At 66.9% G+C, this 57,671-nt stretch carries 44 protein-coding genes and 1 pseudogene (2 of these 45 only partly in view); 25 read left to right on the forward strand and 20 right to left on the reverse strand.

The window, feature by feature from the left end; translation table 11 throughout:
* The 3 genes in view from L3Q67_RS25555 to L3Q67_RS25565 are tightly spaced (each overlapping or abutting the next) and all read left to right on the forward strand, a layout consistent with a single transcriptional unit that may run on beyond the window.
* Positions 1-608, forward strand: the 3' portion of a protein-coding gene (locus tag L3Q67_RS25555; RefSeq protein ID WP_499184004.1) for a phosphatidylinositol mannoside acyltransferase. It extends 310 nt beyond the left edge of the window; only the last 608 of its 918 coding nucleotides appear in the window; the start codon falls outside the window, past its left edge; it ends in the stop codon at positions 606-608.
* A complete protein-coding gene (locus L3Q67_RS25560; RefSeq protein ID WP_499184005.1) occupies positions 605-1,747 on the forward strand; it encodes a glycosyltransferase family 4 protein in 1,143 nt (380 codons plus the stop codon). Before L3Q67_RS25555 ends, L3Q67_RS25560 begins: the two co-directional genes overlap by 4 nt.
* Positions 1,744-2,247: an NUDIX hydrolase gene (locus tag L3Q67_RS25565; protein WP_499184006.1), complete on the forward strand. Its 504-nt coding sequence runs from the start codon at positions 1,744-1,746 to the stop codon at positions 2,245-2,247. The genes L3Q67_RS25560 and L3Q67_RS25565 overlap by 4 nt, the downstream gene beginning before the upstream one ends.
* A 42-nt stretch (positions 2,248-2,289) precedes the next feature.
* Here the strand turns inward: L3Q67_RS25565 and L3Q67_RS25570 are convergent, their stop codons facing one another.
* Positions 2,290-4,401, reverse strand: a complete 2,112-nt coding sequence (locus tag L3Q67_RS25570; protein ID WP_499184007.1) for an elongation factor G — start codon at positions 4,399-4,401, stop codon at positions 2,290-2,292.
* Between the two features lie 319 nt (positions 4,402-4,720).
* Between L3Q67_RS25570 and pdxS the strand changes: the two genes are divergently transcribed.
* Entirely contained in the window at positions 4,721-5,593 is an 873-nt protein-coding gene (gene pdxS / locus L3Q67_RS25575; protein WP_499191638.1) for a pyridoxal 5'-phosphate synthase subunit PdxS, read from the forward strand.
* A gap of 74 nt (positions 5,594-5,667) precedes the next feature.
* Here pdxS and L3Q67_RS25580 read toward each other — a convergent pair whose 3' ends face one another.
* Positions 5,668-7,203 (reverse strand): recombinase family protein, encoded by a 1,536-nt coding sequence (locus tag L3Q67_RS25580; protein WP_499184008.1) that lies wholly within the window; start codon positions 7,201-7,203, stop codon positions 5,668-5,670.
* 921 nt (positions 7,204-8,124) lie between these two features.
* Between L3Q67_RS25580 and L3Q67_RS25585 the strand changes: the two genes are divergently transcribed.
* The 3 genes from L3Q67_RS25585 to L3Q67_RS25595 are packed head-to-tail and all read left to right on the forward strand — an operon-like array spanning position 8,125 to position 10,855.
* Entirely contained in the window at positions 8,125-8,634 is a 510-nt protein-coding gene (locus tag L3Q67_RS25585) for a PadR family transcriptional regulator (RefSeq protein WP_499184009.1), read from the forward strand.
* Positions 8,625-9,902, forward strand: a complete 1,278-nt coding sequence (locus L3Q67_RS25590) for a tetratricopeptide repeat-containing protein (RefSeq protein ID WP_499184010.1) — start codon at positions 8,625-8,627, stop codon at positions 9,900-9,902. The genes L3Q67_RS25585 and L3Q67_RS25590 overlap by 10 nt, the downstream gene beginning before the upstream one ends.
* Positions 9,899-10,855, forward strand: a complete 957-nt coding sequence (locus tag L3Q67_RS25595; protein ID WP_499184011.1) for a sugar phosphate isomerase/epimerase family protein — start codon at positions 9,899-9,901, stop codon at positions 10,853-10,855. The genes L3Q67_RS25590 and L3Q67_RS25595 overlap by 4 nt, the downstream gene beginning before the upstream one ends.
* 86 nt (positions 10,856-10,941) lie before the next feature.
* Here L3Q67_RS25595 and L3Q67_RS25600 read toward each other — a convergent pair whose 3' ends face one another.
* Positions 10,942-13,725: an ABC transporter substrate-binding protein gene (locus tag L3Q67_RS25600; RefSeq protein WP_499184012.1), complete on the reverse strand. Its 2,784-nt coding sequence runs from the start codon at positions 13,723-13,725 to the stop codon at positions 10,942-10,944.
* 869 nt (positions 13,726-14,594) lie between these two features.
* Between L3Q67_RS25600 and L3Q67_RS25605 the strand changes: the two genes are divergently transcribed.
* The 4 genes from L3Q67_RS25605 to L3Q67_RS25620 all read left to right on the forward strand — a co-directional run bounded on the left by L3Q67_RS25605 (position 14,595) and on the right by L3Q67_RS25620 (position 25,028).
* Positions 14,595-15,650 (forward strand): hypothetical protein, encoded by a 1,056-nt coding sequence (locus L3Q67_RS25605; RefSeq protein WP_499184013.1) that lies wholly within the window; start codon positions 14,595-14,597, stop codon positions 15,648-15,650.
* A complete protein-coding gene (locus L3Q67_RS25610; RefSeq protein ID WP_499184014.1) occupies positions 15,643-20,250 on the forward strand; it encodes an NACHT domain-containing protein in 4,608 nt (1,535 codons plus the stop codon). Before L3Q67_RS25605 ends, L3Q67_RS25610 begins: the two co-directional genes overlap by 8 nt.
* Before the next feature lie 495 nt (positions 20,251-20,745).
* Positions 20,746-21,705: a dsRNA-binding motif domain-containing protein gene (locus L3Q67_RS25615; RefSeq protein WP_499184015.1), complete on the forward strand. Its 960-nt coding sequence runs from the start codon at positions 20,746-20,748 to the stop codon at positions 21,703-21,705.
* Positions 21,612-25,028, forward strand: coding sequence for a DEAD/DEAH box helicase (locus L3Q67_RS25620; protein WP_499184016.1), 3,417 nt, complete (start codon positions 21,612-21,614; stop codon positions 25,026-25,028). Before L3Q67_RS25615 ends, L3Q67_RS25620 begins: the two co-directional genes overlap by 94 nt.
* Positions 25,029-25,327: 299 nt before the next feature.
* On the opposite strand, the gene L3Q67_RS25625 is transcribed toward L3Q67_RS25620, so the two are convergent.
* From L3Q67_RS25625 to L3Q67_RS25665, 9 genes are all read right to left on the reverse strand, one after another.
* Complete coding sequence (locus tag L3Q67_RS25625; protein ID WP_499184017.1) at positions 25,328-26,326, reverse strand: GAF domain-containing protein; 999 nt, start codon at positions 26,324-26,326, stop codon at positions 25,328-25,330.
* Between the two features lie 976 nt (positions 26,327-27,302).
* A complete protein-coding gene (locus L3Q67_RS25630; protein WP_499184018.1) occupies positions 27,303-27,674 on the reverse strand; it encodes an STAS domain-containing protein in 372 nt (123 codons plus the stop codon).
* Positions 27,675-28,023: 349 nt separating this feature from the next.
* Entirely contained in the window at positions 28,024-28,206 is a 183-nt protein-coding gene (locus tag L3Q67_RS25635) for an antibiotic biosynthesis monooxygenase family protein (protein WP_499184019.1), read from the reverse strand.
* Between the two features lie 1,180 nt (positions 28,207-29,386).
* Complete coding sequence (locus L3Q67_RS25640; RefSeq protein WP_499184020.1) at positions 29,387-31,147, reverse strand: WD40 repeat domain-containing protein; 1,761 nt, start codon at positions 31,145-31,147, stop codon at positions 29,387-29,389.
* A gap of 33 nt (positions 31,148-31,180) precedes the next feature.
* Complete coding sequence (locus L3Q67_RS25645; RefSeq protein ID WP_499184021.1) at positions 31,181-31,678, reverse strand: hypothetical protein; 498 nt, start codon at positions 31,676-31,678, stop codon at positions 31,181-31,183.
* Positions 31,638-33,431 carry a serine protease gene (locus L3Q67_RS25650; protein ID WP_499184022.1) on the reverse strand — a complete coding sequence of 598 codons (1,794 nt, stop codon included), beginning with the start codon at positions 33,429-33,431 and terminating at the stop codon, positions 31,638-31,640. The genes L3Q67_RS25645 and L3Q67_RS25650 overlap by 41 nt, the downstream gene beginning before the upstream one ends.
* Positions 33,428-33,748 carry a CU044_2847 family protein gene (locus tag L3Q67_RS25655; RefSeq protein WP_499184023.1) on the reverse strand — a complete coding sequence of 107 codons (321 nt, stop codon included), beginning with the start codon at positions 33,746-33,748 and terminating at the stop codon, positions 33,428-33,430. Before L3Q67_RS25655 ends, L3Q67_RS25650 begins: the two co-directional genes overlap by 4 nt.
* A gap of 468 nt (positions 33,749-34,216) precedes the next feature.
* The gene (locus tag L3Q67_RS25660) at positions 34,217-34,339 is read right to left on the reverse strand and encodes a hypothetical protein (RefSeq protein WP_499184024.1); all 123 of its coding nucleotides are present in this window, start codon (positions 34,337-34,339) and stop codon (positions 34,217-34,219) included.
* Positions 34,340-35,488: 1,149 nt separating this feature from the next.
* A complete protein-coding gene (locus tag L3Q67_RS25665; RefSeq protein ID WP_499184025.1) occupies positions 35,489-36,088 on the reverse strand; it encodes a hypothetical protein in 600 nt (199 codons plus the stop codon).
* Positions 36,089-36,314: 226 nt separating this feature from the next.
* Between L3Q67_RS25665 and L3Q67_RS25670 the strand changes: the two genes are divergently transcribed.
* Together L3Q67_RS25670 and L3Q67_RS25675 are read left to right on the forward strand one after the other, a co-directional pair.
* A complete protein-coding gene (locus tag L3Q67_RS25670) occupies positions 36,315-36,719 on the forward strand; it encodes a MarR family winged helix-turn-helix transcriptional regulator (protein ID WP_499184026.1) in 405 nt (134 codons plus the stop codon).
* 650 nt (positions 36,720-37,369) lie between these two features.
* On the forward strand, positions 37,370-37,834 hold the full coding sequence (locus tag L3Q67_RS25675; RefSeq protein ID WP_499184027.1) for a hypothetical protein: 465 nt from the start codon (positions 37,370-37,372) through the stop codon (positions 37,832-37,834).
* 74 nt (positions 37,835-37,908) lie between these two features.
* Here L3Q67_RS25675 and L3Q67_RS25680 read toward each other — a convergent pair whose 3' ends face one another.
* Entirely contained in the window at positions 37,909-38,307 is a 399-nt protein-coding gene (locus L3Q67_RS25680) for a PNPOx family protein (protein ID WP_499184028.1), read from the reverse strand.
* Positions 38,308-38,583: 276 nt separating this feature from the next.
* On the opposite strand from L3Q67_RS25680, the gene L3Q67_RS25685 reads away from it, so the two are divergent.
* Together L3Q67_RS25685 and L3Q67_RS25690 are read left to right on the forward strand one after the other, a co-directional pair.
* Positions 38,584-39,072 (forward strand): hypothetical protein, encoded by a 489-nt coding sequence (locus tag L3Q67_RS25685; protein ID WP_499184029.1) that lies wholly within the window; start codon positions 38,584-38,586, stop codon positions 39,070-39,072.
* Positions 39,069-40,277 carry a PPE domain-containing protein gene (locus tag L3Q67_RS25690; RefSeq protein ID WP_499184030.1) on the forward strand — a complete coding sequence of 403 codons (1,209 nt, stop codon included), beginning with the start codon at positions 39,069-39,071 and terminating at the stop codon, positions 40,275-40,277. Before L3Q67_RS25685 ends, L3Q67_RS25690 begins: the two co-directional genes overlap by 4 nt.
* 16 nt (positions 40,278-40,293) lie before the next feature.
* Here the strand turns inward: L3Q67_RS25690 and L3Q67_RS25695 are convergent, their stop codons facing one another.
* Positions 40,294-40,911 (reverse strand): class I SAM-dependent DNA methyltransferase, encoded by a 618-nt coding sequence (locus L3Q67_RS25695; protein WP_499184031.1) that lies wholly within the window; start codon positions 40,909-40,911, stop codon positions 40,294-40,296.
* A gap of 347 nt (positions 40,912-41,258) precedes the next feature.
* Here L3Q67_RS25695 and L3Q67_RS25700 point away from each other — a divergent pair, with 347 nt between their 5' ends.
* Positions 41,259-41,732, forward strand: a complete 474-nt coding sequence (locus L3Q67_RS25700; RefSeq protein WP_499184032.1) for a hypothetical protein — start codon at positions 41,259-41,261, stop codon at positions 41,730-41,732.
* Positions 41,733-42,123: 391 nt separating this feature from the next.
* On the opposite strand, the gene L3Q67_RS25705 is transcribed toward L3Q67_RS25700, so the two are convergent.
* Positions 42,124-42,531, reverse strand: a complete 408-nt coding sequence (locus L3Q67_RS25705) for a hypothetical protein (RefSeq protein ID WP_499184033.1) — start codon at positions 42,529-42,531, stop codon at positions 42,124-42,126.
* A gap of 608 nt (positions 42,532-43,139) precedes the next feature.
* On the opposite strand from L3Q67_RS25705, the gene L3Q67_RS25710 reads away from it, so the two are divergent.
* The 3 genes from L3Q67_RS25710 (at position 43,140) to L3Q67_RS25720 (ending at position 45,804) form a co-directional block, all read left to right on the forward strand.
* Positions 43,140-43,622: a hypothetical protein gene (locus L3Q67_RS25710; protein ID WP_499184034.1), complete on the forward strand. Its 483-nt coding sequence runs from the start codon at positions 43,140-43,142 to the stop codon at positions 43,620-43,622.
* 27 nt (positions 43,623-43,649) lie between these two features.
* Positions 43,650-44,996, forward strand: coding sequence for an NsdA family TPR-like regulatory protein (locus L3Q67_RS25715; protein WP_499184035.1), 1,347 nt, complete (start codon positions 43,650-43,652; stop codon positions 44,994-44,996).
* 232 nt (positions 44,997-45,228) lie between these two features.
* The gene (locus L3Q67_RS25720) at positions 45,229-45,804 is read left to right on the forward strand and encodes an HAD family hydrolase (protein ID WP_499191639.1); all 576 of its coding nucleotides are present in this window, start codon (positions 45,229-45,231) and stop codon (positions 45,802-45,804) included.
* A gap of 217 nt (positions 45,805-46,021) precedes the next feature.
* Here the strand turns inward: L3Q67_RS25720 and L3Q67_RS25725 are convergent, their stop codons facing one another.
* The 3 genes and pseudogenes from L3Q67_RS25725 to L3Q67_RS25735 form a co-directional block, all read right to left on the reverse strand.
* Positions 46,022-46,873, reverse strand: a complete 852-nt coding sequence (locus L3Q67_RS25725; protein WP_499184036.1) for a hypothetical protein — start codon at positions 46,871-46,873, stop codon at positions 46,022-46,024.
* Between the two features lie 340 nt (positions 46,874-47,213).
* Positions 47,214-48,488, reverse strand: a pseudogene (locus tag L3Q67_RS25730) (APC family permease); the annotation flags it as partial.
* An 8-nt stretch (positions 48,489-48,496) separates the two neighbouring features.
* Positions 48,497-49,135: a potassium channel family protein gene (locus L3Q67_RS25735; RefSeq protein ID WP_499184037.1), complete on the reverse strand. Its 639-nt coding sequence runs from the start codon at positions 49,133-49,135 to the stop codon at positions 48,497-48,499.
* A gap of 186 nt (positions 49,136-49,321) precedes the next feature.
* Between L3Q67_RS25735 and L3Q67_RS25740 the strand changes: the two genes are divergently transcribed.
* The 3 genes from L3Q67_RS25740 (at position 49,322) to L3Q67_RS25750 (ending at position 52,011) form a co-directional block, all read left to right on the forward strand.
* Positions 49,322-49,948, forward strand: coding sequence for a Rossmann-fold NAD(P)-binding domain-containing protein (locus tag L3Q67_RS25740; protein ID WP_499184038.1), 627 nt, complete (start codon positions 49,322-49,324; stop codon positions 49,946-49,948).
* Positions 49,949-50,039: 91 nt separating this feature from the next.
* Entirely contained in the window at positions 50,040-51,344 is a 1,305-nt protein-coding gene (locus L3Q67_RS25745) for a TrkH family potassium uptake protein (RefSeq protein WP_499191640.1), read from the forward strand.
* Positions 51,337-52,011 (forward strand): potassium channel family protein, encoded by a 675-nt coding sequence (locus tag L3Q67_RS25750; RefSeq protein WP_499184039.1) that lies wholly within the window; start codon positions 51,337-51,339, stop codon positions 52,009-52,011. Before L3Q67_RS25745 ends, L3Q67_RS25750 begins: the two co-directional genes overlap by 8 nt.
* Here the strand turns inward: L3Q67_RS25750 and L3Q67_RS25755 are convergent.
* The gene (locus tag L3Q67_RS25755; protein WP_499191641.1) at positions 51,941-52,366 is read right to left on the reverse strand and encodes a DUF6247 family protein; all 426 of its coding nucleotides are present in this window, start codon (positions 52,364-52,366) and stop codon (positions 51,941-51,943) included. The genes L3Q67_RS25750 and L3Q67_RS25755 overlap by 71 nt on opposite strands.
* Before the next feature lie 416 nt (positions 52,367-52,782).
* Here L3Q67_RS25755 and L3Q67_RS25760 point away from each other — a divergent pair, with 416 nt between their 5' ends.
* The 3 genes from L3Q67_RS25760 (at position 52,783) to L3Q67_RS25770 (ending at position 56,363) form a co-directional block, all read left to right on the forward strand.
* A complete protein-coding gene (locus L3Q67_RS25760; RefSeq protein ID WP_499184040.1) occupies positions 52,783-53,760 on the forward strand; it encodes a hypothetical protein in 978 nt (325 codons plus the stop codon).
* Between the two features lie 1,182 nt (positions 53,761-54,942).
* The gene (locus tag L3Q67_RS25765; RefSeq protein ID WP_499184041.1) at positions 54,943-55,539 is read left to right on the forward strand and encodes a helix-turn-helix domain-containing protein; all 597 of its coding nucleotides are present in this window, start codon (positions 54,943-54,945) and stop codon (positions 55,537-55,539) included.
* 260 nt (positions 55,540-55,799) lie between these two features.
* Positions 55,800-56,363, forward strand: coding sequence for a hypothetical protein (locus L3Q67_RS25770; RefSeq protein ID WP_499184042.1), 564 nt, complete (start codon positions 55,800-55,802; stop codon positions 56,361-56,363).
* A gap of 546 nt (positions 56,364-56,909) precedes the next feature.
* Here the strand turns inward: L3Q67_RS25770 and L3Q67_RS25775 are convergent.
* Positions 56,910-57,671 carry the 3' end of a hypothetical protein gene (locus L3Q67_RS25775; RefSeq protein WP_499184043.1) on the reverse strand. The gene runs 2,505 nt beyond the window's last position, so the window shows 762 of its 3,267 coding nt (coding positions 2,506-3,267); the start codon falls outside the window, past its right edge; it ends in the stop codon at positions 56,910-56,912.

Genomic DNA, 57,671 nt, shown 5'->3' on the forward strand with positions numbered 1-57,671 from the left:
GCGTGGAGAACCTGGACGCCGCGCTCGCCGAGGGCAACGGCGTGGTGTTCGCCCTGCCGCACACCGGGAACTGGGACGCCGCCGGGGTCTGGCTCACCGGCTACCTCGGCGGGTTCACCACGGTGGTCGAACGGCTCAGACCGGAGTCGCTGTTCCGCCGGTTCGTCGCCTTCCGCGAGTCGCTCGGCTTCGAGGTCGTGCCGCTGACCGGCGACAGCGCCGCGTTCCGCGTGCTGCTGAAGCGGTTGCGCGAAAACAAGGCCATCTGCCTGATCGGCGACCGCGACCTGACCCGGTCCGGGATCGACGTGACCTTCTTCGGCGAGCACACCCGGATGCCGCCCGGCCCGGCGCGGCTCGCCGCGACCACCGGCGCCGCGCTGATCCCCGTCGGCTGCTGGTTCACCGACGGCGGCTGGCAGATCCGGATGCACCCGCGGATCCGGGTGAACGCGCGGGCCGAGGTGCCCGCCGCCACCCAGGCGCTGGCCGACATCTTCGCCGGTGACATCGCCGCGCACCCGGCCGACTGGCACATGCTGCAGCCGTTCTGGACCGCCGACTACCCCGGCGGCCTGCCGGAAGAGGCGGAGGCGGGCCAGGCATGAGGGTCGGCGTCGTCTGCCCGTACTCGTTCGACGTGCCAGGCGGGGTCCAGGGGCACGTGGTCGACCTCGCCGAGGCGCTGCTCGAACGCGGCCACGAGGTCTCCGTGCTCGCCCCCGCCGACGAGGACGCCGACCTGCCCGCCTTCGTGCACCCGGCTGGCCGGGCGCTCGGCATCCCGTACAACGGCTCGGTGGCGCGCCTGCAGTTCGGCCCGGTGTCCTACGCGCGCGTCCGGCGGTGGTTGCGGGACAACGACTTCGACGTGCTTCACCTGCACGAGCCCGCGGTGCCGAGCCTGTCGCTGCTGGCGCTGAAGATCGCCGACGGCCCGATCGTGGCCACCTTCCACACGGCCACGCCGCGCTCGCGCACGCTTTCGGCGTTCCAGCCGGTGTTGCGGCCGTTGCTGGAGAAGATCACCGCGCGCATCGCCGTCTCGGCGCTGGCGCGCCGGGTGCAGGTCGAGCATTCCGGCGGTGACGCGGTGGAGATCCCGAACGGGGTGGACGCCGCGTTCTTCGCCGACGCGAGCCCGCTCGACGGTTATCCGCGCAGCGGCGGCACGGTCGGCTTCGTCGGGCGGTTCAGCGAGCCGCGCAAGGGCATGGGCGTGTTGCTCGAAGCGCTGCGGGCGCTGCTGCCGGATTTCCCCGAACTGCGCGTGCTGGTGATCGGCCGCGGTGACGAAAAGGCGCTGGTGCGCGAAGCCGGTCCGGAGCTGGCGCCACACCTGGAACTGCTCGGCCAGGTCGACGACCGGACCAAGGCGCGGGCCCTGCGCAGCGTGGACGTCTACTGCGCGCCCAACACCGGCGGCGAAAGCTTCGGCATGATCCTCACCGAGGCGATGGCGGCGGGCACCTGCGTGCTCGCCAGCGATCTCGACTCGTTCCGCCGCGTGCTCGACGACGGCCGCGCGGGCCTGCTCGCCACCACCGGTGATCCGGCGGCGTGGACGGTGGCGCTGCGCGAACTGCTCGGTGATCCTGCCCGGCGCGCCTCGCTGGCCGCGGCGGCGGGGGAGCGGGTGACCATCTACGACTGGTCCGTGGTCACCACCCAGGTGCTGCGGGTCTACGAGGCGGCGATCGCGGCCGACCCGCGGCGCGTCCGCCCGGACGTGGAGCCCGTCTTGTGACCACCCTGATCGTGCTGCTCGCCGCGGCGGCGGTGGCGATCGTGCTGTTCGGGTTGTTCCTGGTCGCCACGGCCAACCGCCTGGACCGGCTGCACGTGCGCACCGACGCCTGCTGGGCCGCCCTCGACGCGGCACTGGCGCGGCGGGCGGTGGTGGCGCGCGCGGTCGCCGCGGCGGGGGACCAGTCGGACACGCGGGCCGCGCGCCTGCGCGAGGCCGCCGCGCGCGCCGAAGGGGCCCCGCGCTCCGAGCGCGAGGCCGAGGAGAACGAACTCACCCGTCTTCTGTCCGAAGTGGACCGCTCGGTACTACCGACCGGCCTGGCCGAGGAACTCGACGACGCCGGTTACCGGGTGGTCATCGCGCGCCGGGTGCACAACGACGCCGTGCGAGACACCCTCGCCCTCCGGCGACGGCGCAAGGTCCGCTACTTCAAACTCGCCGGAACCGCGCCGCAACCGGAGTACTTCGAAATCGCCGAACCGGACCTGCCCGCCTGACGATTGCTGTGAGTGGGGCAGTACTGGAGCGGCGTGGTCGCGTCAGCCGGACTTCACCGCTCCTTCCGGCATCGGGTCGAAGCGCGAGTGCCGCCGGGTGAAGGTGGCTGTGCCCGAGGTCAGTGCCCGCAGGTCGATGGCGTAGCGCAGCAGTTCGGTCGCGGGGACCTCGGCGCGGATGACCGTGCGCCCGCCTTCGGCCGTCTCGGTGCCCAGCACCCGGCCGCGCCGGGACGACAGGTCGCCGAGCACGGTGCCGAGGTGTTCGTCCGGCAGGTGCACCGCGACCTCGTCGACCGGTTCGAGCAGTGCGACGCGGGCCTTCGAGGCGGCGTCCTTGAGCGCCAGCGCCCCGGCGGTCTGGAAGGCGGCGTCGGAGGAGTCCACGCTGTGCGCCTTGCCGTCGACCAGGGTGACCTTGATGTCCACCACCGGGTGTCCCTCGGCGAGCCCGCGCGTGAGTTGCGCGCGCACGCCCTTCTCCACGCTCGGGATGAACTGGTGCGGCACCGCGCCGCCGACCACCCGGTCGACGAACTGGAACCCGCCGCCCCGCGGCAGCGGTTCGACCTCGATGTCGCACACGGCGTACTGCCCGTGCCCGCCGGACTGCTTGACGTGCCTGCCGTGCCCGGCCGCGTGGCCGGCGAAGGTCTCGCGCAGGCTGACCCGCACCGGCTCGGTCTCGATCTCGGCGCCACCGGACCGCAGGCGCGAGAGGACCACGTCGGCGTGCGCCTCGCCCATGCACCACAGCACCAGCTGCGCGGTCTCGGCGTTGCGGTCCAGCCGGAGCGTCGGATCACCGGCGACCAGGCGGGACAGGTTGCGCGCCAAGGTGTCCTCGTCGCTGCGTTTCTTCGCCACCACGGCGACCGGGAGCAGCGGTTCGGGCATCGGCCACGGTTTCATCAGCAGCGGCTGGTCCGGGGAGGACACCGTGTCGCCGGTTTCCGCCGAGCTCACCTTGGTCAGCGCGCACAGGTCGCCCGCCACGCAGTACGGCACCTCACGCAGGTTCGCGCCCAGCGGCGAGTACAGGTGCGCGACCCGCTCGTCGGCGTCGTGGTCCTCGTGCCCGCGTTCGGCGAGCCCGTGCCCGGAGACGTGCACCGGCCGTTCGGGGCGCAGCGTCCCGGAGAAGACGCGGACCAGCGACACCCGGCCGACGTAGGAGTCCACCGCGGTGCGCACGACCTCGGCGGCGAGGGGGCCCGCCGGGTCGGCGCTGAGCCGGGGGTGGGGGATGCCGTCAGGAGAGGTGACCTCGGGCAGCGGGTGTTCCAGCGGCGACGGGAACGCCCGCGCCATGCCGTCGAGCAGTTCGCCCAGGCCCAGCCCGCTCTGCGCGCACACCGGGACGACGGGGTGGAAGGTGCCCTTGGCGACCGCGGCCTCGAGGTCGGCGATCAGCGTGGCCTCGGGAATCTCCTCGCCGCCGAGGTACCGGTCCATCAGGCCCTCGTCCTCGCTCTCGGCGATGATGCCCTCGATCAGCTCGTTGCGGGCGTCGGTGAGGCGGTCGAGGTCGGCCGGGTCCGGTTCGCCGATCTTGGCCGGAAACCCGCCGGAGTAGTCGAAGTACCGCTGGGTGATCAGGCCGATCAGGCCCTCGCGGGCGGGCAGGTACAGCGGCAGCACCCCGTTGCCGAAGGCGGCCTGGCAGGCGGCGATCTCGGCGTCGGCGTCGGCGCGCTGGTGGTCGAGCCGGGCGATCACCACCGCGCGCGGCATGCCGACCGCGGCGCACTCCTCCCACACCGCGGTGGTCGCGGCGTCCACGCCCTCGGCCGCGCAGACCACGAAGAGCGCGGCGTCCGCGGCCCGGAGCCCGGCGCGCAGTTCACCGACGAAGTCCGCGTAACCCGGGGTGTCGATCAGGTTGATCTTGATGCCGTCGTGCAGCAGCGGGGCCACCGCCAGCCCGACCGAGCGCTGCTGCCGCACGGCGGCGGGGTCGTGGTCGCACACCGTGGTCCCGTCCACCACCGAACCGGCCCGCGAGACCGTGCCCGAAGCGGCCAGCAGCGCCTCGGTCAAAGTGGTCTTACCCGAACCGGAAGGCCCGACGAGCACCACGTTGCGCACGTTGGCCGGGTCGTCCACAGCGACCGCGGCCCCGGTTTCTCCGTTCTTCGAGTGCTTTTCGGCCATGACGGCCTCCCTGCGTCGACGTCGGCTCGGGTGTGTGGCCTCGATCACACACCCGGACGGACAGTGACCACAAGGCACCGGCGCAACAAGCACCCGGGTGGCGCGGCTTCGGTCGAGTGGCCTGCTCGACCACCAGGCCATTCGCCCGAAGTGGCCTGCCGAGATAGCCACTCACTGGCCTGTGGGAAGAGGCCACGTCGGTCGTATCTTCGACTTCGGATCCCCGGAAGAAGTTCTCGTGAAAGGCCCTGCCGTGTCTGACGTCCAGTCCACCAGTTCCCCCTCGCCCGAAACCGGCACCGCCCGCGTCAAGCGCGGCATGGCCGAGATGCTCAAGGGCGGCGTGATCATGGATGTGGTCACCGCCGAGCAGGCCAAGATCGCCGAGGACGCCGGCGCGGTCGCGGTGATGGCGCTCGAGCGCGTCCCGGCCGACATCCGCGCGCAGGGCGGGGTGGCCAGGATGAGCGACCCCGACCTGATCGACGGCATCATCGAGGCGGTCTCCATCCCGGTGATGGCCAAGGCCAGGATCGGCCACTTCGTCGAGGCGCGGGTGCTGCAGGCGCTCGGGGTGGACTACGTCGACGAGTCCGAGGTGCTCACCCCGGCCGACTACGCCAACCACATCGACAAGTGGGCGTTCACCGTGCCGTTCGTCTGCGGGGCGACGAACCTGGGCGAGGCGCTGCGCCGGATCAACGAGGGCGCGGCGATGATCCGCTCCAAGGGCGAGGCTGGCACCGGGGACGTGTCCAACGCGACCACGCACATGCGCAAGATCCGCGCGGAACTGCGGCGGCTGTCGTCGCTGCCCGAGGACGAGCTCTTCGTGGCCGCCAAGGAGCTGCAGGCGCCCTACGAGCTGGTCAAGGAGGTCGCCCAGAAGGGCAAGCTGCCGGTGGTGCTGTTCACCGCCGGCGGCATCGCCACCCCGGCCGACGCCGCGATGATGATGCAGCTGGGCGCCGAAGGCGTGTTCGTCGGCTCCGGCATCTTCAAGTCGGGCAACCCGGCGCGCCGGGCCGAGGCGATCGTCAAGGCGACCACCTTCCACGACGACCCCGACATGCTGGCGAAGGTCTCGCGCGGGCTCGGCGAAGCGATGGTCGGCATCAACGTGCCGTGGTCTGAAAATGCGGACACAACGGTCCGCACGGAGTTCACCCGGCTGGCCGAGCGCGGCTGGTAAAGCCCACCTCGGTCGATCGAGAGGCCCTGTGGACGGACTGTCCACGGGGCCTCCTGTGAAGAGCCAAAGAAGGCTCAGGTCACTTTTCGATAGGGGTTGTTCGCCCAGAGGCCGATCACGTGGAGACGACCGGTGAGACCATCCCGCCGCACGTCCGCGCGATGGACGTAGATCCGCTTCACCACAGATCGCAGCGCTTCGTTCACCATGCCCGTGTCAGCGCCGGACCACATCGTGGTCAGGTCCTTGAACCACTCCATCGTGGGAATCGACGGTGCCGTGTTCTCGCTGCGCAATGCCCCCGCCTTCGCCGTGAGTGTCGTGATCTCGGCCATGATCTCGTCGCGCTTCTCCCGGAACTCAGCCTGCAGGTCGCCGACCTCGCCGGCGGCGTCGAGGAGCACGTCGAGCAGTCGCTGCCGCCGGGCCTTGAGCCGGGCGATCTCGACATCGATGGCAGTGGCATTGGCTAAGGCCTTCTCCCGCTGGCTCTGCTGCTCGAGAGCTCTGGCGAAGTCCTCTTCTCCTCGTGCGTTGCGCCCGAGCCAGGCGAGCATGCTCTCTTCGGCGATCGACTGACGGATCGCGACCGGTGAGGGACACAGGATGGTGGTCTGGTTGTTGTGCTTGTCCCGGTCGCACTCGTACCCTCGGAAGCGCTTCCCGCGTTTCGTCGACCAGTAGATGCGCATCTTGCGCCCGCAGGAAGCGCAGTACAGCAGCCCCGAGAGCTTGGTGGCCGGCGCAGCCTCGCGCGGAGCAGCCCGTCTGGCACGGCGCTGTACGTACGCCTCCCAAGTGCTCCGCTCGATAACGGTTTGATGCGCGCCCGGGTGGTAGGACACGAGATTCGGATCGTCGGTGTTGGGGTCCGCCCCGCGACGGTCGATGATCAGGCCCGCTCCGAAGCCCGAATCGAGGATCTTCCGCAAAGTCCTGCTGGTGAAGCGGCCTCCGGTGACGGTGGTGATGCCGTTCTCGTTGAGCTCGAAGACGAGTTTCGTGATCGTCTTGCCTGAGACGAACTCCTCGTAGCACTTCTGAAGCCACGGCCCCGTCTTCGGGTCCACGGTGTAGACGAGGCTCGGGTCATCGTCGCGACCTATGTCGTCGTTCTTGACATAGCCGAAGCGGGGGCCGCCGCTGTGCGGCAGGCCTCGATCCCGCCGGTAATCGTGGATTTCCGTCCACGTCTCGCCTATCTGATCCGACTGCAACTGCGCGATGGCGAGCATCTGGGTCAGGGAGAACCGGCCCATCGGCGTCTCGATGTCGTCGAGGTTCTCCGTCGCCGAGGCGATGAAGCCGCCGGCCTCGTGCAGTTCGTAGACGTTGAGCATCGAGTCGATCAGGTTGCGCCCCCACCGGCTCACCTTCCACACCAGGATCCCGTCGGCCTCGCCGCGCCGGACGCGGTCGATGCTGCGGGAGATCTGACGCTTGGTGGCCTCCCGGCCGGACTTGTCCAGGTCCGTGATTGGCTCACCGACGATGATTAAGCCCTCGCGCGCGGCCCACTTCCGGCACACGTCTTCCTGGACCTCATCGGAGATGAGGGTGTCCGCCCGGTTTCCGATCTTCGAGACTCGGATGTAGAGCAGAACCCGCATGCCCGGCTTCCACTGCTTGCGTCCGCGGCCGGTGTGTCTGGGCCGCCTCATGTCGTCAACCTGCACGGGCTGGCCGAGTGGGTTGGTAACAGCCGGACGGTCGCTCCGTTTTCTCGTCAGAGATCGGCGCCAACGGTGAGCGATGGAGCGCTTCGCCTGTATTGCTACCGCGTTGACCGCCCGTTTCAGCAGTACGCAGGTCGCTCTCGGACGTGTCCACGACGCGATTTCGCAGCTGTGCAGGGCACGTCGCCGTCAACATCTCCGTCGTTGGCCGCCGGGCTGGCGTGTCCTGCACGTCCTCTGCTCCAATCCGGAGACGCGAAGCGCAGTTGCACCGGCCATCGCGGAGACCGATGAGCGGCGCAACCAGGCGCTCGCGGACCAGGGCCAGCAAGTGACGGTCTGGCGGGGGCGAGCGCTCGACGCCACGATGACCTGGCTTCGGTGTCCCACTTCGCTTAAGCCGGTGGCCCAACCCGAACCGATGGCTGGGTCGCGGTCAGACATCGCTGAACGTTTCAGGTGACAATGGTTCCAACTTGCGCGCCGAGATGTACTGCCGCTTCGTGTTCTTGGGACTCTGGCCGGGGCCCTGTCTGCGTCGCGGGCCACGGAGGATGGGGCGGCGGCTACGGCCGCGTCGCCGGTGACTGCCGGTCGTCGTGCTGCCGGTGTATCGCGAAACCTTCGCCTCCTGCCTGGACTGGCTCGCCGAGGGCAACCACCTCGACACTGAAGGCTTGAGTTTCGTGCTCATCACCCATTCGCCAGGACGATCCGCGGCATCACCGCAGTCGAGACCCGCAGGCAACCTTCGAGCACGTTGGGTGAGAGTACATCACCTTTGGTAACCATGGGGCGACGGTGTGCTGCTGCCGGGCTTGCGTGCAGGGATGCGACGAAAGACGCCGGGAGTCCATGATCACCGCGATCCCGCCACGAGGCACCCGGTTCCTCGAAGTGGACAAGGGCATCAGCTACGCAGCACCAGCAATGGCGCACGAAGACGTGTCCGCGGCCGAGGAAGGGTGGCGCCGCACACCCCCCCTATGTAAGACTCTTACTATGACCTCGTTGCGGATCACCACGGCGGTGGCGAGCGTGTTGCGGTCCTTCCTCGAAGACCCCTCGCGTCCCCGCTACGGCTACGACCTGATGCAGGACATCGGCTTTCCCAGCGGGAAGCTGTATCCGATCCTGGCTCGCCTGCACAACGCCGGAATCCTGATCAAGGAGAAGGAGCAGATTGACCCGGTCGCCGCCGGTCGGCCGGCACGGATGATGTACCGGCTCAGCCCCGAGGGCGAGCCGGTGGCGCGCCGGGAGCTCGCCACCCTGACGGCCCGGCTCAGCCTGCCCGAGTCCCTCGCTCCGCGCCCGGAATGGGTTTCGCGGCGCCACCAGGGGAGGGAACTGGGATGGATCTGACCATGATCCTGGTCGGCGGCGCGATCACTGTGGCGGGCACACTGCTGGCCCTGATCGGCGCGGACCTGCTCAGCGAGGAGATCCGCACCCGGATCCAGCAGTTGCCGTTGTGGCTGCTGCGCCGGGCCGCCCGCTCGCTCCCTCCGGAACTCAACAGCGTCTACGAGGACGAATGGCGGCCTGAGTTGATGAGTACCTTGCAGAACGACCGCTGGGGTCCGATCACCCGACTGGCCCGCGGCACAGCTTTCGCCTGGTCGCTTTACGCGCGGCGCTCAGCTGCGGGTATAGCGACCGCTGAGCGCTCCGGACCGCTCAGCGCTCTGGCCGGCCTTCCCGATCTGCGGACCTTGTCCCGGTCGCGGCGGCGTCGGATCGGCCAGCATGCCGACGAACTCCGCGACACGCTGCGCGACGCGGCGCGCACACCTGATTCCGACCGGGCCGAGCAGCTGCTCAGGGTGACCGTCACCGCGTCCCAAGCGCTCCTCGATGACCGCGACGAGCACACCGCGCACACGCTGACCAGGACTGCGCTGCCGCTGAGCGGCCAGCTTGCCCCCGGCCATCCCGCCGTGCTCGACTTGCGCCGCGTCCACGCCTTCACCCATCTACAACGCGGCGACCACACCCAGGCCGAGTCACTGCTGCTGGACCTGCACGCGGACGAAGTCCGGGCGTTCGGTCACCGCGATCCTCGCACTGTGCCGACCCTGCGCGTGCTGCACTGGACCCGGGCCATGGCCGGACGCGCCACCGAGGCCGAAACCGGGTTGCGCGAACTGGACCACCAGCTGAGCCGCGACACCGAGACCGACCCGCGACTACGCCTGCACGTGCGCTGCATGCACTCGTGGACGCTCGGGCAAACAGGACAGCTCGACGCGGCCATCGGCGCCTACCACCAAGTCGCGCGCGACCGCGCTGAACTCCTCGGTGACCGGCACCCCGACACCCTGGACACCCGGCACTCCCTGGGCAAGCTGTACGTCCTCGCCGGCCGTGGTGCCGCGGCCACCGCCGTTCTGCAGCCACTGCGGCGTGATCGAACAGCGGTCCAAGGCCGCCGCCATCCTGACACCCTGGAAACCTGTAAATACCTCGCGCTGGCCACATGGCAAGCCCACCCGCGGCGACTGCGCAGGACCAGACGGGCACTGCGCCGGATCCTGGCCATCCAGTGGAACCGCCGCCCGGGACCCGAGCATCCGCACACCCTTGACACCCAACACTGGCTGGCCACCCTGACCACCACGGAGACACCATGAAACTCGGGCTGCTCACCGCCTGCCTGCCCTTCATGTCGCTGGAGCACATCGCCCGCGCCGCGGCCACCGCCGGATTCAGCAGCCTCGAGATCGCGGCCTGGCCCACGGCGAGCCAGCACCCGCACCAAGCCGCCCACCTCGACGTGGCCGCGTTCACCACCGCCGACGCGCAACGGGTCCAGCACCTGATGCAGCACCACGGGCTGTCCATCGCCGCCCTGACCTACTGCGAGAACAACCTGCACGAAAACCGCGCCGAACGAGAGCGCATCCACCAGCACCTGCGCCACTGCATCGACGCCGCCGCGATGCTGCAGGTGCCGGCTGTGACCACTTTCATCGGCCGTGATCACTCCACCTCGATCACCAGCAGCCTCACGCAAGCCGAAACCCAGCTACGGCCCCTGACCGACTACGCGGCCGCCCGCGGTGTGCGCCTGCTGGCGGAGAACTGCCCGATGGAAGGCTGGCACCCCGACGGCCAGCCCGGCAATCTGGCTTACTCCCCGGAACTGTGGGACTGGATGCGCGAACTCGGCTTCCACCTGGCCTTCGACCCCTCTCACCTGCCCTGGCTGGGCATCGACCCCTACGACGCCCTCGACCACGCCCTCGACCGCGGCATGGTCGAACACGTCCACGCCAAAGACATCCAGATCGACCACCGCGCCCGCACCCACCACGGCGTTTTCGGCAAAACCGTCCACCGCGCATCACCCACCGACGTCGGCTGGTGGCAGTACCGCGTCCCCGGCCGCGGCATCCTGGACTTCAACCGCCTCATCGGCCAGCTCTACACTGCCGGCTACGACGGAGTCGTCGCCGTGGAACACGAAGACCCCATCTGGAGCGGCACCCCGGACAAAATCTGGCAAGGACTCACCATCGCCACCACCACCCTCGCCCCCCTCATCGTTGCCGACCTCCCCAACCAGGGACTGGCCCGCACCTGACTCAAGGCGACGTCGCCGGTATTCCTGCTGCCGGCGATGCGCCTCCACAGCGTCCATCGAGACATGGCCAATACTTGGCGCAATCCTCATCCCGCGCAGAGGTCGCTCGCCGGTGTGGGAGAAGCGCCGCTCATGGTCTCGGGTGGACGGCCGCAGTAGCCGGCGATCCGGACACCGCCGCCGGGGCGTGCCGGGTCCACGCTCATCACGGCAAGGAATTTGTTTTCCGGTATCCCGCGCACGGTCGCGTTTCGGAAGTCGATGACCCCGCTTTCGCCGGCGAACTCGATGTCGTACAGCCTGGAGACCAGGTGCACGGCCTTGGGTTGCTTGCCTGGGGATGACGCGGTGATGAAGGCGGACAGGGTGTCGTAGGCCAGTGCGGCATGGCCGTCGAGTGTCGGGTTGAGGCCGGCTGCGCAGGCTTCGGGGAACGCCTTGGTGAGGTTGCTGGCCAGTCCGCCGGTGCCCGTGCAACCGAGGGTGCCGACCCCGAAGGAGATGTAGGCGAAGGGTACGTCGGTGACCTGGAGCAGTTCGTTGTCCGCGACATAGCGGGAGACGTCGTCGCTGGCGATGATACGCGGCGGCGTGAGCTGTGGGCAGCGTCCGATGGCGCGCAGCATCGTGCCGAAGTCCACCGGGCGACCGGCGAAGAAGATGGCTTCGTCCGGTGCGGTGCGGCACAGCCGTTCCCCGACCTCCTGCATGTTCTCGTTCTTGGTCCCGGACGGCGAGAAGGTTTCCTTCTCGACGGTGAACCCGGCCTCGGCCAGTTTCGTCGACGCGACCGTGCCGAGGTTCGTGCTGTAGATGTCACGGGTGTCGGCTGACTGCACCACGCGCACTGCCGACGGCACTGGTCCGTGGTCGGCGTCGCGCAGGAACCGGGCGATCACCTCGACCTCGCGGCTGTTCTGCGGCGCTACCTGGAAGTAGATCCCGGATTGCCCGGGCAGCTGGTCCGCGGACAGGGTGGCGGCGATCATCGGCAATCCGGCTTCCCCCACCGCGCTGATCGCGGCGGCGGTGGCTTCCCGGCTCTGCGCCAGGCCGATGACCCCCACGATGCTCGGATCGTCGTCGGCGAGGTCCCGGATGAAAACCGCCACCCGTTCCCCGGCCTGCATTTCGTTGCCCCCGTTGGCGAGCAGAATGCGCACCAGCGGTTCCTGCCCCGAGTCCAGCGCCTCGCGCTGCCGGGCGGCGACGCCCATCAGCCGTTCCTTCTCCGAAGCCAGCGTGTACCGCTCCGCGCTGAAGGCCGAGAAGTAGACCAGCGTCAGATAGGGCCGCTCGGGCACCTGCTCGTGGATTCTGGCCACTTCGGCGTTCTGCTCGACGATCTTTTCCTGCACCCGGGTGAACTGGTGGACGTTGCCCTCATTGTTCTGCCCGGCCAGCGCGCTTCCGGTCAACGCGATCGGCTCGCTGCTCACGCCGACGCACTGGCCGTCGAGCGTGCCGTCGTCGAACACCTCGAGCGTCGAGTGGTTGTCGTTGAACAGGCTCGTGCCGCAATGCGCTTGCACGTCTGAGTAGGCCCACCAGGCCGCTCCACCGAGGAGCAGCACCGCGACCGCGGCCAGCACGCTCTTGCGTGACCACAGTGGCGACTTCGGCACCTCCAGGTGGTGGTTGGGGTCGGGGGCCTCCTCCGCTTCCGACGCCGTTTCCGGCACGGCGATCGACATGTACCAAGCAGCCGGTTCACGTTTCCGGGTGCTGCTGCGGAAGTTGTCCTGCCAAGCCTGGTAGGCCGTGCCCGGGTCCTGGTGCGCCTTCTCGCCGGGTTCGGCGAACTCGTTCGGGCGCAGGGCACGAGGTGGTACCCGGTGGCTGCCGCTGACGAAGACCACGGGATCGAACGCGCCGGTCTCGTTGCGGACGTCGTTGATCGCTTTGAAGAGCAGGTAGCCGCCGTTCTGGCGGCTGATGTTGTCCAGCAGTACCACGACGTAGGTGGTGCGACGGGCGTTGCGTGGTCGCCACGGTGGTCGCCGATAGGTGGCCCGCAGATCCTCGAGAAAGGCGTTCACCAGGAGTCGCAACAGTTGTCCGGGATCCTCACGCTGGTTCCCCGGCCGCTCGGCGACCGCCAGCGTGGACGCGATCCGCTCGGCGAAACCCAGGACCGTTCCCGGATCGTGCGGCGCCAGGTACGGCTGGCGCAGCAACCAGCGGTACTCGGTGCCGATGACCGGAACACCGGCGTTGAGCCGTATGCGGAACCACAGTGCGGGACCGAAGCGGAGCACCACCTGCGCCCACCACGGCAGGGGCGGCGCAGTGTCCGCGGCGGCCTCGGGCAGGGCATCGAGCTTCCGCCTGCCGAGGTCACGCTGACGCAGCTTGTCGAACAGCAGATCGCGCAGCACCCGGTCCGGACGCTCGGGGTCACCGCTGAAAGTGCTCTTCATCAGCCAGTACACCAGGTGGAAGCGCGGGCACCGGAACCGCCCGTGCACCGCGTTCCCCGTCGAGGAAAGCTGGTGCACAACGCTGAGCAGGACGGCCGCCACGCCGGCGACGTCAGCCTCGGTGACCGCCCGGACTTCTCCGGCCTGCGCCGTCTGCGTCGGGTCGGCCCTGGGAAAGGCGTAGTACGCGTACGGGATCCGCTTGGGTTGCGCTCCGGCCAGGTACTCGGTCAGACGGTCCAGGATTGCTTCCTGCTCGACCCCGCGCACCAGGCACATCATCGGGATACCCGGGCGGCGGGCCCGGCGCCTCGACGCGTCTTTCTCCGGCGCCTCGCGAAAGCGAGGTCGGCTGGTGAGCGATTTCAGAACGGCGAGCAGCTGCCGCAGTCCGCCGATCGCCACCGGAGCGGTCGCCTGCTGCGACTCTCTGCGCCCCGCGACCACCATTCGGCTCCCCCCATCGATGTGGCGCCCCCTCGGTGCGGCATCCGTGACCAAGCCACAGATTGTAGCCGTAGGATCACCGTTGGCGAAGCTTCGTAACCAGTCGTCGGCTCGGTGGAGTGTTGGGTGACGCATCGAGCGCGCTGGTCGCTTGGTCGGCCAACAGGATCGCGAGTTCGGCCAGCAGATTGGCGACCTCGTGCTGCGCAGTAGCGGGTAGTTCTCCGGCCAGCTCATCCACCCTCCGGCCTTTTGCCGGAGGAGTCGAGGGCGCGCGCCGGAGTGTTACGGGATCACCGATGTAGCGCGGTTGGCGCTGGGTGAGTGCACGTAGAGCCATCCGAGCTGTGCCACAGTTCTCCGTGTGCTGATGCGGGTGGCAGCGGAGGACTTCGACGCACCTCGCGGTGGCCCGCCAGCGGGGCTTGGACAACGGTATTCACAGCGGAAGCTTGGGGTTCACCCCGCCGACGGGTGGCGGCCTGCACCGCACCAGGTACATCTGCTCGGTGTCGGCGGTGACCGCCAGATCGTGCACCCTGACGACGGTGAGGTTCGGGCGCGTCGGGCCGGGGTGCTCCGATTGCTACATGACGTCGCCGAGCAGCGGCGGTACTCGCACCATGTAGGCCAGTCCGATCCGGCAGAGGATCTCCAAGCCAGGATGTCCGCGCAGTCAGTCCGCGCGCTGGCGGGGGTCTTTGGAGTAACAACGCGTCGCCCCTCTACGACGAATGGTGCAAGGCTGCTGACCGCCGTCCGGCGGACAGGCACTCAGGGCTGGTCACGCGCTGGAGATGAGAAAAAGCGCGTGGCGGTGCATAACCGTAGCTAGCTAGCTAGCTGGATGGTGGAGCGATTGACTCCATAGCGTGAAGAGGGCGAACTTGGAGTTCCGGCTTGGCGGAGTGACGCGGCAGCCCGATGTTGAGGCTGTGACGGACGCGGCAGCGCAAGCGATTCCAGAAAGCATCCGGGAACACTGGGTGGAGGTAGCCGGGCAGCGATGGCCTCCGAAGCAGCTCCTCGAGATTGTCACAGGGGTACCGCGTTCGGCATACACGTCGCACGCTGCCCTGCGACTGCTACGGCGTGCGGGTTTCACGACCAGCGCCATCACCGCCGGCCGTGCTGCCGCGGCATCGTCGCCTGTGACGTCGACGACACCCGTACCTACGGATACCGCAGCTGCCCTCAACGCTTTCCGGGCCCTGGTCGCCTTCGTCTCGCAAGAGGACTTTACTCAGCGAATCGGCCGTATCGAGGCTGAGCTGGCAGGCAGCGACCGCGCCAGAGTTGCGGCAGTTGCCACCGAGTTCGGCATGACTGAGGCGTGGGTCCTTGCCGCGTTGCTCGTGCGGCAGCACGCCGGCCGACTGAACGACATCATTCACGCTGCCGCGATCCTGCAGGCTATGCCCCTAATCCTGGAAGAGGGGGAACACGTGGCCAGCCGACCGTCGCTGGCAGCCGGAAACGATCCGACTCGGCTGTTCGACCTGGAGACAAACCTGCGAGTCGCTGAGTTCAAGCTGTCAGCATGGAAGGGAGCCGATGCCATGCGCAAACGGAGTGTCTTTGTCGACCTGGCGCTCGACGAGACGAGCCGCCGTAAACAGCTTTTCGTGTTAGGCCCGGAGCCGGTTCGCTTCCTGCAGCAGAGCACGTCCTCAGCGGACTGGGCCCTCAACCGGGCTTCTCCCACGCTGCGTGACAGATTCCGAGCGAGCTTCGGCGATCTCGACGTTTCCGTGTGCGAGTTCACCCGTGGTCACGGCAGCAACATCGACTTGCTGGACATCGGGACTCTTCTGCCCTGGTTGTCTAGCCCTGGAGGTTATGAGACGGCGGGAGTTCGAGGCGCAGCCGGCCACAGCGACAATGGTCCGCGGCTGCAGCAGCAGAAAGGGGTGGCCCCATATGGGTAAGGAACTTGTGTTCGCCGAGTCGGTACCGCGGTGGCTGCGCCTACGGGGCGACGAAGACGGTGATGACCCACCATTCGACCTCGACGACGATGGCTTCCTCCCGGACCCCGCTTCCGGCAGATCCGCCGCGACCACGTCGGGCATGATCCGGCCTGAACAGGCGTTGAGCACCGGCGCCCTAGTGCTGCTCGGCGAGCCAGGCGCTGGAAAGACCACAACTTTCACCGCATTAACAGGCTCAGGCCCAGAGGCGCAGGAGCCCGCACCGGGTACGCCAGGCACGGTCTGGATTACCGGCTCGGAACTAAGCGCCACCGGCGCGTTCACCGATGCACTAGGCGATCACCTTGGTGCACTTCCACAGGTCGGAAGCTTGGATCCGCCTGAAGGCCCGTTGACGATCGTGCTGGACCAGCTTGACGAGGCCGCAAACGTGCATCGGCTTCCTGATCGGCTCAGACGCGCACTGCGTGGCAAGGACACGCGATCACTCCGCTTTCTGATCGCCTGCCGGACCGCTGATTATCCCGAGGCGCTGACTCGGGTGCTTGAGCAGGCGCTGTCGGGGTGTGTGGTGGCTGACCTGGCCCCGCTCACACGCGAAGACGTCGTCGCACTCGTGAGCGGCATAGGAGCGGACGCTACTGCGTTCGTCGATGCCATCACGAACGCTGGGGTAGGTACCCTCGCGAACCTGCCGCTGACCCTCAAGGTCTTACTCGCCGCGTTCGAGCGTGATCCAGGTGCGCTAGCGAGGGGGCCGCGCGAGCTGTTCGAACTTGGCGTCGGGCGCCTGGCCGACGAGCATGATCGGCAGAGGGCGGCAGCCTCCTATAGTGGAACCACGGTCGACCACCGATTGGTGATTGCCTCACGTATCGCTACGCGCATGGTCCTCGCCGGGCGCCGCACGGTTTGGTGTGGTGAGTACGGGAAGGCCAGCCCTGACGACCTCACGGAGGGGATGCTATGCGGGGGGCGTGAAACCTGCTCCGGCGACTTCGATGTGACGCCGGCCGCGGTTGCCGAAACTCTCAAAACCGCGTTGTTCGCTCGAAGTGGTCGCGGCAGGATCGCGTTTGCGCACTCGTCGTTCGCCGCGTATCTCGCGGCGCGGTACCTCACGACGCGGACAGGTGGCGCTCGTAGCGTGCTGCGCAGCTTGTCCGCTGTCTTCTTGGTCGCCGCTCCTGATGAAACAACCGCCAGTATTCCGACGCACCTTCGGGAGACAGCGGCTTGGCTCCTGGCCCACTCCCCGCGGGACTTTCGATGGCTGGCCACCGCTGACCCAGAAGGCTTGATCGCGCACGGTGCCTACATCACCGACGCCGATACCCGTGCAGCGATGGTGGACGGACTCCTGCGCCGCGCCGCCGAAGTAGAGCTCAGCGATCGAGGCTGGCACCGGATGAGGTGGAAGCTGACGCACGAGGGCTTAGCTGCACAACTGCGAACTGTGCTGGATCATGTTCTGCGAACAGGCTCGGACACGTTGCAAGATTTCGCGGCGGCCAGCTTGGCGATACGCATCGCGCGTGACGGAGTCGTCCACGACGCCGCCCAGGTACTCCTTCAGGTCGCCGAGGCGGAGAGCCTGGCCCCGTCGCTACGCTACAACGCGATCAGGGCAGCGATGACCGCCAACGCTGAAACAGCAGCTCCGCGCCTGCGTGCACTGCTGGCGAGTCTCGCGGAGATAGGCGACCCCGACGAAGATTACGAGGAACTCGTAGGAACCATTCTGTCGGTACTGTGGCCAGAACACCTTGAATTAAAGGAGATGTTGCCACATATGCATCCTCTTCGCGATGGTGTCACGATCGGCGCTTACCGGATGCATCTCCGATATTTTCCCGTCAGTGTGGCTGAATTGGATATTCCGAAGCTGTTGGAATTCGTCAACAAAATCGTCGGAGATCTACTGGGGCCTGCATGCGGAATGGACAACGCGGCATCGCAACATTACCTCGACATCTCGGATAACGAGACTGTCGACGGGCTCCTGACTCCGATTTTCGATCGGGTAACGATATCACCCAACCTTGTTGATCACCTCCCTGTCCTGGTTCGTCAGATGTCGCGACTAATCAACGCATCGGCCACACTTGTCATGCCGTTCGGGGTCGACGTTATTGACGAAAAAGGCAGCGAAACCGGCGAGAGTGTAAAAGCTAGGCACGCTCTAGCGGAGGCGCTGATCGGCGATTTTGTTACCACGTGTGATGAATTCGGCAATTATCATGCCTATTTGGTTACGTCACGCTGGGCCGCTGCTCGCAACATCTACCTCAAATACGCCGATTCTCGTCGTGGTGGACGGAAAGTCCTGCTGGATAATGCTGACTTCCCGTGGCTAGTCGAAAGGATTGACCACTATCGATCCATCGGGGCTGTGCGGCAGGCTGACGCGATGGGTCACGTAGCAGCCAGCGTGGCGAACCTCTACGACCTGGATACTTTCGAACTGGCTTATGCGCGCCGAGATGCCCCCGAAGGTGTCCATTTCAGCTGGATGTTTGACGGTGTAAGGTGCGACAGCAGCCTGGCGAAAACGATGCGCGCAAACGACTCCAAAGAGCAGGAGTGGGAGTATTCCGAACAATTCGCGAGAGAACAATCTGCTCGACTGGATGCGGCCAAGGAAGGCGACACGGACGCATTCTGGCAACTCGCACACTATTTGAAGGCTGACCCTCAAACGGGTCGTTTCCGCCTGTCTGACGGCTATGATCCACGCACGCTGCCGGGTGTTATCCTATGGCCGCCTGGCGAATTCGCGCAGACTTTCAATGTCGCGGCCCGGCGATTTCTGCGTGGCGAACACGATCATCGGGATGGCTGGCTAGGTGCCCGAGCCATGGATTACCGGGCCGAAGCTGGCTATGCCGCGTTCATTGTACTTCACGACAACGATGATCTAGACGACATGATCGATCGGTGGGGTGCTTGGGTCGGTGTCATACTTGATAAGGCGCACCGTGTCGAGACCCGGAGTGATTCATCGCTCGTGCGTGAACTGATGCGCAGGGCTGTCGCGCATGCGCCGGCTGAACTCGGTGCAGCGGTCCGGCAGCTGGTCGCGGTGAGTCTCTCACGTGGTGCCTCTCCTTGGGCACTCGCGGAGATCACCTCGATGCTTCCGACGCAGGTTCACGCCACCCTCGTGAACTTAGCCGATGACGTTCGAGAAGCTGTGAGCAAGCACTCCGTCATCGCCGGCGCCGAGAACGCAACAGACGTCGAAACCGATCCGCCGCCTGGAGACCTCGAGTCCATCCTACTTCCAGCAACAGTCGAAGCCCGCAGTTTCGCGATCAGGACATGGGGTGACCTCCTCCGTGAGCCCGTCGCAACTGGGAACGGTGCGGCTCTCGAGCAAGCCGAACAGGTGTTGGCCGCCAGAGGCGAGGACGACCAGGCGGATTTCGCTGTAGCAGCAGGCAAACTGCTGCTAGTGGCCGATCCAGGCGAAACCTGGCCCCGACTTCGCGAAGCTGTCACCGCGTCGACGGGCTTCGCTCGCGAGTTGGCAATGGCTTGTGCACCCAGTCGCCACGGCAACGACCTGGCTGACGCGCTGTCCGACGAATCAGTAGAGGAAGTATGGCGCTGGCTGGCCGACGTCGCACCGCCGGACACCGACGTCTGGAGCCCAGGCTTCGAAGCTTCCGGCAGGCCGGTTCATGAATGGCGCGACAGCCTGCTGACGCAACTGGCTCAGCGGGGCACCCCGCAGGCAGTGCTCGGTATACGACGCCTGGCCGAGCTGTTTCCCGGAAACGTCCGCGTTCAGTCGGCCCTGATCGCCGCTAGGCGGCGCGCCCAGGCCCGAGCAACGATCGTGCCTAGTCCGAAGCAAGTCATCGAGCTGCTGATCGACCCAGACCGTCGCGTCGTCCGGACCGCAGCTCAACTAGCTGATCTTATTGTCGAAACGTTGACCGAGGTCCAGCGCGACCTGTACACCCACTCGAACCTGTTATGGAACCGCGAGCGGGATCGAGTACCACCTGCAAGTCCGTCCGGTACCCGGCGCCCATCCGCATGGCGCCCCAAAAGCGAAGGGTCTCTAGCTGCCTACCTTGCACACGAACTTCAACTTCGACTGACACGGCGCACTATCGTGATCAACCGTGAAGTCGTCATCAAGCCTACGGACGATGGTGACTCCGGAGAACGTCCCGATCTGCTCGTAGAAGCAATCGCTCTAGACGCAGAAATAGACGCTGCCGAGACGGTAAGCGTTCCCATCGAGATTAAAGGTTCATGGCACAAAGACGTACTTTCCGCACAATGCGATCAACTCGCTGCGCGGTATCTACCCGCATCCCAGACCGATACCGGTGTGTATGTGGTCGGCTGGTACCCGCTGGATCAATGGGACGCAGAAGATGGACCCCGCAAGAGTCGAGCGGCTAAATTCTCAGACGTTAGCGCGCTCCTGGATGCCCTTCAAAGGCAGGCAAGGACAATCCTCAGTGCAGAAGGAAAAAGAACGCTGCCAGTGGTGCTGAGGGTAGAACGAGCATCTGCAGAGCTCGAAGCGGGGCACCCCCTGGCAGGCACCCGCTCGATAGGCTCCGCACCACTGGAGTGACCACGCAAACTCTCTCGCACGCCGCAAGCTACCTCGTTCGCTCCCGTGCTCAGCCCGTCGGAAATGCCACCTTGCGCGAGAACTCGGTGCTCTCGGCATGGACAGCTCGCTGAACCTTTCCCAGTAGCGACCGGTGCTCTCGTCTGATCATCAGGTTGTGCGTCCGTGCTGGTAGTGGAGCAGGACGAGTGCATCTCCAATCGCTATGCCGCAGGCGTGCGGCACTCGGTGGCGACCCGTCACCAACCGCCGCCCGACGCTGGATCACATGAGGGTCGATGCCGAGCATCGGACCGTCAATCGAATGGGGGTCCCACGATGGAATGTCATAGATATCCCTGTTCGCCTGCATGCCGCTATGCTCCCGCGTGCCTTCGGCGGTGTTGGGCTGGTGTCCGTCGGTGGAGTGTTTGCTGTCGGCGCGATTTCGTTGGGGGAATCAGGATGGCCCATGAGGTTCCGGCATGGCTGCGTCGATGGATGGTGGGAGGCAGGGTGGAGGCTGAGGGGCTGAGCGAAGTACTGCATAGACTGGGAGCTCAGGAACTCACGCCGAAAGACATCCGCGCGCTTCTCTTGGTGCGGCTGGGCGGGCCGGACGGGGACGGGGTTCGGCAGCGTGTTCTGGAACATGTGCAGGCGCTGCCGCACCTAGCGGTCAGCGTACTTTCCGTGCATTGCCAAATGGCAGGGCTGCCTCTTCCGCAGTTAGAACCTGAACCTATCAACGTTCGCGGCGGTCTCGCGTTCCGGGGACAGGCGATTCTCGAACTCGAGGACGGACCGATTGCCGGAAAGACGTGCGTAGCCACGTCGAAGTCGGCCGTCCGTCACGCGGCAAGTTTGAGCCTGTTGAACCGGTTGGTCGACGGCGGGCTTACCTTGAGCGACGACACGCCCGTCGCTGCGAAAGAGTTCCTGCCTCCCGTCAAGCTCGTAGAGGCACCTGACGGTGGAAACTCGTCATGCCGCTGGGCGTCGATGAGTCCGCATGCGTTCCTCGGCGCGTTGACTGAGTCCGCTGACCTTTCCAACCCTGATCTGCAGTTGGTGGACCATACGCTGCAGCGGGCCCGGGCGGGATTGCTGGACGATAAGCAGTTGGCCGTGGTTTTGTTCCGAACACGCTCTGCAGTATGGGACGAGGTTCGGTGTGAGGGCGTGCACGCGGCGACCCGGATCCCGGTGATGCTGCCGTACGTGCTCAACCAGTACGCGGCGTTGACCGGGGTGCCGACCGGCCAGTACGAGGGGGCGTCGGACCAGGCGGTACGAAATGGGCTTCGTTCAGCATCGTCGTCGACGGGCGCATGCGCACGTTCGGTCCGTACTTTGCACCGGGCAGGGCAGCACGCCAGTCCGTGCGCCTGGCAGCCGTCTGCGAACTCGCGGATCTGGGGCCGTACGACCGATGGCCGGACCTTGCGGTCGGCGACAGTGAATGGCTGGCCGTAACAGAAACTGCGACGGCGATATCGGTGCTGGATGTCGCAAGGGGGCGGCGGTGGATCAGCGCTCCGCAGTGGCGCGACGGCAAGACCGCCACGGGAATATCGCAAGCGTGGGTGTCCTGTCGGCACGAGGGCGACACGGTCCGCGCGACGGCCGAAGGCGGCAACGCGAAACAGGCCCGTCAAGCAGCAGCGGGAGCGCTCATCCTGATCCTCAACGAACGTGCCCGCGCCACAACCGCGGCCCCAGCAACTGTCGTTCCCTCCCAGGACAAGGGCACCGAACTCGATGCGGAGCCGGACACCACGGTCGCCCCGCCCTCAACAGTTGCGGCCACGCCGGTACCTCTCACTCTGCAGTCGTCCTCCGAGTCCGCATCGTCGACCGAGCCGCTTGCGACTCCCGAACGGCCAGCTGTTGTCGGTACCCCTCTGGCAACTAGGGTCAGGCTGCCGAGCCTCGACCGTGACACGCTCAGGACCGAGTTGGACGACGGCGCGTACTTCGTCTTCGACACGACCGCTCCCACCGCGGAGGCGGGCCTGCTGTGCGCGTTGTTCGACCATGTCCGGGCTGCTCCGGAGACGACGGCCCGCCGCGTCCTGGTCGGCCGACAGGGCGAAACGTTCGACTTCCGATGCGGGCGGATCAGTACCGGCGACGCCATCGCGTTGCTAGCGGGGCCACCACGCGAGGGATGGCACGACTCCGCGCGTGTGTGGGCGCGCGTCATCCACTTGGCGTTGGATGCGATCGCGCGCCACGGGATCGCGCCGGTGTTGGCCGACACGAACAGGCGGGGGACTCGCTATCCCACTTGGCGGGTCGGGGCGCTCAATACCGACCAAGCGGAGTTAGTGAACCAGCTCGCCGTGCAACTCGAGGATTCGCCGTACATCCTCGGGGACTGGGTGCGCGGCGAGAACGTGCGGGAGTCGGTCGACTTGGTCCGGGCTGTGCGGGGCATGATCGACGCGGTCGCCGACTACCTGGTGAGTTCATCGGGGCGTCGCTATCTGCACGGCCCGGTCCCGTTCACCGGTGCCGCCTACTTGCACGACGCGGACCGCATCAGCACCACGCAGCGATGGGTCGACGACGCAGCCGGTTTCGACGCCCTCGACGCCGAGGCGCCTTCGTTTCAGCTGACCGTCCTACCGCCCCGGCCGGATACCACCGTGCTCGAGGCGACCTTGCAGCTGTGCCGGGTCCCCGGCAGCACCGACACAGCCGTTGACGCCGAGGAGGTGTGGTGGGAAGGCACCATCCTCACTGGTTTCCCCGAAGGCCCCGATCTGCGAGAGTACGTGCGCAAACGCTTGCGCCTGGCAGGACGGACACTGCCGTCGCTGGAAGCGCTGGGTGCCGATCCATATCCGGCACGCTGCTGGCTCAGCGCCGCAGACGCCGCCTTACTGCGGGGTAGCGCAGCAGACACCCTGGCCGACTCGGGAATCGAGGTGGTCTGGGACAAGGACTGGGCCGACGCGCTCTCCGTCGAAGCCGTCATCGCACCCGCAGAGCCGCCCGGTCCGCTGACCGGGCGCCTCGGCTTGGGCGAGCTGTTCGACCGACGCTGGCGCATCACCGCAGACGGCCAGATCCTCAGCCCAGCCGAGCTGGATCAACTTCGCCGGGCCGAACTCCCGTGGATCATGCGGAAGAACCGCTGGGTCATGCTCGACGACAAGACCCAGGAATGCCTGCGCCAGCCCAAAGCGATCACCATCCCCCGGGCGCAAGCCATGCTCGACGTGCTCGACGGCCGGGTAACGATCAACGGGCGCGCCTACGCGTGCACACCCGCCGACGGGCTCGCAGCGCTCATCGCGGACCTGCGCCGCACCGACTACGCCGAGGCCGTCCGGCAGGTCGACACAGAATGCTCGATGACCCTGATGCCCCACCAGTCTCGCGCCGTGGCCTGGATGATCCGGATGAGCCAGGCCGGTTTCGGATGTCTGCTCGCCGACGACATGGGCCTGGGCAAGACCATCTCGGCACTGGCGTTCCACCGGTCACCACGACGTACTGGCGCGAACCGGCCCACCCTGGTGGTCTGTCCCAGCGGCAAGCTGATCGGCCAGTGGGAGCGCGACGCGGCCCGGTTCGCCGGGCTGCCGGTCACCAGATACTGGAAGCAGAAACGTTCCCTTGCCGGGCTGACCCCAGCCACGGTCGTGGTGACCACCTACGGCACTCTCCAAAGCAGCATCGACGAACTCAGCGCCGTCGAATGGGGATTGGTGGTCGCGGACGAAGCCCAGCGCACCAAGAACGGCGCCACCGGCGCGGCCCGGTGGATCCGTGCGCTTCCCTCCGCCACGCGCGTCGCGCTGACCGGGACGCCCTATGAGAACCAGGCCGGCGAGCTTCGGACCATCCTGGACTGGTGCAACCCCGGGCTGTTCGGGACACCGGCCGAGTTCAACGCCCAGTTCGTGCGCCCCATCACCGACGCCGCCGACGAGCGTCAAGCGGCGTGGGCACGTCAGCGGATCCAGCGCATTCTGCGCCCGTTCATGCTGCGCAGGCTCAAGGACGATCCGATGCTCGGGCTGAACCTGCCGGGCAAGCACGAGACCACGCACCTTGTCCACCTCTCCGACCGCCAGCGCGGCATGCTCGAAGCGCTGACTGCCGACGATGTCGAGCAGATCGCCCGCAACCCGGACAGCCCGGCCGTGGGGCGGCTCGCCAAGAAGGTGATCCACGACCAGCGCAAGATCACCAACAGCCCGGCCCAATACGACGATTTGCCCTTGGAAGACTTGGCCCTGTCGTCACCCGAGCTTGAGCGCGACGCCCCGAAACTGACCGTCCTGCGTCGGCTGGTCGAACGCCTGCGCGGCACCGGCGAGCGAGCCCTGGTGTTCACCCATTACGTCTACACCGCGAAGATGGTGCACTACTTCCTGACCAAGCTGGGATACACGAGCTCGCTCTACATAGGCGACGTCGGCGAATCCGACCGCGAGGACCGTATCGAGGCCTTCACCTCCGGTGACACCCAGATCCTGGTCGCAACCGTCACCACCGGCGGAGTCGGGCTGGACCTGCACTGCGCCAACCACGTGATCCACTTCGAGCGGCACTGGAACCCCGCCGTCGAAGCACAGGCCACCGACCGGGCCTACCGCATCGGCCAGACCCGAATCGTCCACGTCGACTACCTGGTGACCCGCAACAGCATCGAAGACCGGATCTCCGCGCTGCTGGCCGCCAAACGCGACCTGAGCGATCTGTATCTACCCGGCGGAGAATTCGACTTCACCAAGCTGACCGCCGCCGAACTCGTACACCTCGTCAAACTCAGGACATCATGACCACCAGCGCAACCTACGACGGCGAACGAATCCCCTTCGCCGGCCGTGAACTACCCGAGACACCCGCGGGGATGCTCCCACCCCGGGTCCTTGCCGAGATCGCCGCCGACGCCGCGCGCCGTGCCTCGGCATTGCTGGACGGTGCCAACGCCGATCTCCACGACGATGACGTCGTCGACCTGATCCGGCTGGTCCACACGACACAGTGCGATCCCGCCACTGCAGCGGCAGCGGCAGAACGAGCCGGGCTGAGTAACGCAGCATTCAGCCGCTTGCGCGTGGCCTACACATTCGCAGGGCTAGAGGGCGTCCACACCGCGCACCGCGCTCACGACCCGGAGCCGGGCGTGATGGACGCGGCGATCGAAACCATCCGCAGCTGCCACCACGTTCCCGAAGACACGCTCACCGCAGATCAGAACCGCCTCACAGCGCCAGCACTCGGAATCCAGATCCGGCTCAGCGTAGGGGCAACGTGGTTCCCGTACACCTCCTCCGGGCAAGGATGGGCACCAGCGCGCGGACAGTCCTCCAGCCCGGCGGCCGCCTATGGCGCTGCTGTACAAGCCCACCGGGCTCGCCATCGTTAAGGCTGGAATATCGGCGGGCAGGTCGACCAACTGACCGGTTCCGCTGCGCACTCCGTCGCCAGGTACGACTCTGCAGCGGCGGCTTCTCGCCGCCAACCGCAGCAGAGCGTCTTTCATGCTGATCCGGAGCTCGGCGGCCAGCAACCCGGTCGCGATGTTGACCTCGTCGTAGAAGCCTGGGGCGTCCTCCCGCGTCCACAGCGGGGCGTCACCGCTGCGGCTGTCGGCGGCCAGTGCGGTGGTGGCTATCTCCGCCAGCGTGGCGGCGTCGCGGATCCCGCCGGGGCCGAGCGGGCCGGGGCGTCGGCGGTACAGGGTGAGGGTGCCCATCCGGATCGCCCCGGTCTGCAACGGGAACGCGAACGCCGAGCCCACTGCGAGGGACGCCACTTCGTCGGCGAGACCGGGCCAGCGGGCCTGCTCGGCCCGCAGATCGGTGACCAGCACCGGTTCCCCGGTGGCGAAGGCCGCGACTCCCGGGCCCTCGCCCACGGTGTACTGCGCTTCCTCCAGTGACTCCGCCCAAGCGTCACTGGCCGCGATGAGGTCCTGCGAGGTGGCGCCGCGCACGGTGATCGCCGCCGCGTCGATCTCGAGGTGCTCGGCGGCGACCGCGCAGGCCACCCCGGCCCAGCCGGAAGCCGCCGTGCGAAGGTCCGCTCGCTCGGTGACCAGCCGCCACAGCCGATCCTGGCACTGCCCGTCCACCGCTTGCCACCTCCAGCCGGCGACCACTGAGCCGGTAGCCCTGATCAAACCCATCTTCGCGCATCACGTCTGACACCGCCGCGCATCGGAAGCGCGGTCCCGACACAACCCCGGTGGCGCGGTCGTGAACGTGGTGGCTGACTAGCTGGTGGCGAGACGGAGTCCGATCAACATGAGGCCGGAGCGACTCTGGGCGCCAGCATCGGGGAACCCATTCGGCTCAATTCCGAACCCGCCGAAGGTCAACGATGCCGCTCATCGCGATAGGTCAGGTCCGGAGTAATTAGCCTTGCGGATGCCGGTCTACGTTCAAGCGGTAGGACCGGCCGGCCATCGATGGCCGGTGATCGTAGGTTGGGTTCCCGCGCTGACGATGAGGATGTCGCCCTGGCGTTGGGCGTGGCCGACCACGGTGACTGTCCACAGTGGCCCGGTGTCCGACAGTTCGTCTGCGTGCACGGCGATGACCTGTCCGGTGAGGTCGGGTAGCCAGGGTTGTTCGGTGGTGGGGATGAGGATGCGGGTGGCGATCGCGGTGAACCGGGCCGGGCAGACCGCGGGGAGTGCGTGGTGGGTGTAGATCAGTCTGCCGACGGCTGTGCGGTGCAGTAGTTGCCAGGCATTGCCGGCTGGTCAGCGGTTGTCCGGTCTGATCAGTGACGGCGGGCTCGGGCGGGGGTGACACGCCGCTCCACCCCGTCCAGCAACAGTGCCACCAGCATCAAGATCAACGGCAAGCTCAGTGCGAACCACATGGGTAGACCATTACCCCGCCCTCATGACGCGAAAACCTGCCCCGAGAGATCCCAGATCGGACCAGCCTCAGCCACTGGGGCGATGAACTGGCAAGACAGTGGCCGGCGCCGCTCGACGATCTCGTGAATGCCGGGTGGGAGCGCTCAGGTGCAGGTGATGTGCGGGCAGTGACCAGCGCTGTTGGTCCGGCGGGTGCTGGCTGGGAGGAAGCGCGCAGCGTTCAGGCCAGGTCTTCGAGGGCGGCTGTGGTGGAAGGGTGGATGGCCAGTATTCGGTCGAGGGCGGTCACTTCGATGGCTCGTTGCACGGGGCGTGACGGAGCGCAGATCGCGAGGCGTGCGTTGTTGCTTTGGGCTTGGTGGTGTGCGTCGACGAGTAGGGACAGGCCGCTGCTGCCCAGGAACGGAACGTCGGCGAGGTCGAGGAGCACGAGGTCAGGTGACTGCGCCCATGCCTGGTCCAGTGCGGTGGCGAGCTGTGTGTCGGTGAGGGCGTCGACAGCGCCGGCTGCCGCGAGCAGTACCACTCCGGCCGAGTGAGCTGATACGGAGATGCGTAGTTGCTGGTCGGCGGGGATAGCGGGGTCGGACACGGTGATTCTCCAGCTAGCTGTGACGTCGTGTGAGCGCCTCGGCACGGCCCTTGTGGAGGGCAGCGCGCAGCCGCAACCTTACGGTAGAGATCGACAGCAGGAGCCTCAACCGCACTCTCCGCCGCCGATGGATGCGCTCTGGCACCCGACACAGCCCCACCCGCACCGGCTGAGCACCGTGATGTCGCCGTGCCCGGCTCACCTGCACCCTGGCCCACGCGACTGAAGCCGAAGTCGGCGGTGCGGGCGGGCACGGCGCACCAGCCATGGGCACTCTCAACGCCACGAGCACGCGGTCGAAGGCGGGCAGGCGGAGCAGGGTTTCCAGGACGTTCGTGTGTGGGCACGTTTACTTGCCGGGCTCGGGGTGGTGGTGGGCGGGGTTGACCTGCGCGTACACCTCGAACAGGCCGGGATGTGCCTTGACGCAGGGGACGCGTTGTCCGGCTGGGGTGAAGTTGCGCCAGGTCTGGAGGAACGCCTCGTCTTTGTCCGGTGGCACGGTGAAACTGTTGATGAGGGTGACGGGCATGGTGGTCTTCTCCGGGTGAGGTGGCCGCGAACGGCAGCCGATCGCAGCGGCGCGGTGACGAGTCATCGTCGCGGTGGGCCGGTCAGGGCACGTTGCCGACGACGCGGTCGCGGACGTGGCCGGTCGCGGTCGCGGCCTGAGCTACTCCTGCTCTGCGAGTGATAGCGCATGGCTGAAATAAGTACCTTCCACCAGTAAGCCGCGAGCGCCGCGCTATTCCCACTCTGGGGCTTGACCACCCGAAAGGGGATGAGCCGGAGGTTTGGAGCTTTCCCGTAGCGGGACACCGCAAGGTACGGCCGGATAGGACACGTGGCAGCTGCCGTGCAGGCGGCCAGGCACCTCGCCGGACATCACCACGCCGGTCGTCAACCGAACATACATTCGACGTGACCACGTTTCCCACACGGGTGGCAAGCGCGCATCTTGTCTAGTTGTCCCAGCCGGGATGGTTGTCGAACTGGGCCCGCTATCTCAGGTGGCCGGTTGTCGAACTCGGCAGGATCTTGGTCACCTTTCTGCCGGCTGAACCGTGCCGTGAAGACCAGCAGCTGGTCGAGGTCCTAGGGGAAGGCCCTGCGCTGGTCCTCGCCTACCCGCGGCACCACACCGCCTAGCCCTGGCCAGTGGGACCACACCTGAACAGTCGACATCACAGCCGAAATGCCATCGGTGCATTACTGTAGAGAGCCGGGTGAGGCTGCAGATGCTCGGCGTGGGGCCACATCTTCAGCCTCACCCATCACCACTGGAGCAGCGATTCCGCTTCTTGCATCCGCGGCTACCCCTGTGGGCATCTCAGGGGTGGGTTTTGCTGGTTCTATCCAGAACCCACACGTAGTACCACTTGTCCTCGCGCAAGGCCCGTACCGAGCGCGACTCGGTGCCCGTCGGCCAGCACTCCTCGGCGGCGTCGTGCAGTGTGCCGGTGTTCGACCGCAGCGACTGGGTCAGTTCCTGGTCGATGTCAATCTCAGGCCAGGCGTGGAGCAGGGCGCCGGCGGCGGCGCGCGAGGCTGCCGTGGGTGTCTGCGGTGAGTGTGATGGCGCTCTCCGAGATGGGCCAGGGTGTGCACGCGGACAGCTCGGTGGGGTTGTTCGATCGGCATGCAGCTTGCGCGGCTTGGCATGACGGCCCCGGGCCGGGTCGTGGCGCGACAATCAAGCCTGCCTCTGCGGTTCACCGCTCGATCGCGAGCAGTCCGGCTTCTAGGCCGACGAACAGCCGGGAATTGAGTGCACATAGCACGTGCACGCGGTGGTGGACCGGAATGGATTGCACGAGCCCGCCCGTCCCGGGATCGTAGATCCGCACCGTTCGATCGGTTCCACCGGTGACCAGCCGGATCCGCCCGTCCGGCTCGGTGAGCACGCACATGGTCTGGACGCTGTCGATCGGGACCTTGAGCTCGCGCTCGCGCACGCCGAGTTCGGTGTCCCAGATGGAGATCGACCCGTGCCCGTTGACGGCGAGCAGTGAACGCCCGTGATCGCCGGTGAAGGCGCACAATGAGTTCACCGTCCCGGCGGGCAGTTGCCGCACCACGCCGCCGGTTTCCGCGTCCGAGATGAGGATTCTGCCGTAGAACCCGCTGCTGGCCACGCGTAAGCGGCCGGGGCCCGCGCTGAAGAAGCATACGAACCATTCGGAGCCCCGGCGTAACGTGCGGATGCGGTGGCCGGTAGCTGGGTCCCACAGGTGGACCTTCGCCGGCAGGAGTCCGCTGCTGATGGCCAGCTGCGGCCGGGGCGTGCTCGCGGCGGCCATCCTGCTGATCCCCCGGATGCGCCGGGACAAGGTCTGTTCCACCACGCCGGTGTCGGGCCGCCAGATGTGCACGACCTTGTCGCTCCCGGCGGTGGCCAGCCGGGCTCGGCCATCGGCCCCGGTGAAGCCGGCCAATCCCCGTAGCGGACCGGTGTGCGCTCTCAATTCCCGGATGAGTTCGCCGGTGGCCGGATCGAGTAGCCGGACTTCGCCCTGATGGCCGCTGGTGGCGAGCCAGGCCCGCCCATCCTCTCCGGTTACGGTGGTGGCCAGACGGACCGGGTCGCGGCGGGGCCGGGGACGCGGGCGGTGGGTGATGAGCGGGTCCCACACTCGCACCGTTCCATCGAGGCAGGCGATGGCGAGCCGGGCCCGGCCGTCGGTTCCGTCGAACGCGCAGATCGATCGCACGCCGTCCGTGCCGGTGTCCAGCTCCTGCCGGCGCTCACCGGTCTCGGCATCCCAGGTGCGCAGCCGTCCGTCGATGCCGCCCGTGGCCAGGTCGGCCCGCCCGTCCGGGCGGCGGAAAGCGCAGATAGCACTGACTTTTCCCTGGTGCGCGGCCACGTTCACCCCTGCGGTGTTCGCGATCTTCAGACGGCCGTCCGAGTCGCCGGAGGCCACGCTGAAGCCCGATGGTGCCTCGAGCACGCACAACGCGGTGACCCCACCGGGGTACCCGGCCAGGGCCCGGTCTCGTCCTCCGGTGAGAGGGTCCCAGACGTCCACCGCGCCCGTGTCTGCGCCGGTCACCACCCGCGCCCGCCCGTCTTTTGCGGTGAACGACGTCAGCACGGTGATCGAACCCGAATATCCGGTCAACACCCCGTCCAGCCGCCCGGTGGCCAGGTCCCAGATGCGCACCGCCTTGTTCGGGAGGTCGACGGTGGCGAGTCGGGCACCGCCGTCCTCACCGGTGAACGCGCACAGTGCATGGGTCGGCCCGGCGTGGGTGACAACCCACTCTTGTGCGCCGGTCACGGGATCCCAGACGACGGGCGGCTCCGGCCTTCCGTCGGGCGCGGTGCTGATCGTGACGAGCCGGGTGCGGCCGTCGCTTGCGGTGAAGGCGCACACGGCGGTCAAGGCGGAACCGGCCGCCAGCACCCGGTTCTCCAAACTGCCGGTAGTGGGATCCCAGACGTGGAGCCACCCGTGCTCGCGGTCCCGCATCCTGCTGGGAATGGTATCTATCAAGGCCATGGTCTACCCGCCCAGGCCGCGCTGGATCTCGTAGCCGACGGTGGCCAGCCGGGGCCTGCCGTCATCGCCGTCGAAGGTGCACACTCCGGTGGCCCGGTCGATGCCGCCGTCCAGCACGGCGGTCTCGGAGCGGGGGCGGGTGGCAGCCCAGGCGGCGCGATAGGGCGGCGGTCCGGCACTGTTCGGTTCGGACAGACCGGCGATGCCTTCCATGGCGGCGGTCACGGAGAACAAGGCGGCCCGTTCAGCGGGCCCCGCTCCGACTGCGGCCGGGGTCAGCGATACCAGCAGCGCGCGCTCGCGCCCAGGTGCGGTCCTCGCCTGGTCGGCGGCGGCGAGCAGGCGCACCAGGTCACCGTGGAGCAGAAATCCGTCCGCCAGCAGCAGTTCGTCGATCATGCCCGCGCGGGCGGCGTGCGCGGGCAGCGAAGACAGCACATACGCTTCGGCGGCAGCCCAGTCACGACCCGGTGAGGAAGGCCCGGGTGAGTTCGCGTTCATCGGCGGCACGCTCCTTCCATTCCGCTCTGCGCGCCAGCAGGGAGTCGACCAGCGCCTGGTGGAACAGGCGGAACGTCCGCCCGTCGGCGTCCGTCCCGGATTCGAGAAGGAAGTTCGCCGCAGCGGCGCGGGCGAATCTGGTCAGCCTTTCCGGGCCGATCTTCACCTGGTGCAGCGCCCGGACGGCTGTCGACCACAGCTCGCCGGTGAAGCCGGGCATTTCCGCGAAGGCCAGTGCGGTGAGGGCGGCATCCGGGGACAGCTCGCCGACCGGTGCCAGCCGGTCCAGGTACTCGTGGAAGACCTCGTCCACATCCGGGGTGAAGGTCAGGGCGCCGGGATCGACCGGCTCGGTGTCGTAGAGGCCGTGGCCGCGGGCGACGAGCCCGGCGACGAGGAAGTTGCGCCCAGAGCGTTCGGCGATGCGCCGGGCAACGGGCTCGGCGGCCGTGTCGTCGGCGTAGGGATTGCCGCCCCGTTCGTTGCCGCTGAGCTGCAGAGTCGCCAGCGCGTACGCCTCCAGGTCCGCCAAGGCGAAGTAGTCCGGATCGTCCAGGTCGATCGTGGCCCGTCCCGTGCCGAACGCGCCGAGCAGGTCGCCCAGGTCGTCGCGGTACCGCGACCCGATCACGAGACGAACGGACGGGAGGGTTTCGGCCAGGGGACGGGCGATCATGCGGATGATCACGCGGGCCTGCTGTGGTGATTCCGCCTCGTCCAGCGCATCGATGACCACGTTGAACGGCTTGCCCGCGATGAGCGCCTCAGTCATCACCGCGGGAAAGTCCTGGACCTGTTCGGGTGCGCGCGCTGAGGCGGCTTTGGCGATCTCGGTGGCCACGTCCAGCGCGGATTTGCCCCTGGCGTGCACTGCGCAGGCGACTGAATGTTCGTCGGCGCGCACTGCGTTGTCCTCGGCGGGAAGCTGCGCGCGCACGGCCGGATCCGCAGTGGTGACGATCCGGGCCAGCACGGCCGACTTGCCGACCCCGGGTGAACCGGTCACCACCAGCACCTGCCGGTGATCTTCAGCCTGCCGGAACCACTGCACGATCCGGGACAGTGCCGCCGTGCGACCGCGAAAGCGCCAGCCGCGCTCGCTGTCCACGGCGACCCCGCGAGCACGCGGCCGCCAATGCCGGGAGTTCTCAGGGTCTTCGGCCGGCGTTCGATCCCAGCCCTGAAGCAGGTCACCGGCTTCGTGGAGAGTGATCGCCCGCCCGTTGCCGCCACCCGCCTGCGCGACGACGCCCACGACGGCCTGGTATTCCGTGCTCCACAGGGCAGCCCCGCTGAAACCCCGTTCGACGCGCCCTGGGGACCCGGTGTTCAGTCGCACCCAGCCGTGACCCAGCGCCGAGCCGACTTCACCCCGCGCGCTCTCGCCCAGCGGGTCGCCGCCAGGGAAGCCGAATGCCCACCACGAGTCACCCTCCAATTCCTCCGGCCTGGGGGAGCGCCAGGCCGCTGGCCGAACACCCTTGGGCATCCCGCCAGCGTCGTCCAGGCCGAGCACGGCGAGGTCCTGCTCGGCGGTGCTCCGGCCGAGCACTCGAACTCGGCGTACCGGCCCGTCCGGCACCATGGGAAACCGCACCCACACGGTGTCGTCCTCGCAGACGTGCGAGCAGGTGAGTACGGTTTCACCGTCGACGACCACTCCGCTCCCGATCGGCGTTCGCGCGTCGTCGGCTAGGACGGCCACCACCCACGACCGGTCCCGCGGAAAACGCCATCCCGTCCGCGCGCTCATGGACGGGAAACCGGCTGCTGATTCTTATAGATCAGCGTGACTTCGAAATTGGCTTCGCCCTTGCCCGTGGCGATGAGCCACTTGGTTTCACCGCTGACCTTGACGCCGAACTTCACCTGCAACTCATCCGGCGAGCTCGCGGCGCGCACTTCCGACAGCACCTCCTGCGCCGCCCGCACCGCAGGCCCGACCGCCTCGCGCACCTTGCCGATCGTCTCGCCCAATCGCCCCGCCGGGTGGAAGCCAGGAGGTGGTTCGATCTCGAAGCCCACCCGCGTCCCGTCCTCTAGCACGTAGTCGACGACTTGCCTGTCCACCTGGGCTCCTCCCTGATCAGCCGCAGCCATCCTAGGTCTTATTCCCCGCTCACATCCCACCGGCAGCGCTCAACCTAACGCGTCTCTGAGGGTCTACTGCAGTCACCCGTCTGGCTATTTCCTCACCCGTCGCCCCCTGATAGAACAGGAACCCTTCGGCCGCCAATTGAGCTTCGCGCCCCGCCGTTGCCAGCAACGCACGTCGAAGCGGGAACGGACTCGCCGGCACAGGACCCGGAGCATGTCGCTGGCAAATCGATCGCTGATACGTCAGCATTACTTGACATAGACGCGACCTCGTGAAACATGCAGGACCGGTTGTTCACCACAACCTCACCATGGTGCTGCCCGCGCTGGATCATCCGAGTGACCACCTTCACCTCAACATCCGTTGTGATGGCCAGCTCCCTTGAGGCCGGAACGCCAGCCTGCTTGAACCGCTTCCAGGTTGCCGCCGGTTGCTGGTCTTCACCGCCCACCGCCCATCGCGAACTGTGAGACCGCGCCTGCGGTGAAGGAGTTTGTGGGCGAAAGCTGGCCGATCGCGCCGGTGCCCGCCCCCGCGACGTCGACCGCGCCCGGCGTAGTCATGCCGCACTGCGCAGACGCGTGCTGGCGGACCGACGTCGACCCGGGCCTTGGCCTGGCATCAGCAACCACTGCGCGGAGAGGGGTATGCCGTCTTATCACCCAGAGCGTTACGGCCGTACGCTATGCAGTGCTGAGCAACGATTCGCAATTCGTCACGACGCATCCGCGAGCGGGGCCCCGCCGGTCGGATCCAGGCGCAGCCTCAACACACTCGTGCACTCCGGCGATTGACGACGTTCGGGGCGTCGAGGTACAACGCCTGAACACCGAGACTGCCGGAATTGCCCCGGGCGCGCTCCGGGCCGAACACCTCGTCCAGTCAGAGTCCACGGCCGCCCTCGATGGAAAGAGCAGGCCCCGACGATGATCAGCACTCGGCGCGTCCTGGCGCACTGTCGCACAGTTCGGTTAACGACGGTTCTTCGCGGCAGGGTTTCGTTTCTATAATCACGACCGTCGTCTGCGGCACTGCAACGTTGTGGCGCTTCGCGCCGTGGGTCGTGATCAAGATTGCAGATCTACCGGGAACGGGCTAGACGTGCAGTTAACCCGATGCCTAGGAGGATAGAGGACACTCCAAAGCCTATCAAGACGGGATCCCAGCCGCGTCCCTTCGGTCGTGCCGCCTTGAGTGATTCGTAAGTATCTGCAATCGAATTATCCTCTGCGTCGAATTCACGGTAGCACCAGTCGCCGGGACTCATGATTTCTGGTCCGCAATACACTGGTCCGGTATCGGCATCTTACGGGGCCGCGAGGAATAACAACAAAATTCCAATCGCAGCGGGACCAATACTCAACAGCCACTCTTTCATAGATTGTTTGGCCACGGCTGCTCAGCATACTCGGAAACTAGAGGCGAGCAAGAGTTTGGGAACCGTCGCCCTCGCCCGGATCGCTGGAATCGCGAGCTCTCATCTCTGTGTTGGCTGCGCGAGCCGGATGAGGAGGACACGGACGGCGTTCCGGTGTGCGCTATGACCAAATGACCGTGAGGCCCCGAACATCGTGGTGGCAACGGTGATGCAGTGGGCCGAAGCGCAGACGGCCACCGTCACCTATCTGCTCCACGACCGGCGTAGTGGGCACGGCCGCCAGATTTGCTTACCCCATCCGATCAGATGCAGATGCGACACTCCTGATTGGCATCTACTGCACCCAGCCGAGGAGATTACTCGCCGAGGGTCGAGAAGTGTGCCGCCAGGTGACGAATGTGAAGGAGATGTACTGCTCGCCTGCCGAGGGAACATGTGTGAGCGAGAGTGCGGCGAGGTTGCCTTGGTCGGTGCGCACACACAAGATCGTGCCTGTCCGCAGGGCGTACGCGTTCGGCAGTCCCTTCGACCACGCGTCGGCAGCGACCCGGGAGCACCGTTCGAAGGCCGAGCCCTCCTCGTCATCGGCTACCGCGAAGCGAGGGGCGCCGTGAGTCATGGCGTTGAGTTGGTCTCCGGTGGCGGAAGGACTGAGGTCCACGCCGGGCACGTCCTGGTGCCGCGTCTGCCCGATGTCGAGGTCGACACCCTGCGTGTTCGCCAGGTTGGCGGGTGCTTGTGCAAGAATCGGCGGTTCGTCGGTCTGGGGGTCGAAGATCCGGATGCCGAACATAACAAGCGCCACGAGGATGACAATACCAAATTCGATGGTGCGGCCACGATCAGCGAAGAAATTCCTGCCATTACTGAATTTTTTGAGTTCGTAGCTGCCTACCATGAACACCGCGGCCAGTGCCGCAAACAGACCCACCATCAGCCTGCTACGGGCGACCCCCGAATCGGTGGTGACCGTCTGCGAATCGGCCGTTACACAGAGGGCTACACCACCGCCGTCATCGTCACTCGCGACAGTGAAGCAGGCGATCCGCGACCGCGGCTGGTCCGAGCATCCTGCACCGCGAGTTCTTCGGGGAGTTCTCGACGTGGGCTACGGTCATGCCCCCCGACGACGCCCAAGGCAGCCGGAACGGCAGCCGCCGTTGCACGACGAGCAGGGGCAGCCGGTCGCCTACGCCCACATCCTGGTGACTGAAGCCGTCGGCACCCGCGCCCGCGGCGGCGAGGTCACCATCGGCGCCGCAGGCGCCGAACTCGATGTCGATGAGTCCACCGCGAGCCGGTTCGTCACTGCCGCGCACGCCGCCGGCTACCTCGACCGGGCACGCAGCATTGCCGACGCGCGTCGCAAAGTTCTGGTTTTGACTCCGGCCGGTGAGCGACTGCGCGAGCGGGCCGCCGCCGCGCGCCGCCGAATCCTTTCCGCTCTGCTGCACGGCTGGTCTTCGGGTGATCGGGACGTCCTGGCCGGGCTGGTGAGCCGGTTCGCCGCCGACCTGCCCGCTCGACACCGGCGGCGCTTGGCCCCGGCATCGGGACACCGATGATGTCGCCCGGCCGCGACCGAGGACCGCAGCACGGAGCGAGTGCCCCAGGGCGTGTCAGGCTGGCAGGGTGTCGCCGGAATGTTGCGGTCGCGACTGTGTTCGGACGGCTGTCCTTTCCGCTGCACTGCGCTCCCAGCGCAGGGTAGGCCGAACATCGGCTGAGCCACGGACCTTCGCCGAAGACTCGCCCGGCGTGGCATCGGGCAGCGAGGTGTCGGTCCAGCGGCGTTGTGCAATATTCGTGCCTTCCTGGGTAACGATTACCTCTGGTGTGGGATCGCTTCGTCAGGATGTCGCGCATGGTTGACAGTGCGCTCCGGGTGCAACGCAACACTGTGGCGGGAACTTGTCCAGCACAGGTTTCCGCACTTGGCACCGCACCTGTCGCGCCGCCAAGTCCTAGTCGGCGCCCCGGATACCGCGCGTTCAGGCGAGAGGCCATGGAATTTCTCGGCGAGCATGCGCTTTCGGCTCCGTGCCACAACGCACGGAGCCCGGTGAATCGGATAGGCGTCGAGGACGGTCCGACGGTGCGACCCCTGCGCACCGTCCGAAGTCCGAGCAAGTTGCCTCATGTCGGTCAGCGTGAACACCGTTTTTCCACTGCATCAGGAAGGTTCGCTCCCTTGCGTAACTCCGCCGTAGTACTGATGTCCGTGCTCGCCGTTGCCGCCCTTCTCAGCGGGTGCGGCAGCAGCGACCGTCCTGGTCTTGACGACGGCAGCGAGCTCGGCGATCTGGGCACCACCAACGACGAGAACGGCGCCCGCGAAGCCGCCCGTGCCTACCTCGACGCCTGGGTCTCCGGCAACGCCTCCATCGCCTGCGGTCTGCTCACCCCTGCCAAAGCCCGCGGGATCGGCATGCAATTCGGGGACGGCACCTGCCAGGCCGCTGTCACCAACCTGCGCAACCGCATGAGCGAATCACTGCGCGAGACCTACGAGAACGCGCAGATCACCGAGGTCGAGCTGTACACCGTCGACGACAAGCCCAGCGCCACCGTGCAGCTCTCCGCCGAACTCGAAGGGCCGCTCAACGGCAAGGACAGCTTCCGCTTCCTCTACCAGGCCGGGCGCTGGCAGACCGTCGAAGAGCCCGAAGCCAACCGCTAACCGCTGGCCGCCTGGTGCGCGAATATCGCCCCGACGCCTTGGTTACGTGAGAACTCGGTCTTGTTCGTGCGGGCCTAGAAGGGATTTTGTTTCACGTCAGGCGGTGGGCCCGGCCGGCCATCGATGGCCGGCGGGGTCGCCGATTGGGTTCCCGCAGCGATAATGATGATGTCGCCTTGGTGTTGGGCGTGGCCGACCACGGTGACTGTCCACAGTGGCCCGGTGTCCGACAGTTCGTCTGCGTGCACGGCGATGACCTGTCCGGTGAGGTCGGGTAGCCAGGGTTGTTCGGTGGTGGGGATGAGGATGCGGGTGGCGATCGCGGTGAACCGGGCCGGGCAGACCGCGGGGAGTGCGTGGTGGGTGTAGACCAGTCTGCCGACGGCTGTGCGGTGCAGTAGTTGCCAGCATTGCCGACTGGTCAGCGGTTGTCCGGTCTGATCAGTGACGGCGGGCTCGGGCGGGGGTGACACGCCGCTCCACCCCGTCCATCATCAGTGCTACCACCATCAAGATCAACGGCAAGCTCAGTGCGAACCACATGTGTGGACCATTACCCCGCCCTCGTGACGCGAAAACCTGGAGCCAATGATCCCGGACCTGATCGACCTCGTCCGCCGGGGCGAGGCGGTGGCTGGCGCTCGGCGATCTTGTGGATGCCGGGTCGGGGCGATCAGGTGTGCAGGGATCGTGCCTGCGTGTGCAGCAAAGGTGCCATCCCAGGTAGCTGAGATGTGAAGATGGTGGTTATGGCAAGGGTGCGGACCAGAGAAGATGCCGAGCTGGGGCGCGATCAAGCTCGGGTCGAGCGCGACCGCGAGAAGCGCGAGCGCGACAACCGGGCGCGGGCTGCTGATGTGGAACGCCCGAGCGGAGCGGGCGAAGCTGGGGTCGTGCCGTCGTATTCCGACGTGCTGGCCATGGACTATGACCAGGTGATTGCGGCGGAGACGGCGCTGGCCCGTCACTACGACCACCTGTCGAGTTTCTTGCCTGGTGCTCAGCGGCTCGGGGCGGGGTTGCAGGACGGGTCCAGCCCGGTGACCCGCCCGATGCGGCAGGCATTCGGGTTGCGCGGCGGCGCCGCGCCCGGCGGGGTGCAGGCTTCGCTCCAGGGCTACCTGGCCGAGTTGGCGTCACTGCGGCACACACTCGCCGGGGTCCGGGCCGCTCATGAGCAGCACGACCAGAGCGCGGCCGCCGGCCTGCGCCGCGCGGCAGCGGAACAGCGGACGTGAGCCCCAGCCACGCCCGGCATCCAGGCGACGTCGCGCGGGATCAGTCCGCCCACGAGGGGCAGTCGGCACGGGAGCGCCGCCGCGCGAAGAAGCGGCGGGTCAAGCGGAAACGGGAACGGGAACGGGAACAGAATCTACGCGACGCCGATGTGTTCGCACCGATCAACTGGCGGGTCTACGAGCACTACCAACTGTGGAAGATGATCAAATCCGCAGAACCCGGCGCGGTGGGCTCGGTCGCGCACCACTGGGGTGTTCTCGCTCGCGAACTCAGCCTCGCTACCAGCGACATCCAGGCCACCATGCAGGAATTGATGTTCGCCTGGCAGGGCCCATCCGCGCAGCGTGCCGCCGCGTCGGTGTCCACGCTGACCCAGTGGGCCAGCACAGCCAGCGACCAAGCCCACGGCGTCGGACTCGGCCTGGACAACTACAACTCGGCCATCTCCGAAGCCCAGCGCAAGATCCCGGAACCGGTGCACTACTACGCTGAACGCTGGTTCAAAGACGGGCGCGGAGTCAGCCCGCTCGACGGGCCCGATGGGCTGTACTTCATGAACAACCTGCTCGACGATCATCTACCCAAGAAACAGCAGGCCGCCGACGCCAAGAACGACGCAGTACGGGTGATGACCGAATACGAGGACGCCAGCCGCGACACCCACCGCAGCCTGCCGCAACCGTTCGCCGCGACCCCCGCCATCACCACCGACCCGGCACCCACGCCACCAGCGCCCCCGCCTGAGCCACGGCCCGACGACGCCGCGCCGAACGTTCCGCCGCGCAGGAACGACGCCGACGACGCCGCGGGTGAAAATCTGGATTTCGGCAGCACCCACGCCGCCGCGACCACCACGGCACCCGGCGGCACACCTGGTCCTACAGGCCTCATCGGCGCCGACGGCCTCGCGCGCCCCGGCAGCGGCCCGAACTGGGCACCGGGCGCCAACCCCGTCCTCGGCGCTGGTCCCGGAGCGCTGGCCGGGCAGCCCGGCGGCCCGGCCGCCTTAACCGGGTCGGGCAACATCAGCGCGGCGGCGAGTCCACGCGGTGGCAGCGCCGCCGGCGGCGCGGGCTTCTACCCGCCGCTGGGCGGACAGAACGCCAACCAAGATCAAGACACCGAACACCGGGTGCGGTGGGTCGACGGACTCGACCTCATGGATGACATCGCCCCGGCCTACCCCAGCGTCCTCGGCGAGTAACCCCGCTCAGCGCGCCTCACACCCCCGCCAAACGATCAAGCAGCCGAGCAACCCAGTCACGGTGTCGGAGAGGTGCCCCGCTCCACGCTTTGCCTGGGGACCGCGTCGGTCGCAGGCACTGCGGCTCTGCTGCCGGAGCACGTCGCGCCAGAGCGCAGACGACCAGATCCACCGCGGAGTCGGCCACCGGGAGTTCGTGCAAGTCGCCGAGCAGAAATTTACCCTGCGGCACACGCTCGCGCGCCGTCGAGAGCATGTCGGGTGAGCTGTCCACGCCGACGATCCGATGACCGCGCTCGGCCAGCAGTTGCGCATGACGTCCGGTGCCGCACCCGGCGTCCAGGGCAACGCCCACCGGGAGCGCGTCGACGATCTCCTTGACCAGAGGTTCGTCGAGGTCGAATGCCGCGTTGCCGGGCTGGTCATAGGTCGCCGACCACACCCGGTAACCCTCGACCGTGTCCACCCGATCGACGTCCACGCCTGCGTTCGCCAGCGATTCGTCGTCGAGCAACCTGCGGACTTCCGCGATCCGCGAATCCACGAAATCGCGATCGAGTTCCCCGGTGAACGCGCGCAACAACGCGATGCCCTCGAGTGCGAGCAGGTAAGCCAGCGGATGCTCATGGATCATAGGAGCGAGGTCAACCATGCCCACCTGCACGGCCCACTGATTCTCAGCCTGGTTGCAGACTCGGCCACGCCTCCGGGAGAGACGGCCTGCGACTACCTGAACGGCCTTGTGCGTCGCAGGGAACCCGGTCGCGCGAGCTGGTCGCGGGCGCGCTGACCGCCCATTGGAGGTAGGGCACGGTCGATCGAAAGCCCGACCACCTTCTCCGCCATGAAAGCGGGCTGAAAGTGCTGCCCGCATCCTTGGACGTGGTCCTCGGCAACCCGCCGTTCACCGGGAAGAGGGCATCCTCCTTCGCAGGTACGCGAGGGCGGGCGCGGCGTCATGGCGACGAAAGGGAAGCATCGATGCTGTTCACACGGAGAGTTCTCGCGGGATTGACAGCGATCGTCGCGGTCGTTCTCGGGCTCGGCCTGGCGACCGCTGGCCCCGCCGCGGCTGCGGACGGCGTCTGGAATGCCTACGGGAACACCAACCCGATCACTTCCAGTGCCAGCACCTGGACGTGCGGAACCACGGTGACCGTCGCTGCCTCTGTGGTCGCACAATCATGCATTGTGGTGTCGCCAAAGAGAAAATCCATGCAAGGGGCGGTCATCGTGCGTAACAACAAATCCGTCCTTTTCGAGGCGAACGCATCAGTGTCTCTGTACAGGCCGTCCGGTCACCAAGTGAAAGATACCTGGAAGTGCCCCGATTCCGGAGTGGGAAAGAATTCGTGGTCAGTGTGTTTCGGGGAGACCATCACCTTCCCCGGCTCGACCCGCGCCGAGGGAACTGTGAACTACCTGGAACTACCGGGCTCGCCGATGAGCGGCTGAAATGATGCGGGCCTGAGGTGCCTTGAGCCGATCACGCCGGGTCCGGCGGCTCGGCTGCGGCGAGCACGACGTGCGCTTGACTGGCGGTGAACACCCGCAGCGTGCCCGCAGGAGCCGAACGGCGATCCAGGCGTGGGCTTCCTTACCGGCGATAGCCAAGTCCTGCACGTCGACCGCGACCCGATGCCGGTGTCCACACGCCGTCCGTGGCGGTGGATCCTCACCAGCCGGGCCTGGTGGCCCTGAGCACGGAAGCGTTCGGCCAGCACCTTTTCGGCTTGCAGCTCGGGTTTGAGCTTTCTCGCTCGCTTCAGCATCCGAAGCTGCGAGCCGGGCTCGTGCCGTCATTCCGGGCGCCCGACGATCGCACATCGTCGTGATCGCGGGTTGGTCATGGTTTGGTCGCCACTGCGAGCAGGTGCGGGCTGGCGCCGAGGAGGCTCGGCTCCTGTTCGATGCGGGCGATGGCGCGAAGCGCCGCGTCACGGGCTGCCGGATCGTCGAGGTCGATGTTCATGCTCGCTTGTCCGCACGGGCCTTCCATCGCGAACACCTCGGCGTCCGGGAAACCGCTGCGCCGCACCTCCGCGCGGAGTTCATCGGGGTGGTGGAAGTAGGCGAGGGTGAACCATTCGGGCCGGCCTTCGACGTCGGGGTTGCGGTGGACTCCGGTGCGCAGGTCGTTTTCGACGATCGCCTCGAACGCCTGGTCGGTGATCATCCCGGCGCGCAGCCCGTCGAGCGTGGACGCGAAACGTGAGATCGCGGCGGCGAACAGCCGGCCACCCGGACGGAGCACCCGGTGACTCCCGCCAGCACACCCGCGAGTGGACTTCCGTCGAGGCGGAGGACGGCCTCACCACCGCTCACCCCTCAGCGACCTGTCTCGGTTAACAGTTTCGAATACCCGAGCTACGACGAGCGGACATTTGTTGGGGTGTCGCCTGCGCACGACTACGCGGCGACTCGCCGTTGTCATCGCTCCCGCGCCTCTGGCCGAACCAACCGCCAGCGTTCTGGGGAGAGCACGGCGGCGTTCGCACCCTCTTCGGTGGCCATAGGCGTTCGCGCAAGTCGAGAGCGGCCAGTTACGGTCAGACTCCGTGATGGTGAGCAGATCGACGTGGCTCTTCCATCGGCAGGAGGCGACCAGAACGACCGAAACCAATCGCTCACCGCCGAGGTGGAACGTGAAGCCGTCCTCGACCAACTGACAGAGCATGCAGTCCACTGCACCTGACCACCGTTCTTGATCCCCAGCCGGTTCATCGTGGCCAGTAGGCTCATCGTGATCACCGTGGTCGTCGTTGGGATGGGCAACCGGCCACAGCGAGGCCGGGGCGACCCTCACCCCAGCCCGCGCGTTCATGAGATCGTGATCAGGCACGGCGGGGCAGATGACATTCGATGACATTCGCGAAGGAGCAGGGAAGCGTGGCTCGACACGTGACGATCACCGGCACCCGCTCGATTACCGGCGAGTCTGAGCTTCCCGGTCTGTTCGACGACTATCTCCGGCCGTTCACTTCCCCGGATGCTCACTTCTACCTCGGAGGCGCCGCCGGAATCGACACGGCCGCCCTGAACTGGCTGGCCGACCGCTGTCAGGCGTCGTTGACCGTCGTGGTGCCCTGCGCGGTGGCCGACCAACCGGCAGCGGCTGTAGCGAGCATCCGCCGATGGCAGGACACGGGCCGGCTCGTCGAGGTCGTGGAGTTGGGAGCTGACCGATTGGGCACCGCGGCCTACCACGCTCGTAACCGATGGATGGTCGATCGCAGCGGCTTCGTGATCGGCTTCCCCCGGGGCTCCGAGCCGACCAGCGGCACTTGGTACACCGTGAACTATGCAGCCGAGCAGGGCAAACCGCGCCTGGTCGTGCCCGTGTGACCTCGTTCGGATGGTGTACTGGGCATCGTGACCACGACCGACCGGGCGTCCGGGGCGCTCCTGCTGCGCCAGCTGCGCGAGGGGCGCGGCTGGTCCTGGGCTGACCTGGCCCGAGCGCTGCGGGACATCGCACGCCAGCTCACGGTCGCTTCCTTGATGAACAGGCAGGTCGCCAGCATTCAGCGCACTGTCGCCCGGTGGGAAAGCGTCACCGACCGAACCAGCCCCGGCGACCGCTACCAGTTCCTTCTCGCGCAGCTCTACGCGCGAACCCCAGCCGGTGACCTGGCGATTGGTCCCGGATCCGATTTCGCCACCCTGCTGGACGCGCTTCGTCATCTCGGAACGCCACCTGAGCGGGTACGACAGCTCGTCGAGCTGGTCGGCCACAGCGGACGAAACGACAACGGCGACCTGCTCATGCTGCTGTCGCCTGGGACGCAGTCGACCATCGCCGCGATCCAGCGGGATCCCTCGGAGCTCGACCATGAGGTCGTCCGCCAGCTGCACGAGTCGGTCACGGCGATCAACGGGCTCGTCGGTACGACCCCGTTCGTACGCCTCCAGCTCCAGCTCGCGCCTATCGTCGATTCGTGCCGACGGCTCCTGAAGCTTCACCAGGCCGATTCGCAGCAGGAATTGCTCCTGCTTGCCACGGTTGCGTACTCGCTCGCCGGCCGCTTGGCCTTCGAAACCCGTGACGACGAGGCGGCGATGGCGCTGTACGCCGACGCGACCAGGACGGCCGGGCACCTCGCGGACCGAAGCCGTCGAGCCGCGGTCCAGACGAGCCACACCATGGTGACCTTGCACGCGACCGACGACCTGGAAGCGGCGCGGACGATCGCCCGCGCTGCGACCGTCGACGCTCACCGTGGCTCCAGCTACGCGGTTCGAGCCCGCGCCCACGCCGTGCACGCTGAAATCTGCGCTCGGGCTGGTCAAGCCAACGAGGCGGCTGTTGCCCTGGGGCGAGCGTGGAAGACCGTCGAGCAGCTGACCGTCGACGATCCACACGGCGGGTTCAACGCTGACCGACTGAACGGATTCGATGGCCTGTGCGCCCTCCATGCGGGCGACGCGGGCCACGCACACGACAACCTCGACCGGTCGCTCTCCGCTTTGCGGCTATCGCGAGACGCTGTCCAACGCGGCATCGTCAGCACCGATCTGGCTCTCGCACGGTTGCGCCTCGGCGATCCGGCCGCCTGCGTCGATCTCCTGCACGAGGCCGTCGACATCACCGCGGCCACGGGTGGCCGGGTCGCCGCACAGCGAATTCGGCTAACTCGGCGCAATCTCCGGCCATGGCGAACTGAAGACTTCTTCGCCGAGCTCGATGACCATATCCACGACACCCTGATCGGGCGCTGACCGGGACCACAGGCGATCGATGTTCCCAGCCCGCACAATCGGCGGCTGCGGCGACCGCCCGAGGCCGAACACATTGCGTGTCCGGCATGTGAACACCTTCTGTAACGATGCGTGCATGACCGAGACGCATAGTCAACCCGGCAAGATCGTGGCGAGGTACCGTCCAACCCGTTCGCAGAACGGCCTCCGGAGCATTGGTACCCCACGTCGGGCACCATAGGCGGTGACCGTCATGCAGGGCAGGGAGGATCTTTACGTGGCGAGGATCGAAGCGGTCTTCTTCGACGTGGGCGAGGTATTGGTAGACGAAACCCGCGAGTACGGGACCTGGGCCGACTGGCTCGGAGTTCCGCGCCACACGTTCTCCGCCGTCTTCGGCGCCGTAATCGCTCAGGGTAAGGACTATCGGGAGACTTTCCAGGTCTTCGAACCTGGCTTCGACCTGGCGGTGGAACGCGAGCGACGGGCGGCTGTCGGCCAGCCGGAGACCTTCGCCGAGGAAAACCTGTACAGCGATGTGCGGCCGTGCCTTCGGGAACTTAAGGGTTCCGGCCTTCGGATCGGCCTGGCCGGAAACCAAACCGCACGGGTGGAGAAGATCCCTCTCCGGCGCGTCACGAGTTTGCCGATAATTTATGCGTCCGCATCGGCTTGGTCCGGGGCGCCGCCGGCAACGATCAGTAGGTGCCCGTCTCGGGCGAGGAATGCGGCGAGCGCAGACTTTATGGCGTCTATCGCCGGGGCGGTGAGGAAGCCAGTCCGGAGCGCGGCCGACTCGGCCCGCGCCAACCCGTCACGAAGCCAGTAGTTCAGCCGCGGACCATGCCCGAGCACAGTGTCGACGTAACGCAGAGAATGTCCTCCTGCATCCGGGGCCGGTCGGCCTCAGTCATCGGCATGTCCGGAGCAGCAGTCCGCGTGCACGCAGTCCGGACGCTCGGGACCGCCGAGGCAGTGCAGGCAGGCCTCCAGGACATTCAGCATCTCCGAGGAGGGTGTCTCTATTGCTCTGTGATGTGCCGTGTTCAGCCGTACAAGAATGAGATATCGGCGATGCCGCTGGTGTTGCTGTTGCGCAAATGCCACGGTCGGGGATTCTGTCCTTCGTAGACAATACCCGGAGTATCGTCGCCATCATTGTCCCAGTCGCCGGACAGTTGCCATCCCTTGGTGCCGTAGGTGAAAGTGTTGTCAGCGATCCCCGCGTTATTGCTGTTACGCAGCAGCCAAGTGTTTGCCGGAGAAGTCCAGGTGAACACCCCTGCAGTGTCGTCACCGTCACCATCCCAATCCCCCACTACGGGGTACCTATCGGTGCCGTAGTTGAAGTTGATGTCGGCAGCCCCGGCGGTGTTGCTGTTGCGCAACATCCATGTGTTCACGCTACCTGTGTCGAATCTGACCACGCCTGCGGTGTCGTCGCCATCGCCGTCCCAGTCCCCTGTCACCGGCCAGCCGTAACTGCCGTAGATGAAAGTGACGTCGGCGATTCCGGTGGTATTGCTGTTGCGCAGCATCCACGTACTCGCATTGCCGGTGTCCAGCTTGACTAGGCCGATCGTATCGTCGCCGTCCCCGTCCCAGTCTCCTGCCACCGGCCATCCGCCATTGCCGTAGATTAGCGTAATGTGCGCTACGCCAGTGGTATTGCTGTTACGCAAATAGAACGTGTTCGTCCCGCCGTTGACTCCCGCCACGAACAGTCCTGGCGTATCGATCCCGTCACCGTTCCAGTCCCCGCTGAGCGTCACACCATTGCTGCTGGAGTACTCGGATAATATGGACGTAGGTTCGGCGGAAGCCGGTGGTGCCACCATGGCAGGCAGTCCTGCGGAAACAGCAAACGGCAGTACAAAGTTTCGGATCGTATCTCTCATGTGTCATTCCTTTCGAAACTCGGGCTAAGAGGTATTATTTCGGCCGTTGCCAGAACAATTATGGACGGGGTCGTACACGTGAGCCGAATCGCGACTTCGCGATCGGCGCATCTCCTGTGTCCACGGTTGTCCGCCTCGTATCACTGGGGCGTTCACCTCGAGTGGCAGTCACCTCTGGTGATTCCGGAAGCTGTGAAGGACCCTCTCAGGATATAGGCGGGCGAGGCAGGGCGTTTGAGTTTCAGAGCAAGAGAGCTTGAAGATACCCGCATGGAGCAACACCCGTGCCAGCCGAGACCGCTGCCAGCCTCCCGCCCGCCCTCTGGACACAACGGCCTGTGCGCAGCAAGCGGTTCCAGTGGCGGATCATGCCGCTCTGGCTGATCACGAAGGACATGAACACGCCGACGATGTAGAGCTGGATCAGCCGGGTCACCTCGGCGTCGAAAGCGACCACCAGGACGATGGCGAACCCGGCGAGGAAGAGCACCCCGTTGGAGAACACCAGCCGGTCGCCGCGGGTGTGCAGCTGGCGCGGCAGGTAGCGGTCCTGGGCGAGGATGGAGCCGAGCACGGGAAACCCGTTGAAGGCGGTGTTCGCGGCCAGGACCAGGATGAGGCCGGTGAAGAAGATGACGTACCAGGTCGCCGGCGGGAAACCGGCGAAGACCGCGTCGGCGAGCTGGGCGACCAGCGTTTTCTGCTCGTAGTCCGCGGGCGCGCCGATCAGCTGGTGTGCCGGGTCCTCGGCGACCTGAGCACCGGTGAGCCTGGCCAGCATGATCAATCCGAGGAACATGGTGACGGCGAGCACGCCCATCAGTAGCAGGGTGGTCGCGGCGTTGCGTCCCTTCGGCTTCCGGAACGCGGGCACACCGTTGCTGATCGCTTCCACCCCGGTCAGCGCGGCACTCCCGGAGGAGAAGGCACGCAGGATCAGGAAAGCGAACCCCAGGCCCGCGAGCTCACCGTGCTCCTGCACCAGCTCGAAATCCGCGCTTTCGGCCCGCACCTGCTCGCCGAGCACGAACACCCGCACCAGCGACCAGAAGATCATGACCAGGATACCGAAGACGAAGGCATAGGTCGGAATGGCGAACGCGGTACCGGACTCCCGCACGCCCCGCAGGTTCATCGCGGTGAGCACCACGATGGCGGCGACAGCGAACTCGACCTTGTGCGCACCCACGAACCCCACCACGGAGCCGATGTTCGCCGCGGCGGACGCGATCGACACCGCCACGGTCAGCACGTAGTCCACGAGCAGAGCGCTGCCCACCACCAGGCCCCACCGAGGGCCGTGGTTGGTCGTGGCCACCTCGTAGTCGCCGCCGCCCGAGGTGTAGACGCGGACGTTCTGCCGATAGGAGGCCACGACCGCGGCCATCACCACGGCGACCAGCACCGCGATCCACGGGCTGAACACATACGCCGACGCCCCCGCCACCGACAACACCAGCAGGATCTCTTCCGGGGCATAAGCCACGCTCGACATCGGATCCGAAGCGAACACCGGCAGCGCGATCCGCTTGGGCAGCAACGTGTGCGAGAGCCGGTCGCTGCGGAACGGACGGCCGAGCAGGAGCCGCTTGGTGACCGCCGTGAACTTGGGCATCTGAGGAGTCAGCAATCCGTCCGGTGAGTGGGCTGTGCGCGCAGAAGGACCAGGTGATCCCCCGGCTCCAGCGGCAGCTGCGCCGCGTCCGGGCCCCAGAAGCGGTCGGTGCCGCGGACCACGCCGACCGCCGCTGGGTCGCAGTCGGTGATCGGCTGCCCGACCTGGGACGGCAGCACCAGGCGTTCCTCGACCGTCCAAGGCATAGGCGGCATCCTGGAGTCCCGTTCGCCTTGTCCCGACAGTGCGCGTCCGAGCACAGTGCCGGTCACCTCGGCGGTGGTCATGGCAAAATCGGCCCCGTGGCGGTGAACGTACGCCAGGTGGCTGTCTTCACGGACGGCCGTCACCACCTTCGCGGCCGGACGCACTTCGCGGATCAGCATCGTGATCAGCAGGGCCGCCTGGTCGTCGCCCACCGCGACCACCGCGTGCCCGACCGGCCCGGGCATCGCCGTGGCCAGCACCTGGCGGTCCGTGCCGTCACCCAAAATCGCGCGCACTCCCATGCCGGTGGCTCGTTCGACGGCATCAGGGCAGAGGTCGACGACGGCGATGCCCGCGGACGCGAATCCGCTGCCAAGCAGATATCTGGTGGCGCTGGCACCCACCACGCCGAACCCGACCACCAGCGATTGCTCGCCCATATGCCCCCACCTCCGGCGTGACCGTAGGGCGCGAGGCCTCCTCGCTCGAGGCACCGCCGCAGGTCCTAAGAGGAAATTGACGGCGACGCCGACCTAGGCCGAGCTCACCGCCGGATGATGTTAAGAAAACGTCAACGCGCGCGTCGGACGAGGTCCAGCCATCGGGTGATATGTGAACTTTGGTCCGTGGAAGAGCTCTCGTCGATCACCGCCGTGATCGGCTATGGCCGCACCGGCGCTTTGGCGGTCATGGCCCTGACGACCGAACCAGCCGGGTTGCCTGGCCAGCTGGTCGTGCTGGAGCGGCGCGCCGAACGGCTGGCCGCGGCGGCAGCGGCAGGCGTGCGGGCGATCGCCGGTGACGCGACCGATGCCGCGGTGCTGCGCCGGTCCGGGATACCACGGGCCGCCGCCGTCGTGATCACCTGCATGAACGACGCCACAGCACTGGAACTGACCGGACTCGTCCGCCACCTGACCACGTCGGCGAAGCTCGTGGTCGCCGCGCGGGCACCCAGCCAGGTCGCGGCGTTACGGCGCGCCGGAGCGGACCTGGCCGTAATCGCCACCCGGGTTACCGGCGAACTGGCCGCGCCGGCGGCGACCGGGCTGGACCTCGCCCGTGCCACTCGCCTGCTGCTCTCCGGGGACGAACGCGAACGCCGCCCCGCACCGGACGAGGTCGGCGTGCCGGTGCAGCAGTGCGGCCCTACGGTGGTGGCGGTGCGTCGCGCGGGGGTGCGTCACTGGTGGAACGACCCCGCCGTGAGCACCGTGCGAGCCGACGACATGCTGATCAGCTGGGTGGAGTGAACGTGGTTTACTCACAGCGGACCGCTCCGGTGGCGCCGTGATCAGGAGGCAGCCCCGGCGGGCCTTGTCCAGCATCGGCCATCCGGCACGCATGGTGGTGCTCGGCTTCGGCGCGGCCGTGCTGATCGGCACGGTGCTGCTGATGCTGCCCGCGGCCACCGAAACCGGCCAGTCGACGGGGTTCGTGGCGGCTTTGTTCACCGCCACCTCGGCGGTGTGCGTGACCGGTCTGGTCGTGGTGGACACCGCCACCCACTGGTCCACCTTCGGCGAACTGGTGATCCTGGGGCTGATCCAGGCAGGCGGGCTCGGGATCATGACCCTTGCGTCGTTGCTGGGCCTGCTCGTCGCCCGCCGCATGGGACTGCGGATGCAGCTGACCGCGCAGGCCGAGACCAAGGCGCTCGGCCTGGGCGAGGTGCGCGGCGTCGTGCTCAGGGTCGTGGCCGTGAGCGTGGCGGTCGAGCTGGTCACGGCGATCGTGCTGACCGCCAGATTCGCCTCCGGCCACGACATGTCCTGGAGACGCGCGGTCTACGAGGGCGTCTTCCACGCGATCTCGGCGTTCAATAACGCCGGTTTCGCCCTCTACGCCACCAGTCTCACCCCCTACGCGGTCGATCCGTGGATCACCGTGCCGATCATGATCGCGCTGATCACCGGCGGCCTGGGATTCCCGGTGCTGTTCGAGCTCGGGCGCCGCCTGCGCGGCCGGTTGCGGCGCTGGTCGCTGCACGCGCGGATCACCCTGGCCACCTACGCCGCGCTGACCGTGTTCGGCATCGTGGTGATCACCGCGATCGAATGGTCCAATCCGGACACCCTCGGGCCGATGGGCCTGGGCGACAAGCTGCTCGTCGGGGCGTTCCACGGCGTCAGCCCGCGCACCGCCGGGTTCAACACTCTCGACGTGGCGCAGATGAGCCCGGCGGCGTTGCTGGTCACCGACTTCCTGATGTTCATCGGCGGCGGCAGCGCGGGCACCGCGGGCGGGATCAAGGTGACCACCTTCGCCCTGCTGGCCTTCGTCATCGTCGCCGAGATCCGCGGTGAACCCAGCGTGCACGTGATGGGCAGGCGACTCTCGGCCGAAGTCCAGCGCCAGGCTCTCACCGTCGCCCTGCTCGGCGTGGGCGCGGTCGCCGCGGCGACACTCGGGCTGCTGCTGATCACCGGGCTGCCACTGGACGCGGTGCTCTTCGAGTCCGTGTCCGCGTTCGGCACCGTCGGCCTGTCCACCGGGATCACCGCGTCAATCGAACCCGCCGGGCAACTGCTGCTGGTGGGCTTGATGTTCCTGGGCAGACTGGGACCGATCACCCTGGCCGCCGCGCTGGCGCTGCGCGAACGCGCACGCCGCTACGAACTACCCGAGGAGCGACCCATCGTTGGCTAACAACCATTCCACTCCCCGCCCAGGCCGCGTCGTCGTGATCGGCCTCGGCCGGTTCGGCAGCTCTCTGGCCCGTGAACTGACCGCCCACGGTTCCCAGGTGCTGGGCATCGACTCGCGGGCCGCGCTCGTGCAGCGCTACGCCGACGACCTCACCCACTCCGCGGTCGCCGACACCACCGACGAAACCGCGCTGCGCCAGCTCGGCGTCCCGGACTTTCAGCGTGCCGTGGTGGCCATCGGCACCGAGCTCGAAGCCAGCATCCTGACCACCGCCTTGCTGGTCGACTTCGGGATCCCGCACATCTGGGCCAAGGCGACCAGCCGCCAGCACGGCCGCATCCTCGAGCGGATGGGCGCCCACCAGGTCGTGCTGCCCGAACACGAGATGGGCGAACGCGTCGCGCACCTGGTCACCGGCCGCATGCTGGACTACATCGAGTTCGAGGACGACTACGCCATGGTCAAAACGCTCGCCCCGGCCGGGGCCATCGGCGTCCCACTCGGCGAAAGCCGGCTGCGCACCCACCACGAGGTCACCGTGGTCGCCATCAAACGCCCCGGCCACGACTTCACCTACGCCACCGCCGACACCGTCGTCAAACGCGGTGACGTGCTGATCGTCGCCGGGCGCACCCGCGCAGTCGAAACCTTCGCCGATCTGTCCTGAACCCACGACGCGGTCGATCACCAGGCCGCCTGCCGAGGCAGCGGGATGCGCGGCGCCCGAGGGTCGTGCTGGGAACGCGGGTCGTCCCAGGGCACGGTTCCGGTCGTGGCCAGCCGGTGGCCTGGATCTTGCCGGCGGCGGCGAGCATGGCTTGGCGGGCGTGGGGATCGGCGCGGGTGTGCTCGGCTATCGCGGTCCAGACGCTGAGGCACTCGTGCAGCGCGCTGAGCGTGAGGGTTTCCTGCGCGGTGGCGAGGGCGTCGGTGTAGGCGGCCTGGAAGGCGGAGTCGATGGTCGACTTCCATAGATGGGCGGCGACGCTCTGGTTGACCCTCAGCTCGTCCGGCGCGGGGATGTTCGCGGACTATGCTCAATCCGACCCGGGTGGCCAGCTTCTGCGGATGTGGTTGATGAGTGTGGGCGGCCTCGCGCTGGAGGAACGACCTGGCCTGACCTCGGACTACGCGGCCAGCGGCAGAGGTACGGCACGGCTGAACAGCGTGGCGCTGACGTGTCCCTCGGCGGCCCGGCGAGGGGAGGGTCGAACGTGCCGTGGTCCAAAGACGCCGACACGACGGTCCGTACGGAGTTCACCCCAATGGCCGAACGCGGCTGGTAACGCCTACTTGGCCATTTGAGAGGCCCGTGAGTCGCCTGCGGGCCTCTCCTCTCCGTCGGTGGACGACTGCCGTAGGCGACGACACTGAGCATCGGTGGTGTACACCCTGGCGGCGTCGGGCAGCCAAAAAGGATATCGCGGACCCAGCGCAGGTGGCGGTGCGCGTGGTGGAGAAGTACCGATGGGCGTATCGCAAGCGGGTGGATTCGTGCCGTGCTCAGTTGGCTGCGGCGATGGGGCTGCCGAGCGGGGCGGGGTGTAGCGGGACGGCGGATCTCAGCGATCAGTCCGAGGTGACAGAACGAACGGTTGTCCCGCCCGAGCTCGGTTCGCCCCGCCCGGTTGAGTGGAAGCCCGGCCACCGCCACTGGCGGGTGACCACGTCCGTAGCGGTCGCGTCGGTCATGTTGGCGGCGGTCAGCGCGACCGCCGCAGTGGTCACCGCCACGCGGGCGCGCGAGACGCCGAAGGTGGTAGCCGAAGTTAACCTTCCCGAAGTTTCCGGTAATCCAGGGGTCGCGGCGATCGATCCGGCCGCGTCCTTATGCACGGACGACCGGTCTCAAGTCCTTGTGGGTTGGGGACCCGAGCGGCCCATGTTCGGCGAGGAGGGGAGTGCGTACATCGGGTTCAACTCAGTGAAGAGCAACTCCAACTTTGGTGACGAGCGCGCGTTTTATGGCGCGCGTGATGAAAGCACTCCAAATCTATGGAGACACAAGATCACGGCGGAACGGGAAAAGACGTACCGACTGAGGATCTACGTGCACAATGGCAGCAGTCCGGCCCTCTCTGCAGAGGACACCCTGCTGAAGGTCAACCTGCCGACTTGTGCGGGTCGCAGCATCGGCACCGGGGCGTTCATAGGTTCCCGGGACGCCTTCCCGGCGGAGGTGTACGACGGTGTGACCTTCCAGGCTGACGAAACCTTCAACCTCGTGTATGTCGAAGGTAGTGCCGTCTTGGAAGGGAACGCGCTCGGGGACCGTGGATTGCGGGTCAGCGGCGGCGATTTCCTAACTGCAAGAGGACTTCCTGTCGGCACCGGCGGGCTCGATGGGAAGATCATCGGTGGCTACGGCAATTCCGTGTACTTCTCGTTCCTGGTCCGGACGCAGTTTGCGAATTGACGCTTCGTGCCTTTTATCGCTGGCCGTGATCGTGCCGTGGCCCAAAGATGCCGATACGGGTCCGTACGGAGTTCGCCCGGCTGGCCGGCCGCGGCTGTAACGCCTACTTGGTCGAGAGGCCCGGTGTACGTCGGTCCACCGGGCCTCTCGTGGGTGCCCATGTAGGTCGGTGGGTTCAGTCGTCCCTTGGCCGGAATTCGCACTGGAGAACTTGCACAGCATCTCGGCGTTGCGGAATGGCCAGTGAGCCAGGAACCTTCAGGAGCACACCATCCTTCCAGATCATGCTGCGGTAATCGGCGACTCCATGTCGACTATTGGATGTGCCGAGCCCTCGACGGTGGGGATGTCTCCTGCGCGGGTGGTTGGTTTGCCAGTGTAAACGCGCCATCTTGGTGGAGCCCTGGCCGGTCAACGCGGTGAGGTTGTGGCCGATTCACGAGGATGCCGACTCGGTCGGCGGAAGGTCAGGCTCTGCCGGTGCGTCCGTAGCCGAAGCGGCGCGCTTCGGGTTGTCCGGAGCGCAGGTCGGCTGCTGCTGATCGCGAGTAATGTCGTCGTGGTCCGGGCGTAGCCGTGCCTTTGCCTCTGCGCTGAGTTCAGGCGGTTCTACCCTCGTCGATCGGGCTCGGAGGAACAGATCCAGCGGATCTCATGCCCACGAGACTGTTGTGTTCTCCGATGCCACTCACGAGGCGGCGTTCTGCCCCTCATGCACTGGCAGCCCTGCGGCTTCGGTGATGCACTCATGCTGCACCTCGGGCGAAAGCGACGCCCAGATCGTCGCCATCTTCGCCCAAAAGCTCTTCCAGCACTCGTCCTCAATAGGCGGTGTCGAAGGGGTGGTCGCGTCCGGGAGAACCGCTCTCTCGCCGTGATGCTGATTACCCATGGACCCTGCCCGATGTTCATCGATTGCCAGCTGCTGCGATATTTGCACTCTATCTGATGAGCGGTGTGATGTCAGCACCTATCTTATTAATGATTTGTCGAATCACCATCGGATAGCTACTCGAAAGCTTGTCGCGGAGTGGCGGCCCGGCCCCGACCCGGGCACCTGCGGCGTCCTCAACGCAACCTGAAACTCGTTGTGCCGACGAAGCGCAAGCGCAGGTTGGGGCATCGACCGTGCCTTGAACCCACTGCTTTAGAGGGCTCCCTCGTGCTCGTTACAGTCGCCCCATGCCGTCTCTCCCGCCCACGTCCCTTGCCGTCTCCGACGCCATCACCCACTACCGCCAACTGCGCAAGCTCACCCGCGACGATTTGGCCTATGTGCTCGAAACGTGCGGACACCCCCTCTCGGCCGAGTTCATCGCCGAGATGGAGAACCGTCAGCGCACCGTCACCGTCGACGACCTGATGGCCCTCGCGTACGCACTCGACACGACTCCCGCCGCACTGCTCACACACATCCCCATCGACATGCCTATGCCGGAGGGGCCGCTCGCCACCGGGCTGCCGGCAGGCCTCGACCAAGCCGAGCTGCGTGCCTGGGTCGAGGGGGCGACGTGCCTGGATCACGAATCGCGAGTACGTCGGTCCGCGGACAGAGTCAGCCGTCTCCGCGTGCTCTCGACGCACCTAGAGGAACAGCTGCAGGGTGCGCGCGCCGAGATCCGTGAGCTCGGCGACCTCGCGGACCAGGAGGCGGACGGCGTGCCGGTGCAGGTGCTCCATGATCGGGTGCGCGACGGCGAGTACGCGCTCAACCAGACCGAGTTGGCGCTCGCCCTCGCCGAGCGGCGACTCGACAGCCTTCGTGAGAACACACCGTGAATCTGCACAAGACGCCACGAACGGGGCGACGATGGCACACCTATCTGCCATACTTGGCTACCAGAAACAACACGAGTGTGAACGATCACGTGATCTAGGTTGATTCAGGAAATTCTTGAGGCCCAGCTGCGGCTTCCCGTGGCGGCTCGAGATGCTTGAACTCGGGGACGCCGCGCGGAGCCATGGAGCCGAGACGCTGGACACCGTGTGAAGGCAACACCTCCTTGACTTGGAGGGCACACGCAGAAGAAGGGACGAACATGATGCACACCACCAGGACTGCTCGAGTGACGCGGACAAAGCTGGCCGCGACCACAGCGGCTCTGGTTGGGTTCGCAATCACGCTCGCCGCTTGCAGCAACGACAACGGCAGCCCTGGGGGTAACAACAGCGGCGGGGACAGCACGAGTACTGGCGGCGCGTACATCAGCATCACCGAAGGCCAGCACGGCAATCTCGTCGTGATCGACGGCACCAAGATCACCTACCTCTCGCTGACCGCGAGCGACAGCAAGAAGTGCCCGATGCTCACCACAGCGTTCGAGGACATCGACAAGGGCGAGATCGCGACCGGTGGCAGATCTGGCGACGGCATGTACGAGCTTGAGTCGAACGGCCAGATCGCCGATGACCAGACTTCGGTGATCTGGGACGACGATAACGGCGCCGACGGCAGCGGCAGCAAGCCAGGCACAGGATCGATCTCGGTCAAGGATGACGCGATCGCGCTCGAGTACATCTTCCACAACGGTACCGACGACGACGTGCTCGTGCCCCGGCACAGCGACCAGGGCAAAGCGGCCGTGGCCAAGTACTGCGGATGATGAGACCACAACGAACTCTCACACCAGCGACGCACCAGGCGAGCCCCGTGGACATCGTGTCCACGGGGCTCGCCCTGTGTGTCTGCTAACGCTGCGATCTGAGCGGCTTCGCCCAGCGCGCCTCGAATGAATCCGCCGGCTGTTCACCGTCAGCCGATAGCTCGATGACGTCGACGTGCCCGCAGGTGTTTCGGCGCCCGATCCGCGACCCGCTATCCCCGAGGCACGCCACCGCCATTTTGGGCCTGTCATGGTCTTAAAAAGGTCCCGACGTAGTCAATTACTGGGCAGACGTCGCCCTGACAGATGCATCGAACCCGTGGCGAGGAAGACGCGGGGCGTGAAAGTCCTATTCGGGCCCACCTCGGCCCACGAGCGGCGTGATCTGGCCTCGTTGACACCACGAAGAGTCCCAAAGTGAGCGAGCGCCGCCCGTGTCGTGGTCGTCGCTGGTCCGTGTCCGGCGAGAAGATCCACCCCGAGAAGGAGAACTTGCGCGATTGCCTCCGTTGGGCGTGCTGTCCTGGTTCCCAGACCGACGGCCGGTCAGGCATCCGGTTCGTCCTGCTTCCGCTGAGGACTGTGGACATCACGGTTCGGCGGGATCGGTGTGGCTGCTTGCCGCGGCTTCTCGGGGCTTCGTGGCTGCTTGGTCACGGGAGGTGTCGTCGAGCCGGTCGGATGGGAAGCCTGATCCTGCGGCCCGGAATCGGCGATCGGGGCCGACGGCGGCACGACTCGAGGCCGGCTGCGGACCAGACGCGGCGTAGGAGCCGTCTGTGGTGTGGTCCGTTGCAGGCCTGCCGAACGCTTGTTCGCCAGCCCCGCGGGGCGTGACATTGCCCCAGGAGCGGGCCGGTAGCCGGATTCGCCCGGAGCAGAAGCTGTGCCCTGAACCGGCGGCTTGGCAGTGAAACGTTCCTCTGGTCTGGAACCGTGGGAAGCAGAGCCACCTGCGTTTGGAGCGCCGGACTGCTGGCCGGCGCCGAATTGGAGCTCAGGACCTGGCACGCCGCCAGTGCCGAAGTGGGTCTGGCCGCCGTGGGGGTCGCCGGATTCAGGCTGGACCCCGGAGTCATAGCCCAGTTTGGAGAGTCCGCCACGGTTGTTCAGGGTCTGTGCCGTCTCCTTGTCCGACTGCCCGCCGCCTCCCGCGCCGCTGGTGAGCTGCAACGGGCTGCCGTCAGGGCTGCTGCCGCCGGGTAGCGACTTCGCGTCACCAGCGCCGCCCGGGCCGAGCCTGCGACCGCCGGGACCGCCGCCGTCCAACCCGGGGCGGCTGGGGCCCTCAATGCCTGGAGGGGGCCC

Origin of the sequence: Saccharothrix sp. AJ9571 (assembly GCF_021725495.1) — a bacterium.
In the GTDB taxonomy this organism is placed as follows: Bacteria; Actinomycetota; Actinomycetes; order Mycobacteriales; family Pseudonocardiaceae; genus Amycolatopsis; species Amycolatopsis magusensis.

Excerpts from the sequence above, each read along its gene's own strand:
- L3Q67_RS25560 (WP_499184005.1), top strand. The coding sequence starts at position 605 with ATGAGGGTCGGCGTCGTCTGCCCGTACTCGTTCGACGTGCCAGGCGGG.
- L3Q67_RS25570 (WP_499184007.1), bottom strand. The coding sequence starts at position 4,401 with ATGGCCGAAAAGCACTCGAAGAACGGAGAAACCGGGGCCGCGGTCGCT.
- pdxS (WP_499191638.1), top strand. The coding sequence starts at position 4,721 with ATGGCCGAGATGCTCAAGGGCGGCGTGATCATGGATGTGGTCACCGCC.
- L3Q67_RS25580 (WP_499184008.1), bottom strand. The coding sequence starts at position 7,203 with ATGCGGGTTCTGCTCTACATCCGAGTCTCGAAGATCGGAAACCGGGCG.
- L3Q67_RS25585 (WP_499184009.1), top strand. The coding sequence starts at position 8,125 with ATGATCACCGCGATCCCGCCACGAGGCACCCGGTTCCTCGAAGTGGAC.
- L3Q67_RS25590 (WP_499184010.1), top strand. The coding sequence starts at position 8,625 with ATGGATCTGACCATGATCCTGGTCGGCGGCGCGATCACTGTGGCGGGC.
- L3Q67_RS25595 (WP_499184011.1), top strand. The coding sequence starts at position 9,899 with ATGAAACTCGGGCTGCTCACCGCCTGCCTGCCCTTCATGTCGCTGGAG.
- L3Q67_RS25600 (WP_499184012.1), bottom strand. The coding sequence starts at position 13,725 with ATGGTGGTCGCGGGGCGCAGAGAGTCGCAGCAGGCGACCGCTCCGGTG.
- L3Q67_RS25610 (WP_499184014.1), top strand. The coding sequence starts at position 15,643 with ATGGGTAAGGAACTTGTGTTCGCCGAGTCGGTACCGCGGTGGCTGCGC.
- L3Q67_RS25635 (WP_499184019.1), bottom strand. The coding sequence starts at position 28,206 with ATGCCCGTCACCCTCATCAACAGTTTCACCGTGCCACCGGACAAAGAC.
- L3Q67_RS25640 (WP_499184020.1), bottom strand. The coding sequence starts at position 31,147 with ATGCGGGACCGCGAGCACGGGTGGCTCCACGTCTGGGATCCCACTACC.
- L3Q67_RS25645 (WP_499184021.1), bottom strand. The coding sequence starts at position 31,678 with ATGAACGCGAACTCACCCGGGCCTTCCTCACCGGGTCGTGACTGGGCT.
- L3Q67_RS25650 (WP_499184022.1), bottom strand. The coding sequence starts at position 33,431 with ATGAGCGCGCGGACGGGATGGCGTTTTCCGCGGGACCGGTCGTGGGTG.
- L3Q67_RS25660 (WP_499184024.1), bottom strand. The coding sequence starts at position 34,339 with ATGACTACGCCGGGCGCGGTCGACGTCGCGGGGGCGGGCACCGGCGCG.
- L3Q67_RS25665 (WP_499184025.1), bottom strand. The coding sequence starts at position 36,088 with ATGGTGGGTCTGTTTGCGGCACTGGCCGCGGTGTTCATGGTAGGCAGC.
- L3Q67_RS25675 (WP_499184027.1), top strand. The coding sequence starts at position 37,370 with ATGTCCGTGCTCGCCGTTGCCGCCCTTCTCAGCGGGTGCGGCAGCAGC.
- L3Q67_RS25685 (WP_499184029.1), top strand. The coding sequence starts at position 38,584 with ATGGCAAGGGTGCGGACCAGAGAAGATGCCGAGCTGGGGCGCGATCAA.
- L3Q67_RS25695 (WP_499184031.1), bottom strand. The coding sequence starts at position 40,911 with ATGATCCATGAGCATCCGCTGGCTTACCTGCTCGCACTCGAGGGCATC.
- L3Q67_RS25700 (WP_499184032.1), top strand. The coding sequence starts at position 41,259 with ATGCTGTTCACACGGAGAGTTCTCGCGGGATTGACAGCGATCGTCGCG.
- L3Q67_RS25710 (WP_499184034.1), top strand. The coding sequence starts at position 43,140 with ATGACATTCGCGAAGGAGCAGGGAAGCGTGGCTCGACACGTGACGATC.
- L3Q67_RS25720 (WP_499191639.1), top strand. The coding sequence starts at position 45,229 with ATGCAGGGCAGGGAGGATCTTTACGTGGCGAGGATCGAAGCGGTCTTC.
- L3Q67_RS25725 (WP_499184036.1), bottom strand. The coding sequence starts at position 46,873 with ATGAGAGATACGATCCGAAACTTTGTACTGCCGTTTGCTGTTTCCGCA.
- L3Q67_RS25735 (WP_499184037.1), bottom strand. The coding sequence starts at position 49,135 with ATGGGCGAGCAATCGCTGGTGGTCGGGTTCGGCGTGGTGGGTGCCAGC.
- L3Q67_RS25745 (WP_499191640.1), top strand. The coding sequence starts at position 50,040 with ATGGTGGTGCTCGGCTTCGGCGCGGCCGTGCTGATCGGCACGGTGCTG.
- L3Q67_RS25765 (WP_499184041.1), top strand. The coding sequence starts at position 54,943 with ATGCCGTCTCTCCCGCCCACGTCCCTTGCCGTCTCCGACGCCATCACC.
- L3Q67_RS25770 (WP_499184042.1), top strand. The coding sequence starts at position 55,800 with ATGATGCACACCACCAGGACTGCTCGAGTGACGCGGACAAAGCTGGCC.